This window comes from Opitutus sp. (assembly GCA_024998815.1).
Classification (GTDB): Bacteria; Verrucomicrobiota; Verrucomicrobiia; order Opitutales; family Opitutaceae; genus Rariglobus.
On the sequence record JACEUQ010000001.1, the window covers coordinates 1,666,827 to 1,721,440 of the forward strand.

Annotated in this window: 72 protein-coding genes (2 of these 72 cut by a window edge); 13 read left to right on the plus strand and 59 right to left on the minus strand. The window is 49.1% G+C overall.

All coding sequences use genetic code 11. The features are described 5' to 3' along the window. From H2170_07340 to H2170_07395, 12 genes are all read right to left on the minus strand, one after another. Positions 1-8, minus strand: partial view of a hypothetical protein gene (locus tag H2170_07340; protein MCS6299903.1) — the 5' portion only. Its footprint begins 292 nt before the window's first position; only the first 8 of its 300 coding nucleotides appear in the window; the start codon lies at positions 6-8; its stop codon lies off the left edge, out of view. A 113-nt stretch (positions 9-121) separates the two neighbouring features. Beyond that, positions 122-505: a type II toxin-antitoxin system VapC family toxin gene (locus H2170_07345; protein ID MCS6299904.1), complete on the minus strand. Its 384-nt coding sequence runs from the start codon at positions 503-505 to the stop codon at positions 122-124. Then, a complete protein-coding gene (locus H2170_07350) occupies positions 502-708 on the minus strand; it encodes an AbrB/MazE/SpoVT family DNA-binding domain-containing protein (protein ID MCS6299905.1) in 207 nt (68 codons plus the stop codon). The genes H2170_07345 and H2170_07350 overlap by 4 nt, the downstream gene beginning before the upstream one ends. An 826-nt stretch (positions 709-1,534) precedes the next feature. Then, positions 1,535-3,028 (minus strand): hypothetical protein, encoded by a 1,494-nt coding sequence (locus H2170_07355; protein MCS6299906.1) that lies wholly within the window; start codon positions 3,026-3,028, stop codon positions 1,535-1,537. Between the two features lie 163 nt (positions 3,029-3,191). Beyond that, positions 3,192-3,431 (minus strand): MarR family transcriptional regulator, encoded by a 240-nt coding sequence (locus tag H2170_07360; protein ID MCS6299907.1) that lies wholly within the window; start codon positions 3,429-3,431, stop codon positions 3,192-3,194. 162 nt (positions 3,432-3,593) lie between these two features. Continuing rightward, positions 3,594-3,821, minus strand: coding sequence for a BrnA antitoxin family protein (locus tag H2170_07365; GenBank protein ID MCS6299908.1), 228 nt, complete (start codon positions 3,819-3,821; stop codon positions 3,594-3,596). Next, positions 3,818-4,111, minus strand: coding sequence for a BrnT family toxin (locus H2170_07370; GenBank protein MCS6299909.1), 294 nt, complete (start codon positions 4,109-4,111; stop codon positions 3,818-3,820). Before H2170_07370 ends, H2170_07365 begins: the two co-directional genes overlap by 4 nt. A gap of 233 nt (positions 4,112-4,344) precedes the next feature. Further along, positions 4,345-4,563 carry a hypothetical protein gene (locus tag H2170_07375; GenBank protein MCS6299910.1) on the minus strand — a complete coding sequence of 73 codons (219 nt, stop codon included), beginning with the start codon at positions 4,561-4,563 and terminating at the stop codon, positions 4,345-4,347. Positions 4,564-4,813: 250 nt separating this feature from the next. Next, positions 4,814-5,071: a Txe/YoeB family addiction module toxin gene (locus tag H2170_07380; GenBank protein MCS6299911.1), complete on the minus strand. Its 258-nt coding sequence runs from the start codon at positions 5,069-5,071 to the stop codon at positions 4,814-4,816. Then, positions 5,068-5,328 carry a type II toxin-antitoxin system prevent-host-death family antitoxin gene (locus H2170_07385; GenBank protein ID MCS6299912.1) on the minus strand — a complete coding sequence of 87 codons (261 nt, stop codon included), beginning with the start codon at positions 5,326-5,328 and terminating at the stop codon, positions 5,068-5,070. The genes H2170_07380 and H2170_07385 overlap by 4 nt, the downstream gene beginning before the upstream one ends. Positions 5,329-5,487: 159 nt before the next feature. Then, a complete protein-coding gene (locus H2170_07390) occupies positions 5,488-6,159 on the minus strand; it encodes a CPBP family intramembrane metalloprotease (protein ID MCS6299913.1) in 672 nt (223 codons plus the stop codon). 154 nt (positions 6,160-6,313) lie between these two features. After that, the gene (locus tag H2170_07395) at positions 6,314-6,631 is read right to left on the minus strand and encodes a PIN domain-containing protein (GenBank protein MCS6299914.1); all 318 of its coding nucleotides are present in this window, start codon (positions 6,629-6,631) and stop codon (positions 6,314-6,316) included. Here H2170_07395 and H2170_07400 point away from each other — a divergent pair. Then, on the plus strand, positions 6,616-7,869 hold the full coding sequence (locus H2170_07400) for an ISL3 family transposase (GenBank protein ID MCS6299915.1): 1,254 nt from the start codon (positions 6,616-6,618) through the stop codon (positions 7,867-7,869). The genes H2170_07395 and H2170_07400 overlap by 16 nt on opposite strands. On the opposite strand, the gene H2170_07405 is transcribed toward H2170_07400, so the two are convergent. The 7 genes from H2170_07405 to H2170_07435 all read right to left on the minus strand — a co-directional run bounded on the left by H2170_07405 (position 7,785) and on the right by H2170_07435 (position 11,388). Then, positions 7,785-8,033, minus strand: coding sequence for a PIN domain-containing protein (locus H2170_07405; GenBank protein MCS6299916.1), 249 nt, complete (start codon positions 8,031-8,033; stop codon positions 7,785-7,787). The two genes, H2170_07400 and H2170_07405, sit on opposite strands and share 85 nt — an antisense overlap. Beyond that, positions 8,030-8,233 carry a type II toxin-antitoxin system VapB family antitoxin gene (locus H2170_07410; protein ID MCS6299917.1) on the minus strand — a complete coding sequence of 68 codons (204 nt, stop codon included), beginning with the start codon at positions 8,231-8,233 and terminating at the stop codon, positions 8,030-8,032. The genes H2170_07405 and H2170_07410 overlap by 4 nt, the downstream gene beginning before the upstream one ends. Positions 8,234-8,908: 675 nt before the next feature. After that, positions 8,909-9,223 carry a hypothetical protein gene (locus H2170_07415; GenBank protein ID MCS6299918.1) on the minus strand — a complete coding sequence of 105 codons (315 nt, stop codon included), beginning with the start codon at positions 9,221-9,223 and terminating at the stop codon, positions 8,909-8,911. Then, positions 9,223-9,432, minus strand: a complete 210-nt coding sequence (locus H2170_07420) for an addiction module protein (GenBank protein MCS6299919.1) — start codon at positions 9,430-9,432, stop codon at positions 9,223-9,225. The genes H2170_07415 and H2170_07420 overlap by 1 nt, the downstream gene beginning before the upstream one ends. 650 nt (positions 9,433-10,082) lie before the next feature. Continuing rightward, positions 10,083-10,496, minus strand: a complete 414-nt coding sequence (locus tag H2170_07425) for a DUF3592 domain-containing protein (GenBank protein MCS6299920.1) — start codon at positions 10,494-10,496, stop codon at positions 10,083-10,085. Between the two features lie 192 nt (positions 10,497-10,688). Then, the gene (locus H2170_07430) at positions 10,689-10,979 is read right to left on the minus strand and encodes a hypothetical protein (protein MCS6299921.1); all 291 of its coding nucleotides are present in this window, start codon (positions 10,977-10,979) and stop codon (positions 10,689-10,691) included. A 160-nt stretch (positions 10,980-11,139) separates the two neighbouring features. Then, positions 11,140-11,388, minus strand: a complete 249-nt coding sequence (locus H2170_07435) for a hypothetical protein (GenBank protein MCS6299922.1) — start codon at positions 11,386-11,388, stop codon at positions 11,140-11,142. A 112-nt stretch (positions 11,389-11,500) separates the two neighbouring features. Between H2170_07435 and H2170_07440 the strand changes: the two genes are divergently transcribed. The 5 genes from H2170_07440 (at position 11,501) to H2170_07460 (ending at position 18,015) form a co-directional block, all read left to right on the plus strand. Beyond that, on the plus strand, positions 11,501-12,754 hold the full coding sequence (locus H2170_07440) for a site-specific integrase (GenBank protein MCS6299923.1): 1,254 nt from the start codon (positions 11,501-11,503) through the stop codon (positions 12,752-12,754). Positions 12,755-12,798: 44 nt separating this feature from the next. Further along, the gene (locus H2170_07445) at positions 12,799-13,035 is read left to right on the plus strand and encodes a helix-turn-helix domain-containing protein (protein MCS6299924.1); all 237 of its coding nucleotides are present in this window, start codon (positions 12,799-12,801) and stop codon (positions 13,033-13,035) included. A 381-nt stretch (positions 13,036-13,416) separates the two neighbouring features. Beyond that, positions 13,417-14,616 carry a hypothetical protein gene (locus H2170_07450; GenBank protein ID MCS6299925.1) on the plus strand — a complete coding sequence of 400 codons (1,200 nt, stop codon included), beginning with the start codon at positions 13,417-13,419 and terminating at the stop codon, positions 14,614-14,616. After that, positions 14,591-15,625: a hypothetical protein gene (locus H2170_07455; GenBank protein MCS6299926.1), complete on the plus strand. Its 1,035-nt coding sequence runs from the start codon at positions 14,591-14,593 to the stop codon at positions 15,623-15,625. The genes H2170_07450 and H2170_07455 overlap by 26 nt, the downstream gene beginning before the upstream one ends. Before the next feature lie 896 nt (positions 15,626-16,521). Further along, complete coding sequence (locus H2170_07460; GenBank protein MCS6299927.1) at positions 16,522-18,015, plus strand: hypothetical protein; 1,494 nt, start codon at positions 16,522-16,524, stop codon at positions 18,013-18,015. Between the two features lie 103 nt (positions 18,016-18,118). On the opposite strand, the gene H2170_07465 is transcribed toward H2170_07460, so the two are convergent. From H2170_07465 to H2170_07595, 27 genes are all read right to left on the minus strand, one after another. Continuing rightward, positions 18,119-18,724 carry an AccI family restriction endonuclease gene (locus H2170_07465; GenBank protein ID MCS6299928.1) on the minus strand — a complete coding sequence of 202 codons (606 nt, stop codon included), beginning with the start codon at positions 18,722-18,724 and terminating at the stop codon, positions 18,119-18,121. A 178-nt stretch (positions 18,725-18,902) separates the two neighbouring features. Then, the gene (locus tag H2170_07470; protein ID MCS6299929.1) at positions 18,903-19,217 is read right to left on the minus strand and encodes a hypothetical protein; all 315 of its coding nucleotides are present in this window, start codon (positions 19,215-19,217) and stop codon (positions 18,903-18,905) included. 209 nt (positions 19,218-19,426) lie between these two features. Further along, positions 19,427-19,924, minus strand: coding sequence for a BLUF domain-containing protein (locus H2170_07475; GenBank protein MCS6299930.1), 498 nt, complete (start codon positions 19,922-19,924; stop codon positions 19,427-19,429). A 1,066-nt stretch (positions 19,925-20,990) separates the two neighbouring features. Further along, the gene (locus H2170_07480) at positions 20,991-21,176 is read right to left on the minus strand and encodes an SHOCT domain-containing protein (protein MCS6299931.1); all 186 of its coding nucleotides are present in this window, start codon (positions 21,174-21,176) and stop codon (positions 20,991-20,993) included. 245 nt (positions 21,177-21,421) lie between these two features. Continuing rightward, complete coding sequence (locus H2170_07485) at positions 21,422-21,856, minus strand: hypothetical protein (protein ID MCS6299932.1); 435 nt, start codon at positions 21,854-21,856, stop codon at positions 21,422-21,424. Positions 21,857-22,501: 645 nt separating this feature from the next. Next, positions 22,502-22,966 (minus strand): hypothetical protein, encoded by a 465-nt coding sequence (locus tag H2170_07490; GenBank protein MCS6299933.1) that lies wholly within the window; start codon positions 22,964-22,966, stop codon positions 22,502-22,504. Between the two features lie 798 nt (positions 22,967-23,764). Next, positions 23,765-24,061, minus strand: a complete 297-nt coding sequence (locus H2170_07495; protein ID MCS6299934.1) for a hypothetical protein — start codon at positions 24,059-24,061, stop codon at positions 23,765-23,767. A gap of 542 nt (positions 24,062-24,603) precedes the next feature. Next, the gene (locus H2170_07500; protein ID MCS6299935.1) at positions 24,604-25,152 is read right to left on the minus strand and encodes a cysteine hydrolase; all 549 of its coding nucleotides are present in this window, start codon (positions 25,150-25,152) and stop codon (positions 24,604-24,606) included. Positions 25,153-25,267: 115 nt separating this feature from the next. After that, entirely contained in the window at positions 25,268-25,726 is a 459-nt protein-coding gene (locus H2170_07505) for a hypothetical protein (protein ID MCS6299936.1), read from the minus strand. A gap of 617 nt (positions 25,727-26,343) precedes the next feature. Then, entirely contained in the window at positions 26,344-26,562 is a 219-nt protein-coding gene (locus H2170_07510) for a hypothetical protein (protein MCS6299937.1), read from the minus strand. Positions 26,563-26,818: 256 nt separating this feature from the next. Next, a complete protein-coding gene (locus H2170_07515; GenBank protein ID MCS6299938.1) occupies positions 26,819-27,151 on the minus strand; it encodes a hypothetical protein in 333 nt (110 codons plus the stop codon). Positions 27,152-27,784: 633 nt separating this feature from the next. Next, on the minus strand, positions 27,785-28,045 hold the full coding sequence (locus H2170_07520; GenBank protein MCS6299939.1) for a hypothetical protein: 261 nt from the start codon (positions 28,043-28,045) through the stop codon (positions 27,785-27,787). A 145-nt stretch (positions 28,046-28,190) separates the two neighbouring features. Further along, positions 28,191-28,541: a hypothetical protein gene (locus H2170_07525; protein MCS6299940.1), complete on the minus strand. Its 351-nt coding sequence runs from the start codon at positions 28,539-28,541 to the stop codon at positions 28,191-28,193. A 112-nt stretch (positions 28,542-28,653) separates the two neighbouring features. Next, entirely contained in the window at positions 28,654-29,058 is a 405-nt protein-coding gene (locus tag H2170_07530) for a hypothetical protein (protein ID MCS6299941.1), read from the minus strand. Between the two features lie 197 nt (positions 29,059-29,255). Continuing rightward, positions 29,256-29,669 (minus strand): hypothetical protein, encoded by a 414-nt coding sequence (locus H2170_07535; protein ID MCS6299942.1) that lies wholly within the window; start codon positions 29,667-29,669, stop codon positions 29,256-29,258. A 1,304-nt stretch (positions 29,670-30,973) separates the two neighbouring features. Next, positions 30,974-31,576, minus strand: a complete 603-nt coding sequence (locus tag H2170_07540) for a pyridoxamine 5'-phosphate oxidase family protein (protein MCS6299943.1) — start codon at positions 31,574-31,576, stop codon at positions 30,974-30,976. A gap of 561 nt (positions 31,577-32,137) precedes the next feature. Further along, entirely contained in the window at positions 32,138-32,524 is a 387-nt protein-coding gene (locus H2170_07545; GenBank protein ID MCS6299944.1) for a hypothetical protein, read from the minus strand. Positions 32,525-32,699: 175 nt separating this feature from the next. Beyond that, positions 32,700-33,113 (minus strand): DUF3592 domain-containing protein, encoded by a 414-nt coding sequence (locus tag H2170_07550; GenBank protein ID MCS6299945.1) that lies wholly within the window; start codon positions 33,111-33,113, stop codon positions 32,700-32,702. 317 nt (positions 33,114-33,430) lie between these two features. After that, complete coding sequence (locus H2170_07555; GenBank protein ID MCS6299946.1) at positions 33,431-33,703, minus strand: hypothetical protein; 273 nt, start codon at positions 33,701-33,703, stop codon at positions 33,431-33,433. A gap of 125 nt (positions 33,704-33,828) precedes the next feature. Next, a complete protein-coding gene (locus H2170_07560) occupies positions 33,829-34,179 on the minus strand; it encodes a hypothetical protein (GenBank protein ID MCS6299947.1) in 351 nt (116 codons plus the stop codon). A gap of 193 nt (positions 34,180-34,372) precedes the next feature. Beyond that, positions 34,373-34,591 carry a hypothetical protein gene (locus tag H2170_07565; protein MCS6299948.1) on the minus strand — a complete coding sequence of 73 codons (219 nt, stop codon included), beginning with the start codon at positions 34,589-34,591 and terminating at the stop codon, positions 34,373-34,375. Positions 34,592-35,353: 762 nt separating this feature from the next. After that, positions 35,354-35,818 carry a hypothetical protein gene (locus tag H2170_07570; protein MCS6299949.1) on the minus strand — a complete coding sequence of 155 codons (465 nt, stop codon included), beginning with the start codon at positions 35,816-35,818 and terminating at the stop codon, positions 35,354-35,356. A 357-nt stretch (positions 35,819-36,175) separates the two neighbouring features. After that, positions 36,176-36,490, minus strand: a complete 315-nt coding sequence (locus H2170_07575; GenBank protein MCS6299950.1) for a hypothetical protein — start codon at positions 36,488-36,490, stop codon at positions 36,176-36,178. Positions 36,491-36,866: 376 nt separating this feature from the next. Further along, on the minus strand, positions 36,867-37,538 hold the full coding sequence (locus tag H2170_07580; GenBank protein MCS6299951.1) for a CPBP family intramembrane metalloprotease: 672 nt from the start codon (positions 37,536-37,538) through the stop codon (positions 36,867-36,869). A gap of 119 nt (positions 37,539-37,657) precedes the next feature. Next, complete coding sequence (locus H2170_07585; protein ID MCS6299952.1) at positions 37,658-38,035, minus strand: hypothetical protein; 378 nt, start codon at positions 38,033-38,035, stop codon at positions 37,658-37,660. A 123-nt stretch (positions 38,036-38,158) separates the two neighbouring features. After that, positions 38,159-38,803: a hypothetical protein gene (locus tag H2170_07590; GenBank protein ID MCS6299953.1), complete on the minus strand. Its 645-nt coding sequence runs from the start codon at positions 38,801-38,803 to the stop codon at positions 38,159-38,161. Continuing rightward, on the minus strand, positions 38,800-38,997 hold the full coding sequence (locus tag H2170_07595) for a helix-turn-helix domain-containing protein (GenBank protein MCS6299954.1): 198 nt from the start codon (positions 38,995-38,997) through the stop codon (positions 38,800-38,802). The genes H2170_07590 and H2170_07595 overlap by 4 nt, the downstream gene beginning before the upstream one ends. 201 nt (positions 38,998-39,198) lie before the next feature. On the opposite strand from H2170_07595, the gene H2170_07600 reads away from it, so the two are divergent. Further along, positions 39,199-40,104, plus strand: a complete 906-nt coding sequence (locus H2170_07600) for a site-specific DNA-methyltransferase (GenBank protein ID MCS6299955.1) — start codon at positions 39,199-39,201, stop codon at positions 40,102-40,104. Between the two features lie 87 nt (positions 40,105-40,191). Here the strand turns inward: H2170_07600 and H2170_07605 are convergent, their stop codons facing one another. The 12 genes from H2170_07605 to H2170_07660 form a co-directional block, all read right to left on the minus strand. Beyond that, on the minus strand, positions 40,192-40,602 hold the full coding sequence (locus H2170_07605) for a hypothetical protein (protein ID MCS6299956.1): 411 nt from the start codon (positions 40,600-40,602) through the stop codon (positions 40,192-40,194). Positions 40,603-40,710: 108 nt separating this feature from the next. After that, a complete protein-coding gene (locus H2170_07610; protein ID MCS6299957.1) occupies positions 40,711-41,115 on the minus strand; it encodes a hypothetical protein in 405 nt (134 codons plus the stop codon). 563 nt (positions 41,116-41,678) lie between these two features. After that, the gene (locus H2170_07615) at positions 41,679-42,395 is read right to left on the minus strand and encodes a hypothetical protein (GenBank protein MCS6299958.1); all 717 of its coding nucleotides are present in this window, start codon (positions 42,393-42,395) and stop codon (positions 41,679-41,681) included. 128 nt (positions 42,396-42,523) lie between these two features. Next, entirely contained in the window at positions 42,524-42,856 is a 333-nt protein-coding gene (locus H2170_07620; protein MCS6299959.1) for a hypothetical protein, read from the minus strand. A 114-nt stretch (positions 42,857-42,970) separates the two neighbouring features. Next, complete coding sequence (locus tag H2170_07625) at positions 42,971-43,420, minus strand: hypothetical protein (GenBank protein ID MCS6299960.1); 450 nt, start codon at positions 43,418-43,420, stop codon at positions 42,971-42,973. A gap of 120 nt (positions 43,421-43,540) precedes the next feature. Continuing rightward, complete coding sequence (locus H2170_07630) at positions 43,541-44,212, minus strand: CPBP family intramembrane metalloprotease (GenBank protein MCS6299961.1); 672 nt, start codon at positions 44,210-44,212, stop codon at positions 43,541-43,543. 174 nt (positions 44,213-44,386) lie between these two features. Then, the gene (locus H2170_07635; protein ID MCS6299962.1) at positions 44,387-44,683 is read right to left on the minus strand and encodes a hypothetical protein; all 297 of its coding nucleotides are present in this window, start codon (positions 44,681-44,683) and stop codon (positions 44,387-44,389) included. Positions 44,684-45,046: 363 nt separating this feature from the next. Beyond that, on the minus strand, positions 45,047-45,361 hold the full coding sequence (locus H2170_07640; GenBank protein ID MCS6299963.1) for a hypothetical protein: 315 nt from the start codon (positions 45,359-45,361) through the stop codon (positions 45,047-45,049). A 210-nt stretch (positions 45,362-45,571) separates the two neighbouring features. Further along, complete coding sequence (locus H2170_07645; GenBank protein ID MCS6299964.1) at positions 45,572-45,970, minus strand: PIN domain nuclease; 399 nt, start codon at positions 45,968-45,970, stop codon at positions 45,572-45,574. After that, entirely contained in the window at positions 45,967-46,170 is a 204-nt protein-coding gene (locus H2170_07650) for a type II toxin-antitoxin system VapB family antitoxin (GenBank protein ID MCS6299965.1), read from the minus strand. Before H2170_07650 ends, H2170_07645 begins: the two co-directional genes overlap by 4 nt. Before the next feature lie 216 nt (positions 46,171-46,386). Continuing rightward, positions 46,387-46,752, minus strand: coding sequence for a hypothetical protein (locus tag H2170_07655; GenBank protein ID MCS6299966.1), 366 nt, complete (start codon positions 46,750-46,752; stop codon positions 46,387-46,389). Positions 46,753-46,972: 220 nt separating this feature from the next. Further along, positions 46,973-47,344 carry a hypothetical protein gene (locus tag H2170_07660; GenBank protein ID MCS6299967.1) on the minus strand — a complete coding sequence of 124 codons (372 nt, stop codon included), beginning with the start codon at positions 47,342-47,344 and terminating at the stop codon, positions 46,973-46,975. An 869-nt stretch (positions 47,345-48,213) separates the two neighbouring features. Here H2170_07660 and H2170_07665 point away from each other — a divergent pair. The 5 genes from H2170_07665 (at position 48,214) to H2170_07685 (ending at position 52,728) form a co-directional block, all read left to right on the plus strand. Beyond that, positions 48,214-49,170 (plus strand): integron integrase, encoded by a 957-nt coding sequence (locus H2170_07665; protein ID MCS6299968.1) that lies wholly within the window; start codon positions 48,214-48,216, stop codon positions 49,168-49,170. A gap of 659 nt (positions 49,171-49,829) precedes the next feature. After that, a complete protein-coding gene (locus H2170_07670; GenBank protein MCS6299969.1) occupies positions 49,830-50,150 on the plus strand; it encodes a hypothetical protein in 321 nt (106 codons plus the stop codon). Further along, positions 50,137-50,625 carry a hypothetical protein gene (locus tag H2170_07675; GenBank protein ID MCS6299970.1) on the plus strand — a complete coding sequence of 163 codons (489 nt, stop codon included), beginning with the start codon at positions 50,137-50,139 and terminating at the stop codon, positions 50,623-50,625. The genes H2170_07670 and H2170_07675 overlap by 14 nt, the downstream gene beginning before the upstream one ends. Next, complete coding sequence (locus H2170_07680; protein MCS6299971.1) at positions 50,604-51,179, plus strand: RNA polymerase sigma factor; 576 nt, start codon at positions 50,604-50,606, stop codon at positions 51,177-51,179. Before H2170_07675 ends, H2170_07680 begins: the two co-directional genes overlap by 22 nt. 244 nt (positions 51,180-51,423) lie before the next feature. Next, a complete protein-coding gene (locus H2170_07685; protein MCS6299972.1) occupies positions 51,424-52,728 on the plus strand; it encodes a mechanosensitive ion channel family protein in 1,305 nt (434 codons plus the stop codon). A 659-nt stretch (positions 52,729-53,387) separates the two neighbouring features. Here the strand turns inward: H2170_07685 and H2170_07690 are convergent. Continuing rightward, a complete protein-coding gene (locus H2170_07690) occupies positions 53,388-53,930 on the minus strand; it encodes a hypothetical protein (protein MCS6299973.1) in 543 nt (180 codons plus the stop codon). 374 nt (positions 53,931-54,304) lie between these two features. Between H2170_07690 and H2170_07695 the strand changes: the two genes are divergently transcribed. Then, positions 54,305-54,614, plus strand: partial view of a hypothetical protein gene (locus H2170_07695; protein MCS6299974.1) — the 5' portion only. 230 nt of this gene lie beyond the right edge of the window; only the first 310 of its 540 coding nucleotides appear in the window; it begins with the start codon at positions 54,305-54,307; the stop codon falls past the right edge of the window.

Below are 54,614 nucleotides of genomic sequence, written 5' to 3' on the forward strand. Positions count from 1 at the left end.
ATTGCCATGTTTATTTTTGCCGAACGTTTAAGCTCAGCGACGAACGTGCTTGGCGCGGAGCGTGCTGCTCGGAGCACGATCCGTGACAAGCATGTTCGTTCGCTGTAGCGCCTGGTTCGGCTCAGCTGCTTTTCTTCTTTTCGATGTATTGAACTCTGAGTTTCTGTGAAAAATGCCCGTCCTGCGTCCAGAGCGTCGCATTATATTTCTGCGTAATCGCATAAATAATAGAATCAGCAAATGCCAATTTCTCATCATTTCCAAGAGCAGCAGCCTCAATAGCAAGATCAGCATCTAAATCTACAACCTTCCCCTGCTGCATTGCTGCGATTGCAAGAAACGCATCATCCTCACCTTTTTCTCGGACAATAACCTTAAACACTTCGTAAATACAAACGGAAGGAACAATCAATAGTTCCGCATCTTCAATCGCCTGAGAAAAAAAGTCAGCAGTAGGCTCGTCGGCGAAATATGCGAGCCATGCAGATGAATCTACAACATTCATACGCGGTCGCCGTCGCGAACAAATGAAGTATCGATTCCCTTTAAATAACCACGAAGCGATCTGATGTCGCGAACAGGAATGACTTCAATTCGATTTCGGAAGGATAACATTCGGGCTTTTTCGCCAGAACGAAGCCCCATAGCTTCTCTTATCCGTTGTGGTATAACAATTTGAAATTTGGGTGATATAGTTACGGTTTCCATGCGTATGACGGTATCACGAACGATCATAAAATCAAGTTTTATTTTTGCCGAACGTTTAAGCTCAGCGATGAACGCGCTTGGCGCGGAGCGTGCTGCTCGGAGCACGATCCGTGACAAGCGTGTTCATTCGCTGTAGCGCCTGGTTCGGCTCAGTAGGTTTGTGTCGCTCGTTTTTCGCCGCGCCACTATAAACTCCTAAATTTACTTTTACCTCCATACGCGTGTTCGAAAAATTTTTTGGCAGTCTTGAATCGATCGTTTAAAAAAAATGCCGCTCCGCGGCACTTGAATCGATCCCTAAAAACTGGGTTTGACGTTCTGCATCGGCCTCCGGACGCCGTCTCGACTCGATCTACAAACGAAGTTCCGAAATAATGACTAATCGCAGTCTTTTGATAATTCGCATCTCCAAATCCTAATTCCAATTTAAACGCGAGCTGCGCCAAAGTGTATTTCCGATTAATTTTGCCGAACGTTTAAGCTCAGCGATGAACGTGCTTGGCGCGGAGCATGCTGCTCGGAGCATGATCCGTGACAAGCATGTTCATTCGCTGTAGCGCCTGGTTCGGCTCAGTAAGGTTTGGGTTTCTGGCTCCAGAGATATTCATTCGCGCTTGGTCTTAAATAGAGCCTGTCCCAAATTTCCGGATTTTTAAAAAGTGCGCAGAGGTCCATTGGGATTGCGGGCGAACGAGGTGGCACGAATCACCCCAGCGACGTTAAACGGCGGCCCGAATCGATTTTTCCCGCCCCCAAGCGCGGTAGTAAGGTACGGCAAAGCCGGGGCGAGCCCCAGGGTTATTCACATTTTTGCCGGAAAATTGAATTAAGCGGCCAGCGGAAGTGTTATTTCCTCGGCAAGGATTCGTGACACCAGCCAGAGGTTGTGACCGAGTACACTCCAACCCACCGAACGGTAGCGGTTGGCAAACCCTTTACAGCGCAAGCGTCCGCCGAGGCGTTGTTTGAGGATCGCAATGCGCGCTTCGGTCGCCGAACGGCGCCGCTGCAATTGGGCGAAGCGTTTTTCGCTCAAACGCTCCTTGAGCGCGTGCGGATCACGCGGGCATACCGCATCGTAAACGTCTTGTTGCTTGAGCATTGCGGAAGTTTTTTTGGTGGCGAAGCCGCGGTCGGTGCCGACCGCGCTAATCGGCGCACTCAGGTCAAAGCGGTTCTGCCGCGCCAGGCTTTCCTCGAGTTGGCACCATTCTGCCGGAGCCGCGCCCTGGTAGAGTTGCCAGTCGGTGATTAAACCGGAGAGCGCCTCGCTCAACAGCAACGAGTTGCCAAACTCGACTTGGCTCCCTGCTTTGCCGCGAACCAGTACGTTCACATCAAGTTCATGCACGCTGAGGATCTTTTGGTCGTTGGGCACCGGGCGTCCGCCGATGATGCGCTCGTGGGCCTGCTTGATGACGGCGGGCAGTTGGCCGAGCATAGCGTCGATGCGGGTGGTTATCCGCTTGGTTTGGCGTTGGCTGTAATGGGTTTGGCTATACTTCTGCGCCAACAGGTCGCGGTGGCGGCGGGCATGTTCTCCGATCGTGCGTAACAGCGTCTTCATCTTGCGCAGGATCTGTTTACGCGCGCGCTTGGCGTCGTTGCGGCGGCCTGCGTGGGTCATTGACATGCACAACTTGTTCATCTGCTTGGCAAAGCACTCCGGCTCTTCAGGCATACGGTGGAGCAGTCCAGCGCGGCGGATTAAAATCATGGCCTTGAGCAAAGTCTTGGACACATCACGCAACAGCACCCAGTCCACCGGGAAGTGGATGTTGGTCTCCAAGCACGTGCCGTCGATGAGGCAAACATCCATGTCCAGCGGCGCGCTCAACCCGAGTTCAGTGGCGCGATCCTTCTCGCCGCACATCTCCACCAACACTTGCCCCATCCAGCGCACCTGTTCGGCGGTGAAAAACTTCGAGGCCCGCTCCAGCACACTTTTGGACGCCCCCTTGATTCCCTCAAGCGTGCGAACACCGCAAAAATCCGCCAGTAAATCACTTGAGGCAATGCTACGGGAAAGCTCGCGAAAGGATATGTTGCCCAAATGCACCCGCAACACTTCAAAGCGTAACGCTTTGAGCGCAAACTCCATACGCTGGCGTAGTTGTGCGACACTGGCTTGGCCTGCCCCCGCCTTGGCAAAGTCCATCGCCATCGTCTCCAAGTGGCTGCCACGCAACAACGCGTCGAGTCCTTCCAATTGCTGGCGAAACTCGGCGTAATCTTTATTGGCACCGACTGGCGTTAGCGCCGGACGCAACCAGCGTTGCAGGGCAATGGCCGAGGTGGCGGATACGGGTTTTGACTTCATGGCCGATTATAGCGGCTTTTTTTTGACCAAAACCAGGGAATTACCCCTCTTTAGGCATCATTAAACTTATGCTAATAGTTCACTGCTAGGTTTTTATGCTTTCGGGACAGGCTCTAAATAATCTTTGTAAAACTGAAATCGAGGCGAATCTCTATTTCTGAATTTAATCCAAATCAGGCAAATCAGCCTTGCTCAAAATCAACGCTATAGAACGCCCTTGGCCAGGAATACGAGAAATGAAACCTTTCCGCTCAAGCGTAAGAATCATTTGGTGAATAGACGAGGAAGCCACTTTGAAATACGTGATGAAATCAGCCTCGGCTGGCGGGCAACAATGAGTTTTCGTGTAATAATAAATAAACGCAAGATACTGGCCCTGTGTTTTTGTGTAAACGACGCTCACGGTTTTAATTTTGCCGAACGTTTAAGCTCAGCGATGAACGTGCTTGGCGCGGAGCGTGCTGCTCGGAGCACGATCCGTGACAAGCATGTTCATTCGCTGTAGCGCCTGGTTCGGCTCAGTACGGATTGGGTTTCTGGCTCCAGAGACATTCATACGCTTTGATTAGGCGGTATGCGTCTTCCTATTCCAAACCAAGCTAAGCTTTCGGCTATGCTCCGCGCAGTCCCTCAAATAAAGGTTTATCAAATTCTGATACGGAATTCCGGTCTCAGTAGACATAGCTTTAAAATAATCAACGACATCATTCTCTAGTCGGATGGTGACGGCCTTCTTCTCCTTTTTGATATAAGGATTACGAACTGCATTTGAGAAGTTATATTCAGCTTTCATAATTTATTTCTCCAATAAGGAATTTGTTCTTTGGTTCCGGCTTTCCGCGCAGAAATAATCCTAATCACTGATTTTTCCTCACGAAAACAATGAACAACAACGAGCGCTCGATTTTCAGCGCTAAGACCTAAAATTACAAAACGGTCCTCAACAACAGAGTGTTCCGGATCTGGAATCACAAGCGCATACTCATCAAGGAAAACAGATTGTGCCTCATCAAACGTAATTTGATGCTTTGTCGCATTCGATGCGGCCTTCTTTGGATCCCACTGAAATTTAAGGTTCGGCATACCAGACGCAGCAACATGCCGTATTGCTCACGGAATTCAAGATTTTTTTGCCGAACGTTAAAGCTCAGCGACGAACGTGCTTGGCGCGGAGCGTGCTGCTCGGAGCACGATCCGTGACAAGCATGTTCATTCGCTGTAGCGCCTGGTTCGGCTCAGTACTGCTTGGGTTTCTGGCTCCAGAGATATTCATACGCAATGGTTCGGCTCAGTGGTTTATATTTCAGAGTAGTGATTCATTCACCAATTAAATCGGGATTATTGTTTCGGTTCTGGCGCTCGGAAATAATGTCCCAATGACCTTCCTGCGACAAATAAATATCACAAGCGTTCCGGCGAATAAACTCATCGACCGGCAAACCTTCTACGAGAGGAATCTTCCATCGCTTGAGCTTCCCATTAACAAAACATTTCTCAATCCGATAATCTTTGTTTTTAATTTGTTTCTTCTTCATGTGTCGCAGGCACGTGAAACTGGATTAGGTAAAATCTTTAGGGAGTAAAACGTAGGCTTCGTACGGGCATTCTAAAAACTAGTCGATTAGTTTTGATATTCGAATGCACCGTGTCGCGCACCAATGTCTTTAATTTTGCCGAACGTTTAAGCTCAGCGATGAACGTGCTTGGCGCGGAGCGTGCTGCTCGGAGCACGATCCGTGACAAGCATGTTCATTCGCTGTAGCGCTTGGTTCGGCTCTGTGGTTTTCATTCATAATGGTAACGAACCTGAGCGATCTTAATGACATCACCTTCGACTCTATATACCAATCGGTGTTCATCTGTAATACGCCTAGACCAATATCCACTTAAAGCATGCTTCAAAGGTTCAGGCTTACCGATGCCTTCATATGGATTTCTGAAAATATCCTTCAGCAAATCATTAATCTTCTTCAGTATTTTCTTATCGAACTGTTGCCAGTAAACGTAATCGTCCCACCCACGAGATGAAAACTGAATATTCATTTCGTGAGATCATCGATCGACTTCGTAATACCACCACTACCTTTTAATTCCGAAATTGAATCAAGAAGGCGGCGAGCATTCGCAGGAGAACGAAGTAAATAGGCAGTCTCCTGAAGTGATTCGTAATCCTCAAGTGACATCATAACAACGGCTTGATCTCGATTACGAGTGATAATCACCGGGTCATGATCCACACAAACATGATCCATTGTAGACGCGAGGCTTTCCCGTGCAGCGGTATAAGTAATTGCTTTCATATGGACGTTAAACTGTCCATGCGGCAGCGGATGTCAAGTTTTCTTTGCCGAACGTTTAAGCTCAGCGATGAACTGCGTTGGCGCGGAGCGTGCTGCTCGGAGCACGATCCGTGACAATGCAGTTCATTCGCTGTAGCGCTTGGTTGGGCTCAGTGGTTTTCATCCGAAAACGATAATATCAGTAATGGTGTGAGCAATCATTAACACCGTGATGTTGGGGTACAAAACATAAAAAATTGATGAGAAAACACCAACCGCAAACGTAGGAACCAAATTCTGAATTCCGCCTTCCCAATGAATAACAGAAAACAGAAAAGATGAAACAATCACGAAAAGAAAACTAGCGCTAAAGCCAAAACCAAAAAAACGACGAACAAATGACCTAAAAAAAAGCTCCTCTACAACTCCAGCCGTAAGTGAAAACCACAGTAAAACAAAAAATCCGGCCAAACCACCGCGCGGAATTAGTGAGCCATAATTAAACCCATTTGCTAAATAATTAACACTGAAAACCAACTTCGACCAAGCCTGAACACCCACATAAACGTGATAAAACAGAAAGATGGCAGCAGAACAAAAAAGCAAATACTGAATCCACTGAGAGACTGAACACGGCAATGAAAATCCTAGATCCTTAAAATTACCACCGCGCTTTGAAAAAACATACAAAGTCACCAAAGGAACCAATAACCAAGTAAATAAATCCACAGACCAATATAAAACCGGCGAATCCACCAGCAATGGATTGTAAAAACCGTTCAATAAGAGCAAAGAAAATAAGGGTAGAAATAAGCCCAACCAGAAACCAAAATTAAATCGAAGGGTTTCCATATTTTTGCCCAACGTTTAAGCTCAGCGACGAACGTGCTTGGCGCGGAGCGTGCTGCTCGGAGCACGATCCGTGACAAGCACGTTCGTTCGCTGTAGCGCCTGGTTCGGCTCTGTACTGATTGGATTTCTGGCTCCAGAGATATTCATACGCTAATCACGACATCACTCGGCTCATCGGATAGTGCTGATCGATAAAAGTAAAATCGCGGTCATTCTCAAGTAAGCAAACGCCATGCTGAATAACCGTGGCGGCAATTAAACAATCTATCGAATTCCTGATAGTAATACCCTCTTTCCTCAAATTCCGATATATTGTCGCACCTAATTCAAAAGTAGATTGGTCTGATTCTAAATAAATCAGATTACCAAATTGCTGCTTGGTCATCACATACTGCTTTTCCTCGGTTCTTCCCGTTTTGTTGTGGGTTCGGGCATAAAAGCAGCTAAAAAGTAAAGATGAGCATAAGCGCACATGAACATTACCGGCGGTTGCTGTTGCTGCCGGAACCGTGGGAAGTAACCAAAGTGGAGGAAGACATTCTCGGACTAAACGTGACGGTCTGGTTACGATGGCCAGACGGGGCCAAGGTGCCGTGCCCAGTGTGCGGTCAGTTGATGCCTATTTACGACCGAATGAAGGAGCGGAGTTGGCGTCACCGTGATGTGATGCAATATCGACTCGAACTGCGGTGCGCGGTGCCCCGCTGCGATTGCGAGGAGCATGGTGTTAAAACGATGCACGTGCCGTGGGCCGAACCAGGCTCGCGGTTCACCTCGCTTTTTGAAAGCTTTGCCGTGGCCGTGATCGCCTCTAGCCGATCGCTAAGCCAAGCCGCCGAGTTGCTGGGACTTCATTGGGATAGTGTACAACGTATAATCGATCAGGCTGTTGAGCGAGGCTTGGCGCGGCGAAACCTCGACGGCATCACCCGAGTTGGCTTAGACGAAAAGAGTTTTTTGCGCGGTCAAAGCTACGTTTCATTGATGACCGATCTCACCGGTCGGCGGGTACTGGACGTGGTTCCAGGCCGGGATACAGGGAGTGGGTTAAAGCTTTGGGCATCATTATCAAAGGAGCAAATTGACGGGATTGAAGCCGTCGCGATGGACATGGGTGCATCCTTCATCGCCGCCACCCACCAGGCCGCGCCCAACGCTGACATCGTTCACGACCGCTTTCATGTTTCAAAGCCTATGAACGAGGCGGTCGATCATACCCGCCGGGATGAGGCCGCTGAACTCGCTGCCAAAGGCGATGACATCTTAAAACGCACTCGCTTTCTTTGGCTGCATGGCATCGTTCCTGATGACCGCAAAGAGCACTTCGAGGCGCTGCTGGAGTCCAATCTTCGTACGGCCAAGGCATGGGCTTATAAAGAGCAGCTGGTCGAGTTTTGGGGACAACCCAACGCCGATGCGGGTAATACTTTCTTCCAGCTGTGGTATCGCTCGGTTATGAGTAGCCGCCTGCCCAGAGTCAAAAAAGTAGCAAAGTCACTAAAAGCCCATCTGGCCGGATTACTGACTTACTTTAAGCACCGTATTTCGAATGCACTCACCGAGGGTTTTAATTCAAAAATCCAAGCAATTAAAGCCGATGCTCGTGGCTTCCGTAAGTTCGAAAACTATCGCACCCGTATTCTTTTCTTTTGTGGTAAACTCGACCTCGAGCCTAATTTCCCCCCAGCCCTAACCCACAGTATTCCGTGAAGAACCTTTTCCTCTCGAATACCTTGAAGCACCTCGGTCATAATAAAACCGCATAAACACAAATCAGCACGAGCCTGAATCAACTCAACCAATTTGTCGGTATGAGGAGTATTTCGATTACGAAGAAAATCTATCCAAACAGTCGAATCAACAAGGACCTTCACGCTACGCGCCCTTTCCGCATCGCATTCAAATCACCATCCCAGTTTACGGCGCCGCGAAGATTCAACAGTCCGAGCTGCGACTCATGACGCACTAACTGCGTAAGCGCATAATGAATAAGCTCTTTTTGAGTCTTCAGACCAGTCAATTTTAAGGCTTCACCAACCAACCGATCATCGAGAACTATGTTTGTTCGTTTCATGGCATACACACGAAACCAAATCGGCGTGTGTAGGCAAGTTTTATTTTTGCCGAACGTTTAAGCTCAGCGATGAACTGCGTTGGCGCAGAGCGTGCTGCTCGGAGCACGATCTGTGACAATGCAGTTCATTCGCTGTAGCGCCTGGTTCGGCTGTATAGTTTTTCGGTTTCTGGGTCCAGAGGTATTCATGCGCTATAAAGGCTGGTTCGGCACAGTTTTCTTCTCCCAGAGCCGGGAATATCTGAGCACCTGTCCACTGCTGGAAATCTCCATCTCCACAATCTCCCCATAACTATTACCGGGATAATCTGCGCACGCGCGGACGATCCAATTCTTCTCGGTCTTTTTCTTTGGATAGAGCGCGTCCGAGTCTTTATCGCTGAGAACGAAACTCCATCCAAGTCGGCCTTCCCTTGTTCGGATTTCGCTTTGCGCTGCGGCTCTTACTACGGGCCAGCTGGAATCTTGCTTGAGCGCCTTCCACTCCACGAGCGATTCAGATGTGCTGCATCCCCAGGTTAGCAACAAGACGAGTGCGAGGAGTGGAGCGTATGCGTGCATGATTTCTTTTGCCGAACGTTTAAGCTCAGCGATGAACGTGCTTGGCGCGGAGCGTGCTGCTCGGAGCACGATCCGTGACAAGCATGTTCATTCGCTGTAGCGCCTGGTTCGGCTTCATATCTTCTTCCGACCTCGTACTAACTTCAAAATTCCCCGAGGTCGTTGCCGCATATCAACCACAGCTACAATCGTAGTCACATCAGGTTCAATAGCGTAAAAAATAGCGAAAAAAGTATTCCGTATAATAACACGACGGAAAAAAACAAATTTCTTTGAAAACATCTCTGGATTCCACTCAATCCAGTGAACTGCTTCGAGAAACTGGCCGTGAAAATAATCAGCACCATCTAAACGCCATGAATAAAATTCCTTGGCCGCACGAAGATCTGATTCAACTACCTCGAGCGCTTCAACAGGTTGCGATTTCATTAACTCGCAAGCCTGCGTGAAAGCTCATCAATAGATATGCGCTTAGTTTTGCCTGACTTGTATGATTTCCACCGGCTGGAAATCATGCGCTTTTGAGCTGCAGGCACAGGCAATGAGTCTCGCATGGCTGCCTGCCAAAGCTCATCAGCAAGCATAAGCTTCTGATTACTTGATAGGTTGCGTAACTCTGGATGGGCTATAAGAGTCATGATGAAAACAATCAGTCAAAGTTTAACGAAGGTCAATTTCCGTTTTGACGAACGCTCAAGCTCAGCGATGGGAGTGGTTGGCGCGGGGCGTGCTGATCGGAGCACGACGCGTGACAACCACGTACATTCGCTGTAGCGCCTGGTTGGGCTCCGTAAGATTGTGTCGCTCGTTTTTCGCCGCGCCATCATAAACTTCAAAATTTACTTTTGCTTCCATACGCGTGGGCGATTTTTTTTGGGGATTTTAGGTCGTTTTTAAATTTTTTGCCGCTTCGCGGCAACTACCTGTCTTAGAAAAAATTTTTTTTGGGCGTAAAATTCACCTTTCGGAAGAAGTCTCGACTTCAAAATAAGATTCCGAAAATCAAAAGACTTCTTGAGATAATCAAAATCACCAACTCGGGCGAAAAACTTAACGAAAACCAAAACTAGACGAATACAATTTTGAAAACTGAAACCAATCGAATACTATTCCGATAATTTTGCCGAACGTTTAAGCTCAGCGATAGACTGCGTTGGCGCGGAGTGTGCTGCTCGGAGCACAATCCGTGACAATGCAGTCTATTCGCTGTAGCGCCTGGTTCGGCTCAGTAAGGATTGGGTTTCTGGTTCCAGAGATATTCATACGCGTTGGTTCGTCTCCGGTTTCATCAATCGAAGAACATCGGTAATGAGAAGACTGCGAAGGCTACCGATAGCATCAAAGCAAAAGTGATTCCAACGAGATGCTTGTATGGATGAAATCCGGAAAATAACTCCGCCATATCGGGGCTCTCCGGCAAATAGATCACCGTGACCTTCTCTGGATGAATAAACTGATCTGTCTTCTTTGAAATGAGCGAACGAAACTGACGAATAGAGCCATCGGAATCACGAAAACGAACGACCGGGTAAGATGCGCGATACCTGACGCCATGAAGCTCCTCCCCGATGATCTCGCCGTCAGTGCGCACACCGGCACGCAAGAAGCGCAACACCCTACGCGCCTCAATCACCGTCATCGCAGTGAAAGCTATTGGTGCCAAGATTAGCGCAAGAGCGCCTATTGTTAGTGCCGCGTTCATTTTTGCCGAACGTTAAAGCTCAGCGATGAACTGGGTTGGCGCGGAGTGTGCTGCTCGGAGCACAATCCGTGACAAGCGTGTTCATTCGCTGTAGCGCCTGGTTCGGCTTCATACAGATTGGGTTTCTGACTCCAGCGACGTTCGTCTTAATGGCATAATCATTAAAACCTCAAATCAAGTTCATAATAATCTCTAGTTTCCATTGGGCATAAACCTAAAAATAATTCCGCGTACAACATCAGGTCGGCTGAGATACGATTTCTTAAGCTCAAATTCAGACAATAATTCAACAATGAACTTATCATAGTCAGCCCGAGAAACCTCTACTCTAACACCTTCCCCAATAACACTAAAACCTTCACATAACTCAAGACCAACTTCAGTAAGACCCAAGTCCGTCTCAAAGTTATTCACAATATAATCCTGCTCAGTAACTGTGAAACAAAGTTCCATCTTCATTTGATCGTCATTATTTTTCGGCATGGTAAGTTATAATCGTTTAGGCGCAGAGAATTTCATATTATTTTTGCCGAACGTTTAAGCTCAGCGATAGACGCGCTTGGCGCGGTTCATGCGGCTCGGAGCATGATCCGTGACAAGCGTGGCTATTCGCTGTAGCGTCTGGTTAGGCTCATTTACTTTTTTATTCCGATGACAAATAACGAACCGAGTATTTCAGATTTTGCTTCGTGCAAGAATATACAATATGCGCGAGAGAACTTGTATCACCATCTCGATCAAGCAGCCATACATTTTCAGACAGCTTTTGTCCTTTTAAGGCTTGGTCTTTTATTTGGAATATTGCTGATGCAAAGGCAAGTCGCGCTTGTTCTTCTGCGTGAGAATCGCCCGCTGGTAAATCTACGGAAACGAGTATATAGTTTTTTTTCATGGTTTGGTTTTCTGCCTAACGTTTAAGGCTAGGAACACTCCTCGCCAGACCAATAACTTACGAAGCGCCGCTCAGTTGCATGACAAAGGGTTGACAACACGCCCCCACCACCATGTCCAACGCCACCACAGTCAGTAACGGCCAGCAGGAAATCAAGATATACACGGTTCAAAACCGCGGCCACGTCGTTTATCAACTCAGCTATTATCAAGCCGGCATCCGTCAGCGCCGGACCTTTGCCGACCTGTCCGATGCCAAACGCGAGGCCAAGGTCATTCTTGGCCAACTCGCCGTAACCACCGGTCAAACCGAGCGCCTGTCGTTCTCCGATATGGAGAGCTATACAATAGCCCGCCAAAAGCTCGCCCCCACCGGCGTGCCCCTTCACGTCGCCGCCGAACTGTTTGCCGAAGTCCACACCACCCTCGCCGGTCGCAGCCTGATAGACGCCGTCCGCTTTTTTGCCGACGCTCACCCCACCCGCCACGCGCAAACACTCCTCCCTGATTTGATAAAACCCTTTGCCGATACGAGAATAGCGATGGGCACTCATGCGGATTACGTGGCCGACATCAAGCGCCAGCTCGGTCGCCTTGTCCAAGCCTTTCCAGCAAAAAGCGCACCCGACCTAAGCGCAATCGAACTTGATAAATGGATGGGCGCCCTCAAGTCCCACGCGATTACTAAAAACAACGTCCGCAAAATTTTAATTACCTTTGGCAATTGGTGTAAACTACACGGCTACCTCCCCAACAACCGCCCCACCGCCTTTGACGGCATGATTACATACAAAGTCCCGCCCACCAAGATCGGCATCTATACACCCGCCGAATTGAGTTTGATGCTCCACACCGTCGCCGACGCCAAGCCCGACCTCCTGCCTTGGGTGGTCTGCGCGGCCTTCACCGGTGCCCGTGTTTCCGAACTGGCCAAACTCGAATGGCAACACCTCAACTTCGAACGCTCTTTTATAGAAGTCGCCTCCCTCAAGGTCCGTACCAAGGCCCGCCGCCTGGTCCCCATGTGTGACGCCATGAAAGCCTGGCTCCTACCCCACCGCCAAAAATCAGGCCCGATCAACCTCTACGTCGCCCCCCACGCCGCCCTCGCCCGCGTGCTCGCCCAAAACACCCAGCCGCCCCTCGCCCTGTGCGACAACGGCTTTCGCCACAGCTATATTTCCTACCGCATCGCCGCTATCCATGACACCGCCCGCGTCGCCCTGGAAGCGGGCAACTCCGCCGACGTGATTTTCCAACATTACCGCGAGCTCGTTTCCTCCGAAGACGCCACCGCTTGGTTCGGCACGGTGCCGATCTCTGCCGCCGCCCTATCCAACGTAGTTCCGCTCGCTGCCGCCGCTTGACCACCCGTGCACCTGCTTGCGGTGGGTTGACGCCCGCCGCAGGCATGGACTCTCCACTCGCTCCCGCCTCCGCTTCACCGGCCTCCGTTGCACCGACCGCCGCCCTCTGGACCATCCCCGAGGTGGCCCGCTTCCTCAACTGCTCGCCCCGCCACGTGAATAACCTCATCCGTGGCGGCCTTCCCTGCACCTACATCGGCCGCCTTGTCCGCTTCTGCCCCGACCGCGTCCGCGAGTTTGTGAACGAAAAGACCCGCATCCGCGCCCGAGTTCGCGCCTGAGTTGCATTCCGTCGCATTCCGTCGATTCCCTGCGCAGGGAGTCGAGTGCTGGAGCTTTGTCGGAGCAATTTGGGCCCTCGGATAGTATCCAAATCCCGACCTCGGTTCCCGTAAAACCTAAGTTAATCGCTAATTAACTAAACAACTTAAGTGCCTATTATTAAAAATTTTAAAAAAACGTAATCCATTGATTCAAGCCAACAAGGGTTCACACCCCACAACCGCTTGGGGCTTGTATGGGCTAACGGCAACGCGGGTTTAAGGGTTTTCCCTCCTTCTCGCGGTGTGGCGCGTCCCTTTCTCCGGCCGTGCGCTTTTCCGCGCCGGTCAACGGTGACCGTTTTTCACCTCCGCCCGTCCACCTGTGTTTGTTGCCTCTCCATGTCTGATCCTCGTTCCATCCGGTTTACTCGCCCCGATTTACTGCGCTCCATCGCACCCGAACTGCTTGGCGAACTCCTCGAACGCTTCCCCGCGTTCCTGATCGCCGCCGGACTGGATCTCGACGCCCTCGGCACCAACGAGAACCGTTTCGCCGCCTGTGGCCCGCTGCTTGCCGAATTGCTCAACAACGACCCTACCACCCCAACTGCGTTGGTCGAAGCGTTGTTCACCGTGTCGGTGCTCGCCGAACCCGATCCGACCGAGGAGCTGTGGCACACACTCACCCAATCCGGCATCCCGATCCCGCCCGACGCCTCCCTCGCCGACCTCGCGCTAACCCTTTGGCTGCGCGCACCGGACAAAGCCCGCCAACTCTACATTGAGCGCGTGCACCTTCGCACCCGTTCCTTTGCCACCCACGCCGCCCGTACCTTTCGCAAGACCAGTCCCATGCGCCCAGCTAACGACTCGGTGCTCAACCAGCTTCGCCAGTCCATCGAAGTGTTCTTTCTCAAAAACCACCGTCCCTCCGGTTGCCTGGTCTTCGCCCACCAGCGCGGAAAAGAACACTGGTTTATCATCCGCCGAGGCGACGGATTTAAGCGCATCGCCACACTCTCCGCCGACGGCCGCGGCGAATCAGCTGGGTTCTACGCCGAGGCCTTCGACGTGATCGTCGTCGATCCTGACAACGAACACCTCCACATCCACGCCGAGGGAGTCCGCGCCACACGCATGTACAGCGCTCTTTTTGGTTTCGTCATTTATGGCCGTGAAACTCACTTTGAGGACTGCACCCGTTTCACGCTCGATCCGCTCCGCAACCTCGGCCGCGCTTCGCTCGTCTGCACCGACGTTCCTGGTATCCACTCGGTTCACTTGATCGAACTCCACTACGAAGCCGGCCTGGCCGTTGTACGCAAAAAAAGTACCAAGGCACCCGACGTGTTCGCCGCGCTCGATGAAGATCACATCGAACTCAACACCGAGCTACGGCTGCTGCGCGCGGTCCTGCTGTTTCACTTCAAAAACGACCCCAAGCCCCGTCGGGTGACCATAAAACCCCACAACCAAACCAGCTACGAACACGATGAAGACAGCCGCGTGGTCAGCGAATGGCTGACCCTGCGCGAATTCGCCAAAACCGAACTCCCGCCCAAGGAGGTTCAAGATGTCGCCCATCTGGAGATCGCTTGAAATCGTCGGCACGGAAGCCCTGACGCTTCCCCATTGGCAAAAAGGACTCGGTGAGGAGGAGCTAGCCTTACTCCGGCCCTACCTCACCCCGCGCGCTGAACGGGCTACCACCATCCCCTGTGAGCGAACGTTTCGCGGTTGTGGTTGCCGTTACCGCATCGTCGAACACGACGACGATACCATCGTCGGCATTTGTGATGAGGGCCACTGTGAACGACGCGCCTTCACCGCCGACGAGATCGTCCTCTACGGCCTTAACGACCTAAAACTCGCCGCAGCCCTCGCCTCCGCGCTAGGGCTGCAACCGCTCACCTCAGCCGCCGACACGGTCCCCGCCAAAGTACTTCCCATCGCCACCCTGAGCGGAGAGGACGGCCGCACCACCCAAGTGCTGCTTGTCCGCACCCGCGACCCCGAGGCGGCCGTTGATAAACTCACGCGCCACCTCACCACCAAACCCATTCTCCTTTTTCCGACAGCCACCAACCTCACACCTTCGGTCGTGGCGCGCCTACACCACCAAGGCTGGCCCTACCGCGTTCTCGAAAACCTTCTCTTCTTCCGCCCGACCGGAATCATGGCAACGCCCGACGCCGCCGAAGCCATCGCGGAAATGGCTGAATCCCTGATTGGGAAAAAAACCTGCACTGCGTTGACCGTGCCGGAGGGTACGCGCTGGGGCGAAGTCGCCCTTACTTTCAATGGCAACGACAGCCACGTCGCCACCGTGCAGGTACGGGGAGTACGGCAGCGTATCACCGCCCACGACCTCGGTTTATTGGACACCCGTACCCAGCGCCCGGATCAACAATGGGGATTACTCCAAAAACTGGCCGAATGCGGTGGGCATTTCGGCTGGATCGACGCCAAAAAACACGACGCCACCAAAAAGACCAAGGGCCGCCTCAGCCAGGCCCTCCGCCGTGCTTTCGGTATCAAAACCGAGCCCATCGAATGGCGGAAAGAGGACAATGCGTGGGTGACCGAGTTTAATATTTCGCAGAAATAGCAGCGGCGCGCGGCGTGTCGCTTGGATCTTCGGGGTCTTGCGAATACAAAAAACCAAAAAACACGGCCAGTACACAGATAAATATCGCAAGTGGCGCTTTAACCACCTTTCCCAAATTGTAGTCAAACTGGCTAAGTTACGCTCCACCGGGTTTGCGGTAACGAAACTGGCTCAATCGGCGGTCGCCTTGATTGCCGTTGGCGGCGTTACCGGCAATGTCATTTATACTGGTTTTACGCATTTTGTATCCAGGTAACGCCCCGACCCCATTTTAATGGCCTATCTGAATCTAGGCTCGTCCGTCTGTCAGGAATCGTATCTTACATTAAATATCAGCAGGACAGGAATATAAACAACGATGAGGCATATTACATGAAACCACCAAGGGGTGTTATTAAGAAGGCCGCTAAGCCAAGTGAGTATAATATATACGCACGCGGGAACTAAGAACACAGAAACAATATACCCGACCAACGCAGCCGTTTTATCGGCCGAATATCGGAGATGGAGCCAAGCCAATCCCGCACACAGGACTGCAAGTCCTAACGTTTTGATGTAATTATTCATTTCTAAGCCCCCAGTCCAAACCAGGAGGATCCCAATTCCCGCACACAGGACTGCAAGTCCTAACGTTTTGATGTAATTATTCATTTCTAAGCCCCCAGTCCAAACCAGGAGGATCCCAATCTTTGGGCACAGATCCTCCTGCACCCTCTAAGATGTCGCTTGTTGTAGTATGGCAATTCCCAGACTTTTTTCCGCCGTCACCTCCCCTTAGTTTAGAGCCTGTCCCGAAAGCATAAAAACTTAGCAGTGAACTATTAGCATAAGTTTAATGATGCCTAAAGAGGGGTAATTCCCTGGTTTTGGTCAAAAAAAAGCCGCTATAATCGGCCATGAAGTCAAAACCCGTATCCGCCACCTCGGCCATTGCCCTGCAACGCTGGTTGCGTCCGGCGCTAACGCCAGTCGGTGCCAATAAAGATTACGCCGAGTTTCGCCAGCAATTGGAAGGACTCGACGCGTTGTTGCGTGGCAGCCACTTGGAGACGATGGCGATGGACTTTGCCAAGGCGGGGGCAGGCCAAGCCAGTGTCGCACAACTACGCCAGCGTATGGAGTTTGCGCTCAAAGCGTTACGCTTTGAAGTGTTGCGGGTGCATTTGGGCAACATATCCTTTCGCGAGCTTTCCCGTAGCATTGCCTCAAGTGATTTACTGGCGGATTTTTGCGGTGTTCGCACGCTTGAGGGAATCAAGGGGGCGTCCAAAAGTGTGCTGGAGCGGGCCTCGAAGTTTTTCACCGCCGAACAGGTGCGCTGGATGGGGCAAGTGTTGGTGGAGATGTGCGGCGAGAAGGATCGCGCCACTGAACTCGGGTTGAGCGCGCCGCTGGACATGGATGTTTGCCTCATCGACGGCACGTGCTTGGAGACCAACATCCACTTCCCGGTGGACTGGGTGCTGTTGCGTGATGTGTCCAAGACTTTGCTCAAGGCCATGATTTTAATCCGCCGCGCTGGACTGCTCCACCGTATGCCTGAAGAGCCGGAGTGCTTTGCCAAGCAGATGAACAAGTTGTGCATGTCAATGACCCACGCAGGCCGCCGCAACGACGCCAAGCGCGCGCGTAAACAGATCCTGCGCAAGATGAAGACGCTGTTACGCACGATCGGAGAACATGCCCGCCGCCACCGCGACCTGTTGGCGCAGAAGTATAGCCAAACCCATTACAGCCAACGCCAAACCAAGCGGATAACCACCCGCATCGACGCTATGCTCGGCCAACTGCCCGCCGTCATCAAGCAGGCCCACGAGCGCATCATCGGCGGACGCCCGGTGCCCAACGACCAAAAGATCCTCAGCGTGCATGAACTTGATGTGAACGTACTGGTTCGCGGCAAAGCAGGGAGCCAAGTCGAGTTTGGCAACTCGTTGCTGTTGAGCGAGGCGCTCTCCGGTTTAATCACCGACTGGCAACTCTACCAGGGCGCGGCTCCGGCAGAATGGTGCCAACTCGAGGAAAGCCTGGCGCGGCAGAACCGCTTTGACCTGAGTGCGCCGATTAGCGCGGTCGGCACCGACCGCGGCTTCGCCACCAAAAAAACTTCCGCAATGCTCAAGCAACAAGACGTTTACGATGCGGTATGCCCGCGTGATCCGCACGCGCTCAAGGAGCGTTTGAGCGAAAAACGCTTCGCCCAATTGCAGCGGCGCCGTTCGGCGACCGAAGCGCGCATTGCGATCCTCAAACAACGCCTCGGCGGACGCTTGCGCTGTAAAGGGTTTGCCAACCGCTACCGTTCGGTGGGTTGGAGTGTACTCGGTCACAACCTCTGGCTGGTGTCACGAATCCTTGCCGAGGAAATAACACTTCCGCTGGCCGCTTAATTCAATTTTCCGGCAAAAATGTGAATAACCCTGGGGCTCGCCCCGGCTTTGCCGTACCTTACTACCGCGCTTGGGGGCGGGAAAAATCGATTCGGGCCGCCGTTTAACGTCGCTGGGGTGATTCGTGCCACCTCGTTCGCCCGCAATCCCAATGGACCTCTGCGCACTTTTTAAAAATCCGGAAATTTGGGACAGGCTCTATATATGGTTCCTGAATTATTATCGCCTTAATGCGCGCACATTCCTCAGCAGCATTCTTGCTGCGATTATCCATGTATGTAGAGTATTTATTAGCCAAAAAACTACTCGACCTAACTTCTATTGCGGCGACCGCCTTTTTCACTACATCATCATCATCAAGATCAGATGGATTCAACGCATCAAAATCACTTCGCTTAAATATTAATAAATCCGGCTTTTTCCCTATATTATTTAATTCATCCTTATACGCCTGAAAAAAATCAGAAAAACCTTCGTCGCCAGCAGCAAGAGTATCATCTCTGCCATATTTGACTGCAACATAATCAGCAGAGTTTTCATTAATTGCACCAAAAACAACTCGCTCTGCCCAATCACCCTGTTCCTTATTGGTCAGAAATTCAGAACTAGCCGTGGAAGGAGTTCGCCCCTCAATGCGTGTTTCAGTGTCGATCCCAAAGGGACCTGACGTAATAAGACGTAGGATTTCTTGTTGATATGATTCCGACATAAAGTTTTATTTTTGCCCAACGTTTAAGCTCAGCGACGAACGTGCTTGGCGCGGAGTGTGCTGCTCGGAGCACAATCCGTGACAAGCATGTTCGTTCGCTGTAGCGCTTGGTTCGGCTCAGTACTGTTTGGGTTTCTGGCTCCAGCGATATTCATACGCAAAAATTTATAAATTGAGCTTATGGCTTCATTATTTTAGTAAGATCTATAAAACGATCCGCACCAAATAATTCGCAGTAGGGTAATTTCGACAACTCAAATCGCAATCGTCCTCGGTCAACAGGAACATGCGTCTTTGCCTCTAAACATAAATGGGCCAGAAGTGTTGAACCAACTAATCTGATAACATCTACCTCCTGAATTCCCTGCGCCAATAACCGAGAATAATGGATTCCGATTTCAGGCAAGGCGGGATCTAAGCGACTTTTGGCAACAATGCTGGCGATAAATGCATTAAACTGCTGCAAATCGTCTTTCTTTAATTTTTTACTCACAAAAAATTGGGGGGTTAAGTTTCAATATTACTAACGATTACAATGTGTTTTTAGTCATTCTTGCCGAACGTTTAAGCTCAGCGATGAACGTGCTTGGCGCGGAGTATGCTGCTCGGAGCATAATCCGTGACAAGCATGTTCATTCGCTGTAGCGCTTGGTTCGGCTCAATCGTTTTAATTTCCGTTAAACCTCAAATTCACATTTAGCATCAATCAGACATTTTGGCATACAACTTAAAAGAAGTAACCAATCGCCCAATCCTTGAACGAGAAATACTAGATAAATCAAAATCAGGACTTAAGACATCGTTAAATCCCTCCATTTCTATACTTGTCAATGTACTAGTATCACGGAAAGCCATAGTCCAATCAGCGAAATCGCGTTCCTGAATCACCTTTTTAGAGATAAGTCGCAATAAAGAATGACGCGGATCCAGCTTTATACCGCCATACAACTTTTCGACAAGCACTTCCTCGCCCTCCAAAACTTGCATAAACCTTCCGCCACCATAAAAAAGAACCCCAGTTAATCCTTCGGCACAATTACGACGGCGCGCAACAGCAAGTATATTGCGAATATCCACCGAAGAAACCGAACTAGACGCGTTACTAAAATATATTAGTTGTATCATGATTGTTTTTATTTCTGCCGAACGTTTAAGCTCAGCGATGAACGTGCTTGGCGCGGAGCATGCTGCTCGGAGCACGATCCGTGACAAGCATGTTCATTCGCTGTAGCGCCTGGTTCGGCTCGGTAAGGTTTGGGCTTCTGGCTCCAGCGATTTTCATACGCAATAAAATCTAAAAATCGCCCAAAAACCATTCAATCTTGGAACACTGCTTACAAACCAAAGCAGTCGCATCGTCAGCCCAAAAACCATGATTAAACGTAGTGGAAAGCTTGTATGGCCGAGGATCAAATTTTACGCACTCGCAATGTGAACACTTCACCAACTTACCAGCCCTTGTAAATTCCTCTTTTTCAGGAGGCACGGGAATCATCAGGCCATCATTCTTAATTGACGCAGCAGCAGCCGATAATCCACGTGCGATAGACTTTAATTTTGGCATAGTGGGTTTTAATTTTGCCGAACGTTTAAGCTCAGCGATGAACTGCGTTGGCGCGGAGTGTGCTGCTCGGAGCACAATCCGTGACAATGCAGTTCATTCGCTGTAGCGCCTGGTTCGGCTCCGTAAAGATTGGGTTTCTGGCTCCAGAGATATTCATTCGCAAATTTTTGAGTGCCGTAGATCAAACATCATTTCGCGTATCTTCCGGTCTTACGAATATCAGGAATTATATGCCGGAATAAATAAACGATCTTAAACCAGCCGGAAGTCTCTAAAGCCAAAAGAACGCCCCAAAGGGTGCTTTGCCCTCCGATGTAACGTTCTTTCCAATGTAAAAACGTAAGAACATATGAAAACAATAAAACCGGAACCAATGCAATACCACCCAGAACCATGAGGGGCGTAATTTTGAATATCGCACCAAGCCCGAGTAGTAGAAGTCCAACGCAACCTACGTAGCCAAGTTTTTTTAGCCACGCAAATTTACCAGTAAAGTCACTATTTGTCATTTTGATATTTTTGCCGAACGTTCAAGCTCAGCGATGAACGTGCTTGGCGCGGAGTATGCTGCTCGGAGCATAATCCGTGACAAGCACGTTCATTCGCTGTAGCGCCTGGTTCGGCTCAGTAAGATTGGTTCTGGCTCCAGCGATATTAATACGCTTGGTTTCGGCGTTTGAGGATCTGTGTTGAATCGTAGAATTACTTTAAAATAATAGACTTCTTGGCATCAAATTCTGCTTGGCTAATAACGCCTTTATCGCGCAGTTCACTAAGCGTCTTTAGTTCTTCATAACGGTTCGACGACTGAGAGCGTAAAGCGAGAACCTTGTAAACAGTGTAACAAATAATGCCAACTATCCAGACAAGCCATATGTAATCGTTCATTGGTGCGAGGTTTTTGATTATTAATTATTAAACAAGAAATTGGTATATACGGCAAATAAAACTTAAAAAAACTATTCCGATTAATTTTGCCGAACGTCTAAGCTCAGCGATAAACGTGCTTGGCGCGGAGTATGCTGCTCGGAGCATAATCCGTGACAAGCATGTTTATTCGCTGTAGCGCTTTGTTCGGCTCAGTACGGATTGAGTTTCTGGCTCCAGAGATATTCATACGCCAATGGTTCAGCTCATTCTTCATTTTGAGAACCTCGATAAAATCCAGTGATAACTCGCTCTCTTTCTACCGTTGGTTTCATATAAATGACACTTGCAACCACCTGTGTAAAATGGGCAACAACAAATGTATTATTTCCGCTAGTATCCATCCCCTTAAATAATAAAGTGTGCGGCTCTTTCAGAAAAATACTATGAACATAAATACCAAAAGCGTGAACGATAACGTCGTGATCCTTAGGAGCACTCGACTTAAGATCATTGATTGCTTCGCTAAGAGCTGTGAACGTGGATTCAGCGTGACTGGTGATCTTGGGGATTACGAATTCTGGAAGAGTCGTATGCTCGGCAAGATGATTCATCCAAGGGCTACTGAGCCCCAAGTTAAAATTTTTTGCGGTGCTAGCCAATTTTGCCAGCGAGGCACTGAGTTCAGGTGATATTTCCATTTTTTAATTTTGCCGAACGTTTAAGCTCAGCGACGAACGTGCTTGGCGCGGAGCGTGCTGCTCGGAGCACGATCCGTGACAAGCATGTTCGTTCGCTGTAGCGCCTGGTTCGGCTCCGTAAGATTGGTTCTGGTTCCAGAGACTTTCATGCGCCTTCGTTTGTTTGGTCTTTTAAAAATTGAAAATGATCAATTTGCGAGTCCGATTTCAACCATTCGAAGTCTTTCGGCTTTCGCTTAACGGTGCCTTATTTCCGAATTCGCAAACCTGAATCATTATTTCGCGAATCCGAATTCCGAAATCCGATTCCGCGTGAACCTTCCGATTCTGAATCGGCGTCCTCGCCGCCGTCTCGATGCTCATACGCATATTCAGAGTTAGTAAATAAACGCAGTTTTTAGCGATTCGCATTACTAATTCCGAAATGGTCTTAATTCTGCCGAACGTTAAAGCTCAGCGATGAACGTGCTTGGCGCGGAGTGTGCTGCTCGGAGCACGATCCGTGACAAGCACGTTCATTCGCTGTAGCGCCTGGTTCGGCTCTGTGGTTTCGATTTCGGAGTCATCCGCAAAAACGAAAAGGGCCAGCCATTCCAATCATAACACGCTTGAAACTCTGGCCCTAAGCGGGATCTAGTTACAATATTACGAATCAAGAACCGCTCCGCTTGGTATAGAAAATAGCAATATTGGGGGGACAAATTGAACACTACGCACAGGGAACCGATATTGATTCATAATCTCCCCCGTTATAACCCAGCGCTTGCAACCGGCATCAATAAGATAGACTGGACTCGTGCCAAAACCGCAAGCTAGAATCGCGCCATCTGAGATTGGTAAGGCTTCGGGTATCTTATCTATGTCAATATCTCTTATGATATCAGCCGTACTCTTACCGAATAGATTTTCGTATGTGCCCATTGATGGAATGAGGCGGCGATAACCATTATCTATCAACCAAACTTTTGGGTTGTCGTCACCAGGAAGCTTAACGCGTTTACCATTAAGGTCTGGTCTCGGTTTTTGGACAAATAGCTCAGGAGGAGACTTCCGATTCGAGGAAATTCCTTCCGTTGTTTTAGATGCATTTGGATTAGACGTTTTTTTCATATTAATTTAGTATTATTGCGGGGAAATTATATTACAAAATGCGCCGATAGATTTTTTCTTTCTTTGCCGAACGTTTAAGCTCAGCGATGAACGTGCTTGGTGCTAATAATTAGAATGCAAGCGGCCTCGGGCACCAGTCAATAACCAGTCGATATTGTTACGTTACGGAAACAAATGCAAATCCGTCTATTTTGCCGAACGTTAAAGCTCAGCGATGAACGTGCTTGGCGCGGAGTATGCTGCTCGGAGCATAATCCGTGACAAGCATGTTCATTCGCTGTAGCGCTTGGTTCGGCTCCGTAACTTTGTGTCGCTAGTTTTTCGCCGCGCCACCATAAACTTCAAAATTTACTTTTACTTCCATACGCGTGGGCGATTTTTTTTAGGGATTTTAGGTCGTTATTTTAATTTTTTGCCGCTTCGCGGCAACTACCTGTCTTAGAAAAAATTTTTTTGGCGTAAAATTCGCATTTCAGAAGAAGTCTCGACTTCAAAAAACGATTCAAAAACAAACGACTACTATAGATAAGCAAAAACACGAGCTCGGGCGATAAACTTTACGAAAACTGAAACTAGGCGAAAACAATTCTTAAAAACTGAAACCAAGAGAATACTATTCCGAATAAATCTGCCGAACGTTTAAGCTCAGCGATGAACGCGCTTGGCGCGGAGCGTGCTGCTCGGAGCACGATCCGTGACAAGCGTGGTCATTCGCTGTAGCGCCTGGTTCGGCTCAGTACGGTTTGGGTTTCTGGCTCCAGAGATATTCATACGCCTTGGTTCGGCTGCGCAATCGTTTTAAGGCTTTTGAGTTTGCTGGTCAGCTTTGGTTCTTTCTTCAGCACGCCTGACAGCTTCTCTGGCTCTTTCATGAACGCTGCCTTCATTTCTGTAATCAAAATAAGCTGCAGAAAAACCCGCGAGCACTAAGAAAACTGAAATTAAACGCTTAATTCTGCTAGTAAGAATAACTGCGACAATAGCGAAGATACCCGCTAAGGCCGTTATAATTGGGCAGGAGCACAGCAAAACCGAGCTGAGCAAAATGAGCAGTATAGATACTGTCATAGCTGCGGTGCCGTATTTGTTTTTCATAATTTTTGCCGAACGTCCAAGCTCAGAGAGGACCATACTTGGCGCGAAGCGTGCTGCTCGGAGCACGATCCGTGACAAGTATGGTCGTTCTCTGAAGCGCCTGGTTAGGCTCAGTTTTTATATTAAGGGACAACGCGAATCGTGTATGTGGTCGGAACGCCTCCGGACGAAACCGTCCCCATGAACGCATTCATGTGGATAGTGTTTTTTTCTACTATAATATTCCCTTTACCATCTGAGGATATATTGGTAACATAAGGTCCTGCTGTAGTGCAGCCGCCAAGAAGTAGTGCCGCAAAGGCAATGAGTGATAGAGCGCTGATGGTTCTTTTTTGAGGTTTCATAGTTTTTGGTTACTGGCTATATTAGATCCCTCTCAATTTGACGATGGTCTTTCCAGGCTTGGGACTGGCATGTCGCGGCACAGCTTTGACATGGCTTGATTGCCTAACGTTTAAGCTCAGCGACGAACGTGCTTGGCGCGAAGCGTGCTGCTTGGAGCACGATTCGTGACAAGCATGTTCGTTCGCTGTAGCGCCTGGTTAGGCTCCGTGGTTTTCAATTATATCTACAGTATTATTTATGGTTGCGAATTCACCATTCAATGCCGCTAGCGAATAAAAGTGCATATCTTCAGCTGAAACATTACTTTTATCGTGGGCAATCCATTCATAAGCTGCCGTCGCATCAGAAATTACTATTACCTCAAAACCTAAATTTGCCCCCATTCGGGCCGAGGTAGAAATACAATGCGGCGTCGTAAGACCTGCTAACACGAGCTTATCCACACCAAGTAACTTCAATTTTTCATAAAGAGAAGTCCCAATAAAAGCACTGTTCACAGTCTTTCCAATAACCTCTTCGCCGACGATTGGCTGGACTATATCCTTGATTTCATTACCAGCACGATCAGGACGCAAAGGGGATTCAGCCTCTGTTGAATCATGTCGTATGTGAAATACCGGCAAGCGTCGCTCCCTGAAATGGAATAATAGCTTTTGTGCATTTTTTTCTGCATCGGGATTATTACGCACGCCCCATTTTGGGTGATCAAACCCCTTTTGAATATCGATTAATAGCAAGGCCTTCATATTTTTGCCTAATGTTTAAGCTCAGCGATGAACGCGCTTGGCGCGGAGCGTGCTGCTCGGAGCACGATCCGTGACAAGCGTGTTCATTCGCTGTAGCGCCTTGTTAGGCTCATTTCTACTTTTTATCATTTGAAGTATTTGTAACCGTGATGCCGAACTTACTTAAGGCCAAAACAAGCTCCTCTGCTAGTTTGGAGTCATACTCTGTATCGATCCATTTTTTACTCTTGAACAACCCAAAAACTCTAACCTCCCGTTTTTCTCTTTTGGATATGCTAAGCATCCAGTCGCCCAAATTTGATCCTAAAGCGTGCTCGGCGTCATCAGGATAGGCGTAGACACAAATCTCATGACAGACTAACCGCCTTGGATCGTCGATATCAGGGCACTCACCAGAAAGGACAGCCCAACCCCAATCTTCCTCTAGATAATCTAGTTCCCAACCGGGCAGTTCTTGCACTATCCATTTGGCCATATCTTCACCATACATCGGGTTGCCGGCATTGCAACCTGGCGGGAGTTGACCCGTAAGCCGAAATTTGTCGGTGCGAAATTTCAAATCAAGTTTAGTCATAGATTATGATTTATTGCCTAACGTTTAAGCTCAGCGATGAGCGTGCTTGGCGCGGAGTATGCTGCTCGGAGCATAATCCGTGACAAGCATGCTCATTCGCTGTAGCGCCTGGTTCGGCTCAGTAGCTTGGGTTTCTGAATTCTGTGAATGCATTGATTCTGAAGTTTGGCTATCGCTTAAAAATAAACCTTATCGCGTCCCAAATTCCGGCGTATTTCTGATTACGGCCAATATAATTTTCAAGAACGTAAAACAAGTAATAATAAAACCTGCAAAAACCCCAAATCGTAGTGGCCAACAGAAAAGCGGTACGAAAATTTTGGCTTTCGAATAAAATCGTCCCGCCCGCCAAAAGGCCGATAAGCAAAAACAGAAAACTTTTCGCGTGAAGCAATGGCTTACTTTTGATGTCACGAAATAGGCTCATAATTTTGCCGAACGTTTAAGCTCAGCGATGAACGTGCTTGGCGCGGAGCGTGCTGCTCGGAGCACGATCCGTGACAAGCATGTTCATTCGCTGTAGCGCCTGGTTCGGCTCAGTACTGCTTGGGTTTCTGGCTCCAGAGATATTCATACGCAATGGTTCGGCTCAGTGGTTTATATTTCAGAGTAGTGATTCATTCACCAATTAAATCGGGATTATTGTTTCGGTTCTGGCGCTCGGAAATAATGTCCCAATGACCTTCCTGCGACAAATAAATATCACAAGCGTTCCGGCGAATAAACTCATCGACCGGCAAACCTTCTACGAGAGGAATCTTCCATCGCTTGAGCTTCCCATTAACAAAACATTTCTCAATCCGATAATCTTTGTTTTTAATTTGTTTCTTCTTCATGTGTCGCAGGCACGTGAAACTGGATTAGGTAAAATCTTTAGGGAGTAAAACGTAGGCTTCGTACGGGCATTCTAAAAACTAGTCGATTAGTTTTGATATTCGAATGCACCGTGTCGCGCACCAATGTCTTTAATTTTGCCGAACGCTCAAGCTCAGCGATGAAGAGGAATGGCGCGACCTGTGCGGCTCGGAGCACAGGGCGTGACAGTCCTCGGAATTCGCTGTAGCGCTTTGTTCGGCTCAGTTTTCATTTTCATTACGCTCGAAATATAATATATCCACCCCCAGCGCCTTTCCGGCGTTCCGAAATAGGAATATACACTGTTTTCGGCTCTCCTTCTTTATGAACAATCTTCGACAATTTATCAATTATCTCATTTTCCCCTTCTGCCTCTTCATTATGACGCTCTTTTATAGCGCGGAGGGTATCAAGGTGGGATTCCTCCATCTTTGCGATCTTCTGAGTAAGTTCAGAGTTTTTTGTTTTGATGTCTGCGTTTTGGCGATGCGCCTTGACCAACAGAAGCGCCTCAGTGAATGCGATAAGGATAAAGCCGCCGCAAAGGCTAATTAGAAGTTGTTCGCTCATGGTTTTATATTGCCGAACGTTTAAGCTCAGCGATAGACGCGCTTGGCGCGGTTCATGCGGCTCGGAGCATGAACCGTGACAAGCGTGGCTATTCGCTGTAGCGCTTGGTTCGGCTCAGTAGTTTGAGTTTCTGTGGATGGCTTCGCCCCGTTACGTACCGCTTTAAGCAACATTTGAGCCATATTTGGGATTAAAAAAACTTAAATCTGTAAATTGACCAGTCTTAATTCGCAGCTCCGCTGCACTTTCAGCAATTTCTATAAACTATGCCGGAAATTCAGCATCGGCCTCCGGACGCCATGGAGACTAGATCTACAAACGGAGTTCGGATTTTAAAACAAACGAAGTCCATACCTGAATAATAATACGCTATTCCGAAACCGGTTATTTTTGCCGAACGTTAAAGCTCAGCGACGGAGTGGCTTGGCGCGGAGTGTGCTGCTCGGAGCACAATCCGTGACAAGCCATTCCGTTCGCTGTAGCGCCTGGTTCGGCGATTGAGGGTTTGGGTTTCTGGCTCCAGAGATATTCATTCGCGCTTGGTGTTTGATGATCGCTGTAAAACTGAAATCGCCACGAATAAACTATTTCTGAACATGCAATCGACGAGTAAATATTCAAAGATTACACATTTCAAACTGCAACAGAAAGCGATTGACGAAGAGTAAACAAAACAGCGTCGGGCAAGGCGTCATCTGGCAAAATAGCGTACTTCGGCTGACGAACTCTAAGTCGTGCCACATATCGTGAAATAAGAGATTTCAGCTCAGCTTGATCACTCTCATGTTTCTCACGCAAAAACGGTTCTTCGCCTACCATCATCATGGCGGTGTTAACCATGTCATAAATTTCTGAAATATCATGCGTCATATTTAGTTTAGAGTTTACGGGCACTATGATTAAATCGATTTACTGGCATTATTTTTGCCGAACGTTTAAGCTCAGCGATGAAGTGCGTTGGCGCGGAGCGTGCTGCTCGGAGCACGATCCGTGACAATGCACTTCATTCGCTGTAGCGCCTGGTTCGGCTGTATAGTTTTCATTTCAGTGATTCGAAAATTTCGGTAACTACAACTTCGCCAACTTTCCTGGTTCCCTCGCAAACCCAAAATTCAGTTCCGATTCGAATATTCTGGCGATGAACTTCATTTCGTAATTCATCACTCAATATTGTGAAATCTGCATGTGACGAATTCGGAACTTCGGATTGTTCGGGCAATTCGTGGAATGAGGCATCCAAAAAGCGCGGCCAGATCATAAAAAGACCATCGACATCATTTTTATAGGCCAAATCAGGGCGATAACCTTGGCGAACTAAACTTTTCCTTCCGCCATCTTTCTCCGAAATAAAACTCACGCGTCCACGAAAATCAGAAGAAGGTCGTTTCATATTATTTTTGCCGAACGTTTAAGCTCAGCGATGAACGCGCTTGGCGCGGAGCGTGCTGCTCGGAGCACGATCCGTGACAAGCGCGTTCATTCGCTGTAGCGCCTGGTTCGGCTCATTTTGTATCTTTTCTGTATGCATCTAAATCCGTTGTTCCCGAGTAAAGGTGGCGAATAAAACTATTCCGTTCATGCCAGATAATATCCAAATCCCAGACGCAAAATGAATACTTCGTCAAGTCTTCAACCCAAACATCAGGCTCTTTCACTGACACACTCACGAAAAGCTCATTATTATTCCGCCACCAACCAACAATTAAATATTCGCAAGTGGCACCGTCATGCAAAATAGCGAATCCAGGCGTGGCGGAATCTATTTTCTTCTGGGACTTCACGAAAGCCAACCTATCCTGATAACGACTAGCATCAACTTCGGCTCCGCTTGCAGAAATAGTGTAGAGTTTAAGCCCATCAGCATCGAATGTTGGCGAAAGCGAAGAAGTTTTGCGTGGCTTATACATTGGTTATTTCTGCCGAACGTTTAAGCTCAGCGATGAACGTGCTTGGCGCGGAGCGTGCTGCTCGGAGCACGATCCGTGACAAGCATGTTCATTCGCTGTAGCGCCTGGTTCGGCTCAGTAAGGTTTGAGTTTCTGGCTCCAGAGATATTCATGCGCATTTGATCGCAGTGGTTTCAGTATTCCGAAGAAAAACGCAATCAACGGCTATTGATTATGGCCTCAATATTTTCAGGCGACAAAAAAACTGCGGCTAAAACCGACCTCATCTTAGCCGGACTAGAATGACACGCGTCAAATTCATCCATCAACCCCATATGGCAAAGGCGCTCATTGACCGTCATTCCACCAACTTCCTTTCTGTAAGATTCCTTAAATTCCGACCATGCAGCATAAAGATTATTATATACAAACGAATCTTCCATCCACGGGTCAGAAATCAACTTCTCAAATGTCGATAATTTATGGCGCATGGTGCCATATTTCGATAAAGAATCCTTAATATCTCGCAGAAAATTGATCTGCCTCGAGATCAAATCACGATCAGCTGATGATGCGACCATTTTTGAGCAGTCTACAAAAACCTCGATTGTCTTGTCGATGACTTGGTTCATGTTTTTGCCGAACGTTTAAGCTCAGCGATGAACTGCGTTGGCGCAGAGCGTGCTGCTCGGAGCACGATCTGTGACAATGCAGTTCATTCGCTGTAGCGCCTGGTTCGGCTGTATAGTTTTTCGGTTTCTGGGTCCAGAGGTATTCATGCGCTATAAAGGCTGGTTCGGCACAGTTTTCTTCTCCCAGAGCCGGGAATATCTGAGCACCTGTCCACTGCTGGAAATCTCCATCTCCACAATCTCCCCATAACTATTACCGGGATAATCTGCGCACGCGCGGACGATCCAATTCTTCTCGGTCTTTTTCTTTGGATAGAGCGCGTCCGAGTCTTTATCGCTGAGAACGAAACTCCATCCAAGTCGGCCTTCCCTTGTTCGGATTTCGCTTTGCGCTGCGGCTCTTACTACGGGCCAGCTGGAATCTTGCTTGAGCGCCTTCCACTCCACGAGCGATTCAGATGTGCTGCATCCCCAGGTTAGCAACAAGACGAGTGCGAGGAGTGGAGCGTATGCGTGCATGATTTCTTTTGCCGAACGTTTAAGCTCAGCGATAGACGCGCTTGGCGCGGTTCATGCGGCTCGGAGCATGAACCGTGACAAGCGTGGCTATTCGCTGTAGCGCTTGGTTCGGCTCAGTAGTTTGAGTTTCTGTGGATGGCTTCGCCCCGTTACGTACCGCTTTAAGCAACATTTGAGCCATATTTGGGATTAAAAAAACTTAAATCTGTAAATTGACCAGTCTTAATTCGCAGCTCCGCTGCACTTTCAGCAATTTCTATAAACTATGCCGGAAATTCAGCATCGGCCTCCGGACGCCATGGAGACTAGATCTACAAACGGAGTTCGGATTTTAAAACAAACGAAGTCCATACCTGAATAATAATACGCTATTCCGAAACCGGTTATTTTTGCCGAACGTTGTGTAGTTGTAAGAAAGTCAAGATAGGCAGGTTTTAAACCGGCCTATCTGAAAAAAAGTGGACTTTTTGTAGATTAGAAGTCCTTCTATGTCAAGCACTCGAATTGTTGCTTGCACCGAAAAACGGGCTTTGGGCGGCTCCTGCCGCAACTGAAAAAAAACGAACACGATTTCCGTTAATTCTGCCGAACGTTTAAGCTCAGCGATGAACGTGCTTGGCGCGGAGCGTGCTGCTCGGAGCACGATCCGTGACAAGCATGTTCATTCGCTGTAGCGCCTGGTTCGGCTCAGTAAGGTTTGGGTTTCTGGCACCAGAGATATTCATATGCATTGGTTCGGCTGCATAGGTTTAGATTCTTCTTTGCGTCTAATTTCAATCGCAAAATTAACCATTAACGCCAAAGTAATCGCCACCTTTATGAATACTATTGTCCGTGCCCCAGTGAATTTTCTTATCAAGCTTAGCCAAAAGTGGAACATGCTTTGAACAATGAATATATGCCTCCAATACAGAAACCTTAATCCAGCGTTCCGGCTTTCGCACACCCTTAGCTTTTAAATCCGACAATACAGAATCGGGTAAATTAGTGAGAACCAAAAGTTGATCATTTTCTAGGATTTGAGCTGTACCATTAACATGCAATCCAACTGTACTCTCAAAAAAATCGATAAACATCATTCCGATATGATTATTTTCCATTATATTGCCAATACTAGCCATCACTCCATTACCACGATACTCAGGATATATTAATGTTTTTTCGTCAAGAACACGAATAAAACCAGGCAAGCCTGCACGAAATGAACTATCACATTCTCCAGATGCATCTGAAGTTGCAATAAAAACCATTTCTTGGCGCAATATAAAATCCTTCATTGCCTGATTCAAAGAATCAAGCATTTGCTTATCATAAAAAGCTAGTGCTCTTTTGGTAGTAGAGTATAAACTTTGGGCCATTTTTTCGCCATTCGAACGAGGTGAAAACATTTTTTTAATGATATTACATTACGATGACTGGATAATTCTGCCGAACGTTAAAGCTCAGCGATAGACGCGCTTGGCGCGGTTTGTGCGGCTCGGAGCACAAACCGTGACAAGCGCGTCTATTCGCTGTAGCGCTTGGTTCGGCTCAGTAGGTTCGAGTTTCAGAATTCCGTTGGTATTCATTGCCGAAGTTTGAGTTAGACGTTAAAAAACTGAAAATAATCGCTTTACGAGGTTTTTTTGCGGCTCCGCCGCACTTTCGGCAAACGATAAAAACTGGTCTTAAATTTCTGCATCGGCCTCCGGACGCCGTGGAGACGCGATCCACAAACGGAGTTCCGATTTCAAAACTAAAAGAAGTCCAAACCCGAATAAAAATACGCTAATCCGAAACAGTATAATTTTGCCGAACGTTAAAACTCAGCGATGGCGAGGCTTGGCGCGGAGCATGCTGCTCGGAGCATGATCCGTGACAAGCCTCGCCATTCGCTGTAGCGCCTGGTTCGGCTGTATAGTTTTTGATTTCTGACTCCAGAGATATTCATTCGCGCTGGTTCGCCAACTTCATCGTCCGTTGAGCCTAATAATGTGGCCCAACTTATCCTGATCTATAAGTGACAACATGGCGGCATCGATTTGCAGGGAGTGCATTACTTCGATCGAATAATCGAGTGACTTGGAATCGCCTGCCGACTGCCACAAAGAAACCCGCTTTAAAATTCTGCGAGGGGCGATTCCGGCAATTCTAGCTTTACGATAATGAACCAATAGAATGCCGAGAGTTTCCAGATGCGAACGCGTGAGTTCGTCAGACTGCTGGGTAAGCAAGTCGGCGGTGCGTGCAATAGCTATTTCGAGCTCCTCCAAGTTAAGGGCTGAACATAATTTGATTAGGTAGCGAACCTTTTCGACTACTTTATGGGTATGCTGAATTGTCTCCTCGTTTGTCATAATATTTTTGCCGAACGTTTAAGCTCAGCGATAGACTGCGTTGGCGCGGAGTGTGCTGCTCGGAGCACAATCCGTGACAATGCAGTCTATTCGCTGTAGCGCCTGGTTCGGCTCAGTAAGGATTGGGTTTCTGGTTCCAGAGATATTCATACGCGTTGGTTCGTCTCCGGTTTCATCAATCGAAGAACATCGGTAATGAGAAGACTGCGAAGGCTACCGATAGCATCAAAGCAAAAGTGATTCCAACGAGATGCTTGTATGGATGAAATCCGGAAAATAACTCCGCCATATCGGGGCTCTCCGGCAAATAGATCACCGTGACCTTCTCTGGATGAATAAACTGATCTGTCTTCTTTGAAATGAGCGAACGAAACTGACGAATAGAGCCATCGGAATCACGAAAACGAACGACCGGGTAAGATGCGCGATACCTGACGCCATGAAGCTCCTCCCCGATGATCTCGCCGTCAGTGCGCACACCGGCACGCAAGAAGCGCAACACCCTACGCGCCTCAATCACCGTCATCGCAGTGAAAGCTATTGGTGCCAAGATTAGCGCAAGAGCGCCTATTGTTAGTGCCGCGTTCATTTTTGCCGAACGTTTAAGCTCAGCGATAGCCTGCGTTGGCGCGGAGCATGCTGCTCGGAGCATGATCCGTGACAATGCAGGCTATTCGCTGTAGCGCCTGGTTCGGCTCAGTACTGATTGGGCTTCTGGCTCCAGAGATATTCATACGCCAATGTTTGTGTGTATATTAAAAAACTGAAACCAATCGCATTACGAGTTTTTTTTAGCGGCTCCGCCGCACTTTGGATAAACGATACAAACGGGGTTTTATTTCTGCATCGGCCTCCGGACGCCGTATCGACTTTCGCACGCAAATGACAAAAACCACGAGATCTACATCATAAATCACTATAGTCACTTGGATTCAATAATGGCCGATCATCAATACTTGCCGCAAATGATTGCCCCATTTGCTTCTCCACCGACTCTAATCGATGCGCATAAGAAATGCCCGAAAATTCGCGCAAGCACTGTTCTGTTTTCTCCTTGGGCCAACCAACCGCCTCGCCAAGAAGAACAACAAGTGTCTCAAGTGCATCGCATCGGGCGTTTACTTTCATCATTGAAAGCGAAAGATTCTTGGCAATTTCAGGGTATTTATCTTCGGTCATTAGTTTATTTTTGCCGAACGTTTAAGCTCAGCGATGAAGTGCGTTGGCGCGGAGCGTGCTGCTCGGAGCACGATCCGTGACAATGCACTTCATTCGCTGTAGCGCCTGGTTCGGCTGTATAGTTTTCATTTCAGTGATTCGAAAATTTCGGTAACTACAACTTCGCCAACTTTCCTGGTTCCCTCGCAAACCCAAAATTCAGTTCCGATTCGAATATTCTGGCGATGAACTTCATTTCGTAATTCATCACTCAATATTGTGAAATCTGCATGTGACGAATTCGGAACTTCGGATTGTTCGGGCAATTCGTGGAATGAGGCATCCAAAAAGCGCGGCCAGATCATAAAAAGACCATCGACATCATTTTTATAGGCCAAATCAGGGCGATAACCTTGGCGAACTAAACTTTTCCTTCCGCCATCTTTCTCCGAAATAAAACTCACGCGTCCACGAAAATCAGAAGAAGGTCGTTTCATATTATTTTTGCCGAACGTTTAAGCTCAGCGATGAACGTGCTTGGCGCGGAGCGTGCTGCTCGGAGCACGATCCGTGACAAGCATGTTCATTCGCTGTAGCGCCTGGTTCGGCTCAGTACTGCTTGGGTTTCTGGCTCCAGAGATATTCATACGCAATGGTTCGGCTCAGTGGTTTATATTTCAGAGTAGTGATTCATTCACCAATTAAATCGGGATTATTGTTTCGGTTCTGGCGCTCGGAAATAATGTCCCAATGACCTTCCTGCGACAAATAAATATCACAAGCGTTCCGGCGAATAAACTCATCGACCGGCAAACCTTCTACGAGAGGAATCTTCCATCGCTTGAGCTTCCCATTAACAAAACATTTCTCAATCCGATAATCTTTGTTTTTAATTTGTTTCTTCTTCATGTGTCGCAGGCACGTGAAACTGGATTAGGTAAAATCTTTAGGGAGTAAAACGTAGGCTTCGTACGGGCATTCTAAAAACTAGTCGATTAGTTTTGATATTCGAATGCACCGTGTCGCGCACCAATGTCTTTAATTTTGCCGAACGTTTAAGCTCAGCGATGAGCGTGCTTGGCGCGGAGTATGCTGCTCGGAGCATAATCCGTGACAAGCATGCTCATTCGCTGTAGCGCCTGGTTCGGCTCAGTAGCTTGGGTTTCTGAATTCTGTGAATGCATTGATTCTGAAGTTTGGCTATCGCTTAAAAATAAACCTTATCGCGTCCCAAATTCCGGCGTATTTCTGATTACGGCCAATATAATTTTCAAGAACGTAAAACAAGTAATAATAAAACCTGCAAAAACCCCAAATCGTAGTGGCCAACAGAAAAGCGGTACGAAAATTTTGGCTTTCGAATAAAATCGTCCCGCCCGCCAAAAGGCCGATAAGCAAAAACAGAAAACCTTTCGCGTGAAGCAATGGCTTACTTTTGATGTCACGAAATAGGCTCATAATTTTGCCGAACGTTAAAGCTCAGCGATGAACGTGCTTGGCGCGGAGTGTGCTGCTCGGAGCACGATCCGTGACAAGCACGTTCATTCGCTGTAGCGCCTGGTTCGGCTCTGTGGTTTCGATTTCGGAGTCATCCGCAAAAACGAAAAGGGCCAGCCATTCCAATCATAACACGCTTGAAACTCTGGCCCTAAGCGGGATCTAGTTACAATATTACGAATCAAGAACCGCTCCGCTTGGTATAGAAAATAGCAATATTGGGGGGACAAATTGAACACTACGCACAGGGAACCGATATTGATTCATAATCTCCCCCGTTATAACCCAGCGCTTGCAACCGGCATCAATAAGATAGACTGGACTCGTGCCAAAACCGCAAGCTAGAATCGCGCCATCTGAGATTGGTAAGGCTTCGGGTATCTTATCTATGTCAATATCTCTTATGATATCAGCCGTACTCTTACCGAATAGATTTTCGTATGTGCCCATTGATGGAATGAGGCGGCGATAACCATTATCTATCAACCAAACTTTTGGGTTGTCGTCACCAGGAAGCTTAACGCGTTTACCATTAAGGTCTGGTCTCGGTTTTTGGACAAATAGCTCAGGAGGAGACTTCCGATTCGAGGAAATTCCTTCCGTTGTTTTAGATGCATTTGGATTAGACGTTTTTTTCATATTAATTTAGTATTATTGCGGGGAAATTATATTACAAAATGCGCCGATAGATTTTTTCTTTCTTTGCCGAACGTTTAAGCTCAGCGATGAACGTGCTTGGTGCTAATAATTAGAATGCAAGCGGCCTCGGGCACCAGTCAATAACCAGTCGATATTGTTACGTTACGGAAACAAATGCAAATCCGTCTATTTTGCCGAACGTTTAAGCTCAGCGACGAACGTGCTTGGCGCGGAGTGTGCTGCTCGGAGTACAATCCGTGACAAGCATGTTCGTTCGCTGTAGCGCTTGGTTCGGCTCAGTACGGTTTGGGTTTCTGGCTCCAGAGATATTCATACGCAAAAATTTATAAATTGAGCTTATGGCTTCATTATTTTAGTAAGATCTATAAAACGATCCGCACCAAATAATTCGCAGTAGGGTAATTTCGACAACTCAAATCGCAATCGTCCTCGGTCAACAGGAACATGCGTCTTTGCCTCTAAACATAAATGGGCCAGAAGTGTTGAACCAACTAATCGAATAACATCTACCTCCTGAATTCCCTGCGCCAATAACCGAGAATAATGGATTCCGATTTCAGGCAAGGCGGGATCTAAGCGACTTTTGGCAACAATGCTGGCGATAAATGCATTAAACTGCTGCAAATCGTCTTTCTTTAATTTTTTACTCACAAAAAATTGGGGGGTTAAGTTTCAATATTACTAACGATTACAATGTGTTTTTAGTCATTCTTGCCGAACGTTGTGTAGGTGGAAGAAAGTAAACATAGGCAGGCTTTAAACCGACCTATCTGGAAAAAAGTAGACTTTTTGTAGATTAGGCTAACTTCTACCTCAAGCCCAAAATCTGGAAGTTGAGCTATAAATGAGCTTTGCGGCTCCTGCCGCCATCAAAACCCATCGAAGACGAATTTCGGCGGTTTTTGGTTATTTTTGCCGAACGTTTAAGCTCAGCGATGAACTGCGTTGGCGCGGAGCGTGCTGCTCGGAGCACGATCCGTGACAATGCAGTTCATTCGCTGTAGCGCTTGGTTGGGCTCAGTGGTTTTCATCCGAAAACGATAATATCAGTAATGGTGTGAGCAATCATTAACACCGTGATGTTGGGGTACAAAACATAAAAAATTGATGAGAAAACACCAACCGCAAACGTAGGAACCAAATTCTGAATTCCGCCTTCCCAATGAATAACAGAAAACAGAAAAGATGAAACAATCACGAAAAGAAAACTAGCGCTAAAGCCAAAACCAAAAAAACGACGAACAAATGACCTAAAAAAAAGCTCCTCTACAACTCCAGCCGTAAGTGAAAACCACAGTAAAACAAAAAATCCGGCCAAACCACCGCGCGGAATTAGTGAGCCATAATTAAACCCATTTGCTAAATAATTAACACTGAAAACCAACTTCGACCAAGCCTGAACACCCACATAAACGTGATAAAACAGAAAGATGGCAGCAGAACAAAAAAGCAAATACTGAATCCACTGAGAGACTGAACACGGCAATGAAAATCCTAGATCCTTAAAATTACCACCGCGCTTTGAAAAAACATACAAAGTCACCAAAGGAACCAATAACCAAGTAAATAAATCCACAGACCAATATAAAACCGGCGAATCCACCAGCAATGGATTGTAAAAACCGTTCAATAAGAGCAAAGAAAATAAGGGTAGAAATAAGCCCAACCAGAAACCAAAATTAAATCGAAGGGTTTCCATATTTTTGCCCAACGTTCAAGCTCAGCGATGACCGTGCTTGGCGCGGAGTATGCTGCTCGGAGCATAATCCGTGACAAGCATGGTCATTCGCTGTAGCGCCTGGTTCGGCTCTGTGGTTTTCATTTGATCCAGCGAATTGCCAGCTTCGTTTCTTTTTCTGGATATATAATTATCCAATTTTCTCCAGGCTTATTGATTATAAAATCAGACTCCGTAAATTTGGTAATAGGAGACAATTTTTTATCCTCCAGCTCTACATACCCTTCAAGCCACACTGTAGCGATTCGTCCGTGAATCTTTCCGTCCGATTTCTTTTCAAGCTCAATTCGGTAGCCAGCGTAAAGATTAGAATCCGGAATTTTGTCCGTCTTAACGAATGCAGTCTTTCCCGCTTCGAGTTTTTTGTTTCCGACGTCTTTTATTTCGATAGTATCCGCCATTGTGGCGACGGCGCTTATCAGTGAAGCAAATAATGCAATTTTTACTTTGTAATTCATGGCTTTATTTTGCCGAACGTTTAAGCTCAGCGATGAACGTGCTTGGCGCGGAGCGTGCTGCTCGGAGCACGATCCGTGACAAGCACGTTCATTCGCTGTAGCGCCTGGTTGGGCTCCGTGGTTTTATATTTCAAAACTACGCAATAATCCTGTAAGCGACGAATTCCAATGGCCTTCATTTATTGCCGTAGGAATTGGCTGCATTATTTCAATAAGTTCTTTGCTTCCACGCCGGGGCACTAAATTTTGCGTAAGGCAATATGCAAACTTACGCCAGTCGCGCGTTCCAGGCCATAGACAAACAGCTATCAAATGAAAATCCGTGAACTTGTATGGTCTAGTTGACTGTCCATCAGCACCTTTCCCACTTCTCGTCTTCTGAACCTCAACAATCCAGTTACCATTCTTAATTTTAACGGAACCCTTTTCAACCCTCTGGTTCTTTACTTGAATAGAAACCTTCATCCCGAGACTATTTTCAATGAGTGCATCATATGGCAAATCAGTAGCCGACACATCACTCAATCTCCAATCAGTATTTTCCAACTGTTCAGGCAATACCTCTTTAATAAAAACAGATTCAGCAATAATACCTCGCACTCCCCGTTTCGTTAAATCAGATGAGCGTGAGATAGCATCCAAAATAATTTCGGCATTTATATCAAACTCAACCTCTAACTGATGGCGCGGTAGCGCCGACAATACTAACTTTCTTTTCTTAGGAGAAAGCTTTAGCAACTGCTCCTGCAATACCTCTATTTCTTTCATTTTTTATTTGGTTTTCGTCCTGCGGGATTCGGTTCGAAAGCCAAAACATCAGCCTTAGAAACGAAAATATGCCCGCCAAAAGAGAAAGTGCGAAGGCGCTTAGCCTGAACTAATTTCGAAATAGCCTGCCGTGAAACATCGCGCAAACGAGCTGCCTCTGATTGACTTATCCAATTTTCTGGGTCCTCAATCATGCTCAATTCAATAATTGGTTGACAGTGTCAACTTTTTGGGTTGTGCTTGCCTTATCCGATAAACCCTAAAATTTACAAAAAATGAAAACGTCGAAGTCACAACACAGCAAAGACCGCAATCAAGGTGGTTTAGACCTTTTTGACCCGCAGAAAGCAAGCCCGGATTTGATAGCCCAATCAATTCCATGGCTCGATGATGTAATGGGTTCCAAGCCAGGCTATAAGACCAAACTTGGCACCGCCGTAGTTGGAGACTCACTCGAACTCCTCGCAGCCATCCCATCTAACTCCGTAAACTTAGTCGTTACTTCACCACCATACGCACTTCACTTTAAAAAAGCGTATGGCAATGCCGATAAACATAATTACGTGGAGTGGTTTTTGCCTTTCGCAAAAGAAATTCACCGAATTCTAACAGACGATGGATCATTCGTTTTAAATATAGGCGGAAGCTACAACCAAGGATCGCCAACTAAATCACTATATCAATTCCATCTATTGATCGCGCTTGTAGAGCAAGTGGGGTTTCATTTAGCCCAAGATTGCTTCTGGTATAATCCAGCCAAAATGCCTGTTCCTGCTGAGTGGGTAACGATACGCAGAATCAGAATAAAAGACTCGGTAGAATACGTGTGGTGGCTTAGTAAAACCAAAAACCCAAAAGCATCGAATCGCCGAGTGCTAAAAGAATATAGTCCAGACATGCTAAGATTGGCCGAACGTGACAAAATAGCTACTCAACGCCCATCTGGACATGTGATAAACGAAAGCTGGAAAGATACAACGGCTAAGGGCGCAATCCCTTCAAATGTAGTAGAATCCATGGATGATGAAGCACCCGATTCGATGCTTAAAATGGGAAATAATTCAGCAAATGATAAATACACGCTCAGATGCAAAGAGGCTGGCGTAACAATTCATCCGGCACGTTTCCCCGCTGCGCTACCCGAATTTTTCATCAAGCTGACAACAGAACCAGGCGATTTAGTAATCGATCCATTTTCAGGCTCAAACACAACAGGCTCAGTATGTGAAAAACTTGGAAGAACCTGGAAGTCGTTTGAGCTAAATGAAGAATACGTTAGAGGCGGAATATACCGGTTCTAATTTTTGCCCAACGTTAAAGCTGAGCCATGGAGAGGGTTGGCGCGATGAGTGGCTCTGCACTCAGCGTGACAACCCTCGGAATTGGCTCTAGCGCCTGGTTGGGCTCCGTTCTTCTTTTTGGTTTTGGTTTTGGGTTTGGGTTTGGTCTTCTGCTCGCAGGACTAGCTGCCAGAGAAGAGCGATTGCGGAGAGAGCGACGGTCACGAAAAGGCCGTATATCATAAATCTTCTATCAAAAGTAAGTGGCTCTGTATTTGTATCTAACCATCCATTCGCATTCTGACCTAATCGAACTCGCATAAAGCCGTCTGTCTTTTTGGTCATCTCGATCAACTTTCCATGAAACGCATAATCTATAACGGTCTGAAATTCTTTATTCGAGAACTTCAATCTCTCACATATTTGTTGCGCAGACTTCGCGCTCCATTGGTTGGATTCTTTGGGTGCCGATTCCAATGCTCGGAGGAACTTCCTGGCAAGCTGTTCAGTGGTTTTCATTTTTTGCCCAACGTTTAAGCTCAGCGATGAACGCGCTTGGCGCGGAGCGTGCTGCTCGGAGCACGATCCGTGACAAGCGCGTTCATTCGCTGTAGCGCCTGGTTCGGCTCATTTTGTATCTTTTCTGTATGCATCTAAATCCGTTGTTCCCGAGTAAAGGTGGCGAATAAAACTATTCCGTTCATGCCAGATAATATCCAAATCCCAGACGCAAAATGAATACTTCGTCAAGTCTTCAACCCAAACATCAGGCTCTTTCACTGACACACTCACGAAAAGCTCATTATTATTCCGCCACCAACCAACAATTAAATATTCGCAAGTGGCACCGTCATGCAAAATAGCGAATCCAGGCGTGGCGGAATCTATTTTCTTCTGGGACTTCACGAAAGCCAACCTATCCTGATAACGACTAGCATCAACTTCGGCTCCGCTTGCAGAAATAGTGTAGAGTTTAAGCCCATCAGCATCGAATGTTGGCGAAAGCGAAGAAGTTTTGCGTGGCTTATACATTGGTTATTTCTTCCGAACGTTAAAGCTCAGCGATGAACGCGCTTGGCGCGGAGCGTGCTGCTCGGAGCACGATCCGTGACAAGCGTGTTCATTCGCTGTAGCGCCTGGTTCGGCTCAGTAAGGATTGGGTTTCTGACTCCAGAGATTTTCATACGCATAGATTCTGCTCCGTTTCAAATGACTACAATAAAAACATTCAGCACCAGAATTACTGCCTAGTCTCTGTTAATTGATTTTAAAGCTATAAAACACACCAAGAACCCTATTGCTAGTAAAATGAGGAGACCTGTTATTGAGCTAAACCACTGAAACTGATCAAGCAAAAGCCAACCACTCCGAAAAACCAATATGGAAGCTAAAAGCAAGACCAGCTCCCAAATGGTCAAGTAAGTTGATTTTTTCATAGTGAAACTGAAACCAAAAGAAAACTATTCCGATAATTCTGCCGAACGTTTAAGCTCAGCGATGAACGTGCTTGGCGCGGAGCGTGCTGCTCGGAGCACGATCCGTGACAAGCATGTTCATTCGCTGTAGCGCTTGGTTCGGCTCTGTAGATTTTTTTCTTAATTTCCGCGTAATAAAGAAACTACACGCTGAAAGAAATTAGGTCTATGTATTTTAATTGATTTCGATGTTAGCGAATTGCGTGATTTCAGATAGTCTGGCATCACAATCGACTGAATCTCGTCATCAATTTTTGATTGTTCTGATGGAGTTCGTAAAGGCTCATCATGATTTAGCATCTCATCAATGAGGCACGACGCTTCATACTTCGAAAGTAAAGCGCTAGGCTCTGCACCTAAGTCACGTAAATAATCAAGCTGCTTCTCGGTTGCAGGCTCCGTAGACCAATCATCCATTTTTCGCTCCCGCATACTCGCCCACTGCTCTGAGCGAGCAGCGTAAAATGCATCGCGCTCGGCTGCATGCTCATGATACTTTGCTTCAGACCGTACTCGGTAAATAGCGTCAGCCTTTTCCCGCTCATGCTTAGGTATAACACGAAGAAGTGACTTTCTAATTCTATTTAGCTCCCAAGGTTGGACTTCTCCATCCTCCATATATCGTGCAATCTCTTCACTAAGAAATTTAAACGCAGGGATTTCCTTTTCGTCACAATCAGCAAGAAACTGTTGAAGCTCCAAGAACTCGCCTTGCGAAATCTCACCATCAGACAGCCATGCTTCGCATTTCTGGATTAAGCGAATGGCGGAACCTGTGGTCGCCTGCGATTGTGTCAACGTCACACGTTGGGCAGCCTTGGGTTTACTTGGGGTCATTTTATTTTTGCCGAACGTCCAAGCTCAGCGATGAAGAGGAATGGCGCGACCTGTGCGGCTCGGAGCACAGGGCGTGACAGTCCTCGGAATTCGCTGTAGCGCTTTGTTCGGCTCAGTTTTCATTTTCATTACGCTCGAAATATAATATATCCACCCCCAGCGCCTTTCCGGCGTTCCGAAATAGGAATATACACTGTTTTCGGCTCTCCTTCTTTATGAACAATCTTCGACAATTTATCAATTATCTCATTTTCCCCTTCTGCCTCTTCATTATGACGCTCTTTTATAGCGCGGAGGGTATCAAGGTGGGATTCCTCCATCTTTGCGATCTTCTGAGTAAGTTCAGAGTTTTTTGTTTTGATGTCTGCGTTTTGGCGATGCGCCTTGACCAACAGAAGCGCCTCAGTGAATGCGATAAGGATAAAGCCGCCGCAAAGGCTAATTAGAAGTTGTTCGCTCATGGTTTTATATTGCCGAACGTCTAAGCTCAGCGATAAACGTGCTTGGCGCGGAGTATGCTGCTCGGAGCATAATCCGTGACAAGCATGTTTATTCGCTGTAGCGCTTGGTTCGGCTCAGTGGTTTGAGGTTTCGTATTTTTCTCCGATTAGCATACGCACTACTGAAAACATGCGTGCGAGAACACCGATACCAATAAGTATCAATCCGTGTTTTATGATTTCGATAGGCATACCTGGATTACTTGGCATGTACCAATTGAAGAACGAAGCCAAAATGGCGCAATAACCAAGTAAAATAAGCCTATCCAGCAAGAGCTTTTTAAATAGACGCTTAAAATGACTCCTGATTCTTGTTTCGTCACTCGTAGGTACACCAATAATCTCAAAAAAGAAATCCCACGATAACCACTGAAGGTACATTATTGAACCCAAAAGCAGAACTGGGTAAAATTTGTGTATGGGGTTTTCAGCCATGCCAGCATAAATCGCAATCATCATGATACTGATGAATGCGAGAATAGATTTTAGCACCTTCACGAACATGAATTTGAAAATAGGATTCATAAATTTTGCCGAACGTTTAAGCTCAGCGATGAACTGCGTTGGCGCGGAGCGTGCTGCTCGGAGCACGATCCGTGACAATGCAGTTCATTCGCTGTAGCGCTTGGTTGGGCTCAGTGGTTTTCATCCGAAAACGATAATATCAGTAATGGTGTGAGCAATCATTAACACCGTGATGTTGGGGTACAAAACATAAAAAATTGATGAGAAAACACCAACCGCAAACGTAGGAACCAAATTCTGAATTCCGCCTTCCCAATGAATAACAGAAAACAGAAAAGATGAAACAATCACGAAAAGAAAACTAGCGCTAAAGCCAAAACCAAAAAAACGACGAACAAATGACCTAAAAAAAAGCTCCTCTACAACTCCAGCCGTAAGTGAAAACCACAGTAAAACAAAAAATCCGGCCAAACCACCGCGCGGAATTAGTGAGCCATAATTAAACCCATTTGCTAAATAATTAACACTGAAAACCAACTTCGACCAAGCCTGAACACCCACATAAACGTGATAAAACAGAAAGATGGCAGCAGAACAAAAAAGCAAATACTGAATCCACTGAGAGACTGAACACGGCAATGAAAATCCTAGATCCTTAAAATTACCACCGCGCTTTGAAAAAACATACAAAGTCACCAAAGGAACCAATAACCAAGTAAATAAATCCACAGACCAATATAAAACCGGCGAATCCACCAGCAATGGATTGTAAAAACCGTTCAATAAGAGCAAAGAAAATAAGGGTAGAAATAAGCCCAACCAGAAACCAAAATTAAATCGAAGGGTTTCCATATTTTTGCCCAACGTTTAAGCTCAGCGATGAACGCGCTTGGCGCGGAGCGTGCTGCTCGGAGCACGATCCGTGACAAGCGTGGTCATTCGCTGTAGCGCCTGGTTCGGCTCAGTACGGTTTGGGTTTCTGGCTCCAGAGATATTCATACGCCTTGGTTCGGCTGCGCAATCGTTTTAAGGCTTTTGAGTTTGCTGGTCAGCTTTGGTTCTTTCTTCAGCACGCCTGACAGCTTCTCTGGCTCTTTCATGAACGCTGCCTTCATTTCTGTAATCAAAATAAGCTGCAGAAAAACCCGCGAGCACTAAGAAAACTGAAATTAAACGCTTAATTCTGCTAGTAAGAATAACTGCGACAATAGCGAAGATACCCGCTAAGGCCGTTATAATTGGGCAGGAGCACAGCAAAACCGAGCTGAGCAAAATGAGCAGTATAGATACTGTCATAGCTGCGGTGCCGTATTTGTTTTTCATAATTTTTGCCGAACGTTGTGTAGTTGTAGGAAAGTAAAGATAGGCAGGATTAAAACCGGCCTATCTGTAGAAAAGTGGATTTTTTGTGAAGTAGAAGTGCTTCTATGTCAAGCACTCGAAGTCTAGATGGCTCCGAAAATCAGGTTTTCGCGGCTCCTGCCGCACTTGAACCAATTCGAAGGCGTTTTCCGTTATTTCTGCCGAACGTTTAAGCTCAGCGACGAACGTGCTTGGCGCGGAGTGTGCTGCTCGGAGTACAATCCGTGACAAGCATGTTCGTTCGCTGTAGCGCTTGGTTCGGCTCAGTACGGTTTGGGTTTCTGGCTCCAGAGATATTCATACGCAAAAATTTATAAATTGAGCTTATGGCTTCATTATTTTAGTAAGATCTATAAAACGATCCGCACCAAATAATTCGCAGTAGGGTAATTTCGACAACTCAAATCGCAATCGTCCTCGGTCAACAGGAACATGCGTCTTTGCCTCTAAACATAAATGGGCCAGAAGTGTTGAACCAACTAATCGAATAACATCTACCTCCTGAATTCCCTGCGCCAATAACCGAGAATAATGGATTCCGATTTCAGGCAAGGCGGGATCTAAGCGACTTTTGGCAACAATGCTGGCGATAAATGCATTAAACTGCTGCAAATCGTCTTTCTTTAATTTTTTACTCACAAAAAATTGGGGGGTTAAGTTTCAATATTACTAACGATTACAATGTGTTTTTAGTCATTCTTGCCGAACGTTTAAGCTCAGCGACGAACGTGCTTGGCGCGGAGCGTGCTGCTCGGAGCACGATCCGTGACAAGCACGTTCGTTCGCTGTAGCGCCTGGTTCGGCTCTGTACTGATTGGATTTCTGGCTCCAGAGATATTCATACGCTAATCACGACATCACTCGGCTCATCGGATAGTGCTGATCGATAAAAGTAAAATCGCGGTCATTCTCAAGTAAGCAAACGCCATGCTGAATAACCGTGGCGGCAATTAAACAATCTATCGAATTCCTGATAGTAATACCCTCTTTCCTCAAATTCCGATATATTGTCGCACCTAATTCAAAAGTAGATTGGTCTGATTCTAAATAAATCAGATTACCAAATTGCTGCTTGGTCATCACATACTGCTTTTCCTCTCGAATACCTTGAAGCACCTCGGTCATAATAAAACCGCATAAACACAAATCAGCACGAGCCTGAATCAACTCAACCAATTTGTCGGTATGAGGAGTATTTCGATTACGAAGAAAATCTATCCAAACAGTCGAATCAACAAGGACCTTCACGCTACGCGCCCTTTCCGCATCGCATTCAAATCACCATCCCAGTTTACGGCGCCGCGAAGATTCAACAGTCCGAGCTGCGACTCATGACGCACTAACTGCGTAAGCGCATAATGAATAAGCTCTTTTTGAGTCTTCAGACCAGTCAATTTTAAGGCTTCACCAACCAACCGATCATCGAGAACTATGTTTGTTCGTTTCATGGCATACACACGAAACCAAATCGGCGTGTGTAGGCAAGTTTTATTTTTGCCGAACGTTTAAGCTCAGCGATAGACTGCGTTGGCGCGGAGTGTGCTGCTCGGAGCACAATCCGTGACAATGCAGTCTATTCGCTGTAGCGCTTGGTTCGGCTCAGTACGGATTGGGTTTCTGGCTCCAGAGATATTCATACAAAAATAGATGATAAATTTGCCATCTCACTTGATCAGTAAATATCGAGTCAGAGCAAAGGAAAAAGCAAATAGCCAACCAAATGCAAACCGCTCAAGAATGCTTCGCGGCTTCTCCCGACTAACAAAAAAACGACCGATCCATGACATAACGATACCAACCAACACCGGAGCGAAAATCAAATAAACAATACGAAGCGACTCAGAGGAAATACTCAAATCAGGTTTTAGTGTAACGGATACCCAACCAATAAGAACCGCGAAGGCCGAAGACAAAACGACTTTAACTGCGACACGAGCTGGTTCAGGCAGTCTGCGCCAAATTGCATCAGCAAAAACCTCAAAAAAAAGTTGTAGAAACAACTCAACGAATATTTGGCCAATCTCCTCCATACGCCTGTTAAATTTTTGCCGAACGTTTAAGCTCAGCGATGAACGTGCTTGGCGCGGAGCATGCTGCTCGGAGCATGATCCGTGACAAGCATGTTCATTCGCTGTAGCGCCTGGTTCGGCTCAGTAAGGTTTGGGTTTCTGGCTCCAGAGATATTCATTCGCGCTTGGTCTTAAATAATCTTTGTAAAACTGAAATCGAGGCGAATCTCTATTTCTGAATTTAATCCAAATCAGGCAAATCAGCCTTGCTCAAAATCAACGCTATAGAACGCCCTTGGCCAGGAATACGAGAAATGAAACCTTTCCGCTCAAGCGTAAGAATCATTTGGTGAATAGACGAGGAAGCCACTTTGAAATACGTGATGAAATCAGCCTCGGCTGGCGGGCAACAATGAGTTTTCGTGTAATAATAAATAAACGCAAGATACTGGCCCTGTGTTTTTGTGTAAACGACGCTCACGGTTTTAATTTTCCGAACGTTGTGTAGTCGTAAAAAGAGGGAGTTGGAGCCTCCTCGAAAAGCCTTTCGCAACGGGCGTATTCCCGCCCCGGCCGGCCACTGGGGACGCAAACAGCCCTGAACGGACTCCATTTACGTGTTCACGAAGGGGCGGCGGCCTAAAAACAGCCCCGGCCCCATCACTAAGGTCGCTTTTCCAACGGCGAAGTCCACGGCGGTTCGCTCCGGGGCTTTTACACCGAACTAATTGAGCCGATTTGGGTTAGCCGCGACGACCGAAACTACTCAGGCCGCCAAGGGCAGCGGCTTTTCCTGAGACTTCGAGTTAGGCAGTGTTTAGGTCGGACTAACTGGAAAAAGGTGAACTTTTTGTAGATTAGGCGGACTACTATCGGGTGAGTGCTTTATCCTTTGATATGGTTCCAAGTGATGGCGTAAGGCGGATTTTGGCGGCTGCTGGGGCTCAGATCACCGACCAGGACGCGTATTGGCTTGGCTTGCACATGATTCGATTTGTCAACTATGCACGCATTCATTGCGAGCTTTTAGATCTGCCGGTTTCAGTTGAGGCTTATCTTTCGTTCGTGCGGCAGGGAAATCCGACCGACTGGCAGGTGGATCAGGTCAAAATGGCTCTACAGCTTTTTTCCCGCGGCACCGAACGTTGGCAGTGGGTCAAGGCTTCCAAACAGACAACAGCAGCCGGCATGCCGGGTTTTTCAACCAATCCGAATGGCCCTCCCCTGCCCTCTTCTTCCCCGAACCGGGCGGACGCACCTACTGCCTCCTTAAAACCTTCACAGGATACGCTTGTGCATTTAAAGGAGGGTCCCGCACAGGGCGTTCTGTTAAGGCCGCAGGCGGGTTCGGGGGCTCAGGCGGCGGAAGTAAATTTGGCTAAGCGGGAGTGGGTTTTGCGTTATCGGGTCAAGGTCAGCGGGGTGAACGCGGGGGTTATTTCTGCGGTCGGCGCGGTGTCGCCTGCAGGTCCGCCGCCGGAAATGGAGGATTGGCTTGCTCAAACCAAACGGGCGTTGCGGCTTAACCATTACTCCATCCGCACTGAGCAGTCTTATATAGATCAAACGAAGCGCTTTTTATTATTCACGGGGCCCGTCAAGGCGGAGGATTTTGGCGAGGTCCACGTACAACGGTTTTTGGAATACTTGGCGATTCAGCGGTTGGTAGCGGCGAGTACACAAAACCAGGCGTTTTCGGCTTTATTATTCTTCTTTAAGCGGGTTTTGAATCGGCCGCTGGGGGACATGGATGAAACCGTGCGGGCAACGCGGGGGCGGCGATTGCCGGAGGTGCTTTCGCGCGATGAGGTGAAGCGGTTTCTTGCGCTGACCGAGGGGACGAGCGGGTTGATGTTGCGTTTGTTATATGGTGCTGGGTTGCGGCTGATGGAATGCATCCGGTTAAGGGTGAAGGAGGTGGATTTTGATCGGGGTGTTATTATGGTGCGCGACGGTAAGGGCGGGAAGGATCGAGTGGTGATGCTGCCGGGTGCCGTGAGGGCGGGGCTGGAACAACATTTTGAGCGGTTGCGGGTGTTGTGGGAGCAGGATCAGGAGGCGAAGCTGGATGGCGTTTGGCTGCCGGATGCGCTCGATATTAAATACCCGAGCGCAGGTCAGGAATGGCGGTGGCAATGGGTTTTCCCGGCAAAGGGACTGTCGGTGGATCCGCGGTCGGGGCGCACTCGGAGGCATCACTTAAATGATAATACATTACATAAGGTGGTGAAGGCCGCAGCGCTGCGGGCGGGGATTACTAAATCGGTGAGCGCTCATACGTTGAGGCATTCGTTCGCAACGCATCTGTTGGAGTCGGGTACGGATATTCGTACGGTTCAGGAGTTGCTGGGGCATGCGAGTCTGGAAACCACCCAGATTTACACCCATGTTATGCAGAGGCCTGGGATGGGGGTGCAGAGTCCGCTTGACGGGGCGTGAGGGGGAGGGGTCAACACAGAGGGTTGCCCACGAAACACTCGAAATGACACGAAAGGCGGAATCATTGCCCACGGAACACACGGAATACACGGAAAAATCGGAGGGAGCGGGTGGTGTCGGCTTGGGCGTGAATTGCAGGGTCCGACACATTCTGACCGTTCGTGAGTTGGCTGGATTTATCGTTCGGATTTGAGCGGAAGTACGGGCATTTGGGTTAGAATGAATCCAGGGGCGTCGATAATCGAAGTGAACTGATCCGGGGTATTTTTCATTTTAGGCGTTTTTTTGGCGGTCACAGCCCTTGGCTCTGGCCTGCCAAACCGGGGGTACACCTTGAGCTCACGCTCAGGGCCACGGGGTACACCTTGAGCTCACGCTCTAGGCCACGGGGAACTCCTTGAGCTCACGCTCTAGGCTACGGGGTACACCTTGAGCTCACGCTCTAGGCCACGGGGTACACCTTGAGCTCACGCTCTAGGCTACGGGGTACACCTTGAGCTCACGCTCTAGGCTACGGGTGTGAGTGTTCTTTAAGGGTGGTTCATCGAGTCCTAATTTAAGACGGCCGCATGCTTTAACTTGAGCGTCTATTCTAAGGTGGAGTTCGCGGGCTAAAGATTCGCCAAGGGGCCAAACGGTGGCACAGCGTATCAGTTGGCATGAACTCTCCTGATCCGCTCAACTCGTTGCTCGCTTCGTGGCACCATGACCCAGCACCAGCTGCCGATTTTAATGCGGGCGTTTGGGCGCGGATTCAGGCCGGCGGCCAGGCGCGGCCTCTCGCTGCCATCGTGCGGTTTCCTTGGGCTTTGCCTTTGGCGGCGAGCGTGGCCGTGCTGCTGTCCATAGCGGGGGGGACGGGCTGGGCACTCGCGTTGAATGAGGCGCAGTCGGCCGACCGGATGGCGGCGGCTTATGTGCGCAGTATCGATCCGGTCCAGATGTCGGCACAACACGAACACACCCATGGGACGCCGTAAAAGCATGAAGCGGGTGCTCATTTTTATCCTATGCGCGGGGATGGCGGCCGGCATGGCGTTTATGATAACGCGTTGGGCGGGCGCCGCGAAAAGCCTGCCCCTGGAGGGGCAATTGAGTTGGTTAAAGGCGGAATTCCGGCTTTCGGAGGCGCAAGTGGCAGCGATCAAGGTTTTACACGAGGACTACGTGCCGGTGTGTCAGACGCATTGCGCAAAAATCCAGGAGTCGAGGAGGGCGGCAGGGATTGCGGCCAAAAACGCGGCGGGGGGAGACAGCGGGGCGAAGGCGGCGGAGGAAGCAGCGTTGGCGGAGTTGAGGCGGGTCGAGGCGGTGTGTCAGGATGCCACGCGGGCGCATTTGCTGCGGGTGGCCGCAGTGATGGAGGCGGCTCAGGGGGAGCGTTTTATCGGCTTGGTGTTACCGAAATTGGGCGAGCAAAAACACGACGCGCCGTGCGAGTTGAAACGACGATGAGTGAAGCGGGCGTTGAGCGAAACGACGAGGAACTGGCCCGGGCGTTGAGCCGGGGGGAGGAGCGTGCACTCGATGTGTTGATGACGCGCTGGCAGGTGCCGTTGCGGGCGTTTTTGTACCGGTATTTGCACAACGAGGCGGATGCGTTCGATCTGGCGCAGGAGACGTTTGTGCGGGTGTACCGGCACCGGGCTAACTACCAGGAGGGAAAGCGGTTTTCGACGTGGATGTTCCAAATCGGGCTTAACTTGGCGCGCGATCACGCGCGGCGGAGGGTGCGGCGGCCGATGGTGGCGCTGGAGGATGCGCCCGAGGCGGTGAGCGAGGGAGATCCGCGGGAGGGAACGCTGGGGGCCGAGCGGGCGCGGGCCGTGCGGGAGGCGATCGGCGAGCTGCCGGAGTCGTTGCGCGAGGCGGTGCTGCTATTTGAATATGAACACAAGTCCCACGCGGAGATCGCCGCGATCGTGGGGGCGAGCGCCAAGGCCGTGGAGACGCGCTTGCACCGGGCGCGCGAGCAGTTGCGCAAGGGGTTGCGGCGTTTTTTCAGCTGACGCGCGGAAAATGCGCGCGGATTGATCGGCCGCAACAGGTGTTTCAAGGAAGGTGGGTGTGCTCCAGCAGAGGGTGTGCTTCAGCGAAGGGGCCCGGTCGGATTCGGCGGGATGCAAAACATGCGGCGTGTTTTTTTGGCGCGCACCGGGCGATCGCCTGCGGCGAAACGAGCCAACCAGCGCCGACGCGCCGGGACGCGGAGTTGACAGGCGCCGAAGCGGTCCGGAACAGTGTGCGCTTCCCATGAAACACGTGCGCGCCGCCTTTGTTTTCCTCGTCCTCAGCCTGTCGTCGGTCTGGTCCCAGACCGAGGCCCCGGCCACTGCCGACACCACCGCCCAGTCGAGCACCGCAGCCTCCGCCGAGCTTGCGACGCAGGCCGCAGCGGCACTCGCCTACAAGCCCCACACCACGCCCGCCACTGACTACCTCGAACAATTGGTGGACGCCATTCTTGCCCTTTTCCACGTGCGCAGCAGCGGTAACACTTGGCAGCACTACGCGATCGCGGCGACCCTGCTGGTCGCCTTCTACCTACTTCGCCGCGTGGTGACCCACTGGATTTTCGGGTTCCTCAAAAAACTGGCATCGCGCACCTCCACCACCTTTGACGACAAGCTGTTTCCCGCGCTGGAAACGCCCGCTGCGACCTTCATTGCCCTGCTCGGGTTATTCGCCGCGATCAAGGTCCTCAAACTGCCTGCCGCAGGCGACGACGTCCTCAAGGTCGCCATGACGGTGGCCTTCTCGGTGTGTTTCTTTTGGACGCTTTTACGAACCCTCAACGCGTTCCTCGACCACTTGGCCGAAGTCGCCCAAGAGCGCCAAGCCGGAGTGGCCGCCTTTATGCCGTGGATCAAAAAGGCGCTGGTCACGCTGTTCGTGGTGCTGGGTGCGCTGATGATCGCCCAAAGCCTGGGCGCCAACGTGAAGGCCTTTCTCGCCGGTCTGGGCATCGGCGGCTTGGCCTTCGCCCTCGCTGCCCAGGACACCATTGCCAACCTGTTTGGCTCCGTAGTGGTCGCCATCGACCAGCCGTTCAAACTCGGTGAGACCGTGAAAATCGGCGCGTTTACCGGCACGGTCGAAGACATCGGCCTGCGCTCCACCAAACTGCGCGCCGTGGACAAATCCCTGATCGTCCTGCCCAACAAAATGGTCGCTTCAGAAGTGGTCACCAACCTTGCCCGATTCCTCGAACGACGCGTCGAACAGGTGCTCGGCCTCACCTACGACACCTCGCCCGAACAAATGGAGGCCATCGTCGAGGACTTCCGCCAAATCCTGCTTGCAGAAGCCGAGATCGATCCGGCTACGTTTCACGTTTATTTCCGCGACTACAGTGCGTCGTCGATCGACCTGTGGGTCGTCTACATTGCGCGCGACCCGGATTTCACCAAGCACATGAAGCTTCGTCAGCGCATCAACCTGGCCTTTATGCGCGCCGTGCAAGCCCGCGGCCTCTCCTTCGCCTACCCGACGCAGACCCTCGAACTGAGCGCCAAAACAACCCAGGCGCTAGCGCAGCGCCAAAACAGCGGAGCCTGAGTGGGCGGGTGAGCTCAAGGTCTGAATCCGCCCGCCTATGCGCATCCTTGAGCTCACGCTCAAGGCCACCCCAGCCCGCCATCGCGCGTGGGCGCATAGCCCGGCAGAGCCTCGCCGCCGCCCCCATCCGATCCCGTGGCCTTGAGCGTGAGCTCAAGGTCTGAATCCGCCCGTTTTTGCGCCCCCTTGAGCTCACGCTCAAGGCCACCCCAGCCCGCCATCGCGCGTAGGCACAAAGCCCGGCAGAGCCTCGCCGCCACCCCCATCCGATCCCGTGGCCTTGAGCGTGAGCTCAAGGTCTTAAGCCGCCCACCTTTGCGCCCCCTTGAGCTCACGCTCAAGGCCACCCCAGCCCGCCATCGCGCGTAGGCGCATAGCCCGGCAGAACCTCGCCGCCGCCCCCATCCGATCCCGTGGCCTTGAGCGTGAGCTCAAGGTCTTAAGCCGCCCACCTTTGCGCCCCCTTGAGCTCACGCTCAAGGCCACCCCAGCCCGCCATCGCGCGTAGGCGCATAGCCCGGCAGAACCTCGCCGCCGCCCCCATCCGATCCCGTGGCCTTGAGCGTGAGCTCAAGGTCTTAAGCCGCCCGCCTTTGCGCCCCCTTGAGCTCACGCTCAAGGCCACTGGAATCAACCACTGAGCCGCGCAGTGGCCGCGTTCAGTGCGAGTCGACTTTTCGGGTGTAGATCGACCAAAAGCGCTCCCAATAATCACCCTCATGCGGGTCGAGCTTCGGGTAACCCGCCACGATCGCGCCACTGTAGGGCCAGTTTTTACCCGCATCGACCAAGCCGGCGCGTGCGGGGTTTTCGAAAATATAGCGGCAGGCGGTCTGGAAGGCACCGCGTTTTCGCGCTTCTTCGCGCAACACATGGTCATGGGCCTGGGGTTGCAATTCCCTGGGCTTGAGCGCGCGGCCGAGGTGTTCGCGCAAAAAGTGGGTGGCGCGGAGTTGGTCCGAGTGCGCGGCCAGCCCCAGCCCGACGAGGTGCCAGTGATCGGGCATCACCACATAGGCCGGGCAGGCCAGCGCATAGCGGGCGCAAGTGTGGAGCAGGACTTCCCTGAACTGCTGATGAAAAGTATCCGTCAGCCAACCCGTATGACGCTGATGCACGGTGTGAGTCCAAAACACCGCCGCGCGTCCGCGATACCACTCGGGCTGGAGACGAGGGAGCTTGGCGTGCGAGTCGGGGGACACGCGGAGTAGTCCCTCGGCTCACGCCTCGGGCCACAAGCTTTATGGTCCCGCTGTTACTGGGGACTTGTCCTACTGGTGCAGCCGGTTCCCCGTGGCCTTGAGCGTGAGCTCAAGGTCCGTGGCCTAGGGTGGGATGGGAACGCCTGGAGGCGCGAAAACCTTGAGCTCACGCTCAAGGCCAGCCCAGCCCGCCATCGCGCGTGGGCGCATAACCCGGCAGAGCCTCGCCGCCGCCCCCATCCTCCCCGTGGCCTTGAGCGTGAGCTCAAGGTCCGTGGCCACACCCTACCCGCCATCGCGCCAGAGCCCCCCCCCCACTCTTTGGCTCCACCGCTTGACGCCACCGCACTCGGCTTTATGCGTTAACCACCGTTATGCCGCACCCCTCGTCGATTTGGTTAACCCTCGGGCTTTCGCTCGGCGCCCTCAGCGCTTCGGCGGCTATTTCGCTCGACGGACTCACCACCAACTCTCCCTTTCTGCAGCGCTCCTCTGCCGTAGCCCTGCCCACCCACTCCGAGGCATCCACGCTCGAGTTTCGTGGCGTGATCTCCACCAGCGCTGGCACCCTTTTCGGTCTCTACGACCGCACGCGAAATCAGGGCGCATGGGTGCGGCAAAATGAAAAGGGCGCCGATTTCAACGTGCTGGCTTACGACGCCGCCAACGCCGTGGTCACGGTCG

What these genes read in the sequence shown, in the direction of transcription:
- H2170_07460 (MCS6299927.1), top strand. Translation starts at nt 16,522, where the DNA reads ATGAAGTCAAAACCCGTATCCGCCACCTCGGCCATTGCCCTGCAACGC.
- H2170_07515 (MCS6299938.1), bottom strand. Translation starts at nt 27,151, where the DNA reads ATGAGCGAACAACTTCTAATTAGCCTTTGCGGCGGCTTTATCCTTATC.
- H2170_07425 (MCS6299920.1), bottom strand. Translation starts at nt 10,496, where the DNA reads ATGAACGCGGCACTAACAATAGGCGCTCTTGCGCTAATCTTGGCACCA.
- H2170_07415 (MCS6299918.1), bottom strand. Translation starts at nt 9,223, where the DNA reads ATGAAATCGCAACCTGTTGAAGCGCTCGAGGTAGTTGAATCAGATCTT.
- H2170_07510 (MCS6299937.1), bottom strand. Translation starts at nt 26,562, where the DNA reads ATGAAGAAGAAACAAATTAAAAACAAAGATTATCGGATTGAGAAATGT.
- H2170_07380 (MCS6299911.1), bottom strand. Translation starts at nt 5,071, where the DNA reads ATGAATATTCAGTTTTCATCTCGTGGGTGGGACGATTACGTTTACTGG.
- H2170_07585 (MCS6299952.1), bottom strand. Translation starts at nt 38,035, where the DNA reads ATGAATTACAAAGTAAAAATTGCATTATTTGCTTCACTGATAAGCGCC.
- H2170_07495 (MCS6299934.1), bottom strand. Translation starts at nt 24,061, where the DNA reads ATGAAAAACAAATACGGCACCGCAGCTATGACAGTATCTATACTGCTC.
- H2170_07370 (MCS6299909.1), bottom strand. Translation starts at nt 4,111, where the DNA reads ATGCCGAACCTTAAATTTCAGTGGGATCCAAAGAAGGCCGCATCGAAT.
- H2170_07600 (MCS6299955.1), top strand. Translation starts at nt 39,199, where the DNA reads ATGGGTTCCAAGCCAGGCTATAAGACCAAACTTGGCACCGCCGTAGTT.
- H2170_07355 (MCS6299906.1), bottom strand. Translation starts at nt 3,028, where the DNA reads ATGAAGTCAAAACCCGTATCCGCCACCTCGGCCATTGCCCTGCAACGC.
- H2170_07525 (MCS6299940.1), bottom strand. Translation starts at nt 28,541, where the DNA reads ATGAAACGACCTTCTTCTGATTTTCGTGGACGCGTGAGTTTTATTTCG.
- H2170_07365 (MCS6299908.1), bottom strand. Translation starts at nt 3,821, where the DNA reads ATGAAAGCTGAATATAACTTCTCAAATGCAGTTCGTAATCCTTATATC.
- H2170_07490 (MCS6299933.1), bottom strand. Translation starts at nt 22,966, where the DNA reads ATGAAAAAAACGTCTAATCCAAATGCATCTAAAACAACGGAAGGAATT.
- H2170_07595 (MCS6299954.1), bottom strand. Translation starts at nt 38,997, where the DNA reads ATGATTGAGGACCCAGAAAATTGGATAAGTCAATCAGAGGCAGCTCGT.
- H2170_07610 (MCS6299957.1), bottom strand. Translation starts at nt 41,115, where the DNA reads ATGTATAAGCCACGCAAAACTTCTTCGCTTTCGCCAACATTCGATGCT.
- H2170_07440 (MCS6299923.1), top strand. Translation starts at nt 11,501, where the DNA reads ATGTCCAACGCCACCACAGTCAGTAACGGCCAGCAGGAAATCAAGATA.
- H2170_07350 (MCS6299905.1), bottom strand. Translation starts at nt 708, where the DNA reads ATGGAAACCGTAACTATATCACCCAAATTTCAAATTGTTATACCACAA.
- H2170_07420 (MCS6299919.1), bottom strand. Translation starts at nt 9,432, where the DNA reads ATGACTCTTATAGCCCATCCAGAGTTACGCAACCTATCAAGTAATCAG.
- H2170_07410 (MCS6299917.1), bottom strand. Translation starts at nt 8,233, where the DNA reads ATGAAACGAACAAACATAGTTCTCGATGATCGGTTGGTTGGTGAAGCC.
- H2170_07485 (MCS6299932.1), bottom strand. Translation starts at nt 21,856, where the DNA reads ATGGAAATATCACCTGAACTCAGTGCCTCGCTGGCAAAATTGGCTAGC.
- H2170_07445 (MCS6299924.1), top strand. Translation starts at nt 12,799, where the DNA reads ATGGACTCTCCACTCGCTCCCGCCTCCGCTTCACCGGCCTCCGTTGCA.
- H2170_07665 (MCS6299968.1), top strand. Translation starts at nt 48,214, where the DNA reads ATGGAGGATTGGCTTGCTCAAACCAAACGGGCGTTGCGGCTTAACCAT.
- H2170_07435 (MCS6299922.1), bottom strand. Translation starts at nt 11,388, where the DNA reads ATGAAAAAAAACTATATACTCGTTTCCGTAGATTTACCAGCGGGCGAT.
- H2170_07480 (MCS6299931.1), bottom strand. Translation starts at nt 21,176, where the DNA reads ATGAACGATTACATATGGCTTGTCTGGATAGTTGGCATTATTTGTTAC.
- H2170_07390 (MCS6299913.1), bottom strand. Translation starts at nt 6,159, where the DNA reads ATGGAAACCCTTCGATTTAATTTTGGTTTCTGGTTGGGCTTATTTCTA.
- H2170_07545 (MCS6299944.1), bottom strand. Translation starts at nt 32,524, where the DNA reads ATGACAAACGAGGAGACAATTCAGCATACCCATAAAGTAGTCGAAAAG.
- H2170_07540 (MCS6299943.1), bottom strand. Translation starts at nt 31,576, where the DNA reads ATGTTTTCACCTCGTTCGAATGGCGAAAAAATGGCCCAAAGTTTATAC.
- H2170_07570 (MCS6299949.1), bottom strand. Translation starts at nt 35,818, where the DNA reads ATGAAAAAAACGTCTAATCCAAATGCATCTAAAACAACGGAAGGAATT.
- H2170_07620 (MCS6299959.1), bottom strand. Translation starts at nt 42,856, where the DNA reads ATGAGCGAACAACTTCTAATTAGCCTTTGCGGCGGCTTTATCCTTATC.
- H2170_07500 (MCS6299935.1), bottom strand. Translation starts at nt 25,152, where the DNA reads ATGAAGGCCTTGCTATTAATCGATATTCAAAAGGGGTTTGATCACCCA.
- H2170_07625 (MCS6299960.1), bottom strand. Translation starts at nt 43,420, where the DNA reads ATGAATCCTATTTTCAAATTCATGTTCGTGAAGGTGCTAAAATCTATT.
- H2170_07630 (MCS6299961.1), bottom strand. Translation starts at nt 44,212, where the DNA reads ATGGAAACCCTTCGATTTAATTTTGGTTTCTGGTTGGGCTTATTTCTA.
- H2170_07635 (MCS6299962.1), bottom strand. Translation starts at nt 44,683, where the DNA reads ATGAAAAACAAATACGGCACCGCAGCTATGACAGTATCTATACTGCTC.
- H2170_07455 (MCS6299926.1), top strand. Translation starts at nt 14,591, where the DNA reads ATGTCGCCCATCTGGAGATCGCTTGAAATCGTCGGCACGGAAGCCCTG.
- H2170_07580 (MCS6299951.1), bottom strand. Translation starts at nt 37,538, where the DNA reads ATGGAAACCCTTCGATTTAATTTTGGTTTCTGGTTGGGCTTATTTCTA.
- H2170_07535 (MCS6299942.1), bottom strand. Translation starts at nt 29,669, where the DNA reads ATGAACCAAGTCATCGACAAGACAATCGAGGTTTTTGTAGACTGCTCA.
- H2170_07385 (MCS6299912.1), bottom strand. Translation starts at nt 5,328, where the DNA reads ATGAAAGCAATTACTTATACCGCTGCACGGGAAAGCCTCGCGTCTACA.
- H2170_07375 (MCS6299910.1), bottom strand. Translation starts at nt 4,563, where the DNA reads ATGAAGAAGAAACAAATTAAAAACAAAGATTATCGGATTGAGAAATGT.
- H2170_07465 (MCS6299928.1), bottom strand. Translation starts at nt 18,724, where the DNA reads ATGTCGGAATCATATCAACAAGAAATCCTACGTCTTATTACGTCAGGT.
- H2170_07650 (MCS6299965.1), bottom strand. Translation starts at nt 46,170, where the DNA reads ATGAAACGAACAAACATAGTTCTCGATGATCGGTTGGTTGGTGAAGCC.
- H2170_07550 (MCS6299945.1), bottom strand. Translation starts at nt 33,113, where the DNA reads ATGAACGCGGCACTAACAATAGGCGCTCTTGCGCTAATCTTGGCACCA.
- H2170_07345 (MCS6299904.1), bottom strand. Translation starts at nt 505, where the DNA reads ATGAATGTTGTAGATTCATCTGCATGGCTCGCATATTTCGCCGACGAG.
- H2170_07400 (MCS6299915.1), top strand. Translation starts at nt 6,616, where the DNA reads ATGAGCATAAGCGCACATGAACATTACCGGCGGTTGCTGTTGCTGCCG.
- H2170_07590 (MCS6299953.1), bottom strand. Translation starts at nt 38,803, where the DNA reads ATGAAAGAAATAGAGGTATTGCAGGAGCAGTTGCTAAAGCTTTCTCCT.
- H2170_07675 (MCS6299970.1), top strand. Translation starts at nt 50,137, where the DNA reads ATGGGACGCCGTAAAAGCATGAAGCGGGTGCTCATTTTTATCCTATGC.
- H2170_07560 (MCS6299947.1), bottom strand. Translation starts at nt 34,179, where the DNA reads ATGAAACGACCTTCTTCTGATTTTCGTGGACGCGTGAGTTTTATTTCG.
- H2170_07615 (MCS6299958.1), bottom strand. Translation starts at nt 42,395, where the DNA reads ATGACCCCAAGTAAACCCAAGGCTGCCCAACGTGTGACGTTGACACAA.
- H2170_07505 (MCS6299936.1), bottom strand. Translation starts at nt 25,726, where the DNA reads ATGACTAAACTTGATTTGAAATTTCGCACCGACAAATTTCGGCTTACG.
- H2170_07450 (MCS6299925.1), top strand. Translation starts at nt 13,417, where the DNA reads ATGTCTGATCCTCGTTCCATCCGGTTTACTCGCCCCGATTTACTGCGC.
- H2170_07430 (MCS6299921.1), bottom strand. Translation starts at nt 10,979, where the DNA reads ATGCCGAAAAATAATGACGATCAAATGAAGATGGAACTTTGTTTCACA.
- H2170_07605 (MCS6299956.1), bottom strand. Translation starts at nt 40,602, where the DNA reads ATGAAAACCACTGAACAGCTTGCCAGGAAGTTCCTCCGAGCATTGGAA.
- H2170_07660 (MCS6299967.1), bottom strand. Translation starts at nt 47,344, where the DNA reads ATGGAGTCCGTTCAGGGCTGTTTGCGTCCCCAGTGGCCGGCCGGGGCG.
- H2170_07655 (MCS6299966.1), bottom strand. Translation starts at nt 46,752, where the DNA reads ATGGAGGAGATTGGCCAAATATTCGTTGAGTTGTTTCTACAACTTTTT.
- H2170_07685 (MCS6299972.1), top strand. Translation starts at nt 51,424, where the DNA reads ATGAAACACGTGCGCGCCGCCTTTGTTTTCCTCGTCCTCAGCCTGTCG.
- H2170_07555 (MCS6299946.1), bottom strand. Translation starts at nt 33,703, where the DNA reads ATGACCGAAGATAAATACCCTGAAATTGCCAAGAATCTTTCGCTTTCA.
- H2170_07530 (MCS6299941.1), bottom strand. Translation starts at nt 29,058, where the DNA reads ATGTATAAGCCACGCAAAACTTCTTCGCTTTCGCCAACATTCGATGCT.
- H2170_07565 (MCS6299948.1), bottom strand. Translation starts at nt 34,591, where the DNA reads ATGAAGAAGAAACAAATTAAAAACAAAGATTATCGGATTGAGAAATGT.
- H2170_07670 (MCS6299969.1), top strand. Translation starts at nt 49,830, where the DNA reads ATGAACTCTCCTGATCCGCTCAACTCGTTGCTCGCTTCGTGGCACCAT.